This window comes from Rhodococcus sp. KBW08 (assembly GCF_003852455.1).
Classification (GTDB): domain Bacteria; phylum Actinomycetota; class Actinomycetes; order Mycobacteriales; family Mycobacteriaceae; genus Rhodococcus_F; species Rhodococcus_F baikonurensis.
Window position 1 is genome coordinate 1 of sequence record NZ_QAJJ01000001.1, and the last position, 57,671, is coordinate 57,671.

54 protein-coding genes and 4 pseudogenes (1 of these 58 running past the window's edge) are annotated in these 57,671 nt (G+C 60.7%); 25 read left to right on the top strand and 33 right to left on the bottom strand.

Translation table 11 applies throughout. From position 1 onward, the window contains the following. Positions 1–356: pseudogene (locus tag DBV08_RS00005) on the top strand (VOC family protein); the annotation flags it as partial. 625 nt (positions 357–981) lie between these two features. On the opposite strand, the gene DBV08_RS32540 reads toward DBV08_RS00005, so the two are convergent. Beyond that, positions 982–2,112 (bottom strand): hypothetical protein, encoded by a 1,131-nt coding sequence (locus DBV08_RS32540; protein ID WP_221621582.1) that lies wholly within the window; start codon positions 2,110–2,112, stop codon positions 982–984. 365 nt (positions 2,113–2,477) lie between these two features. Between DBV08_RS32540 and DBV08_RS32150 the strand changes: the two genes are divergently transcribed. Further along, positions 2,478–2,645, top strand: a complete 168-nt coding sequence (locus DBV08_RS32150; RefSeq protein ID WP_158171288.1) for a hypothetical protein — start codon at positions 2,478–2,480, stop codon at positions 2,643–2,645. 80 nt (positions 2,646–2,725) lie between these two features. Here DBV08_RS32150 and DBV08_RS00015 read toward each other — a convergent pair whose 3' ends face one another. Next, a complete protein-coding gene (locus DBV08_RS00015) occupies positions 2,726–3,778 on the bottom strand; it encodes a DUF6615 family protein (RefSeq protein ID WP_124566136.1) in 1,053 nt (350 codons plus the stop codon). Between the two features lie 12 nt (positions 3,779–3,790). Further along, positions 3,791–4,216 carry a hypothetical protein gene (locus tag DBV08_RS00020; protein WP_124566137.1) on the bottom strand — a complete coding sequence of 142 codons (426 nt, stop codon included), beginning with the start codon at positions 4,214–4,216 and terminating at the stop codon, positions 3,791–3,793. 224 nt (positions 4,217–4,440) lie between these two features. Between DBV08_RS00020 and DBV08_RS00025 the strand changes: the two genes are divergently transcribed. After that, the gene (locus DBV08_RS00025; RefSeq protein ID WP_124566138.1) at positions 4,441–5,310 is read left to right on the top strand and encodes a helix-turn-helix domain-containing protein; all 870 of its coding nucleotides are present in this window, start codon (positions 4,441–4,443) and stop codon (positions 5,308–5,310) included. 24 nt (positions 5,311–5,334) lie between these two features. Then, the gene (locus tag DBV08_RS00030) at positions 5,335–5,559 is read left to right on the top strand and encodes a hypothetical protein (protein WP_124566139.1); all 225 of its coding nucleotides are present in this window, start codon (positions 5,335–5,337) and stop codon (positions 5,557–5,559) included. A 138-nt stretch (positions 5,560–5,697) separates the two neighbouring features. Here DBV08_RS00030 and DBV08_RS00035 read toward each other — a convergent pair whose 3' ends face one another. From DBV08_RS00035 to DBV08_RS00045, 3 genes are all read right to left on the bottom strand, one after another. Further along, positions 5,698–6,780, bottom strand: coding sequence for a DUF4238 domain-containing protein (locus DBV08_RS00035; RefSeq protein WP_185564359.1), 1,083 nt, complete (start codon positions 6,778–6,780; stop codon positions 5,698–5,700). Positions 6,781–7,206: 426 nt separating this feature from the next. After that, the gene (locus DBV08_RS00040) at positions 7,207–7,389 is read right to left on the bottom strand and encodes a hypothetical protein (protein WP_124566141.1); all 183 of its coding nucleotides are present in this window, start codon (positions 7,387–7,389) and stop codon (positions 7,207–7,209) included. Positions 7,390–7,552: 163 nt separating this feature from the next. Beyond that, complete coding sequence (locus tag DBV08_RS00045) at positions 7,553–8,488, bottom strand: hypothetical protein (protein ID WP_124566142.1); 936 nt, start codon at positions 8,486–8,488, stop codon at positions 7,553–7,555. A 1,239-nt stretch (positions 8,489–9,727) separates the two neighbouring features. Between DBV08_RS00045 and DBV08_RS00050 the strand changes: the two genes are divergently transcribed. Continuing rightward, positions 9,728–12,211 (top strand): hypothetical protein, encoded by a 2,484-nt coding sequence (locus DBV08_RS00050; RefSeq protein ID WP_124566143.1) that lies wholly within the window; start codon positions 9,728–9,730, stop codon positions 12,209–12,211. A gap of 206 nt (positions 12,212–12,417) precedes the next feature. On the opposite strand, the pseudogene DBV08_RS00055 reads toward DBV08_RS00050, so the two are convergent. The 3 genes and pseudogenes from DBV08_RS00055 to DBV08_RS00065 all read right to left on the bottom strand — a co-directional run. Next, positions 12,418–14,706: pseudogene (locus DBV08_RS00055) on the bottom strand (DEAD/DEAH box helicase family protein); the annotation flags it as partial. Positions 14,707–15,013: 307 nt separating this feature from the next. Continuing rightward, positions 15,014–15,922: a DUF732 domain-containing protein gene (locus DBV08_RS00060; protein ID WP_185564361.1), complete on the bottom strand. Its 909-nt coding sequence runs from the start codon at positions 15,920–15,922 to the stop codon at positions 15,014–15,016. Positions 15,923–16,048: 126 nt separating this feature from the next. Further along, complete coding sequence (locus DBV08_RS00065) at positions 16,049–16,987, bottom strand: HNH endonuclease signature motif containing protein (RefSeq protein ID WP_124566145.1); 939 nt, start codon at positions 16,985–16,987, stop codon at positions 16,049–16,051. Between the two features lie 1,105 nt (positions 16,988–18,092). Here DBV08_RS00065 and DBV08_RS00070 point away from each other — a divergent pair. Beyond that, the gene (locus tag DBV08_RS00070; RefSeq protein ID WP_124566146.1) at positions 18,093–18,605 is read left to right on the top strand and encodes a hypothetical protein; all 513 of its coding nucleotides are present in this window, start codon (positions 18,093–18,095) and stop codon (positions 18,603–18,605) included. Between the two features lie 589 nt (positions 18,606–19,194). On the opposite strand, the gene DBV08_RS00075 is transcribed toward DBV08_RS00070, so the two are convergent. From DBV08_RS00075 to DBV08_RS00105, 8 genes are all read right to left on the bottom strand, one after another. Further along, positions 19,195–19,677: a hypothetical protein gene (locus DBV08_RS00075; protein WP_124566147.1), complete on the bottom strand. Its 483-nt coding sequence runs from the start codon at positions 19,675–19,677 to the stop codon at positions 19,195–19,197. Positions 19,678–19,814: 137 nt separating this feature from the next. After that, complete coding sequence (locus DBV08_RS32155; RefSeq protein ID WP_185564363.1) at positions 19,815–19,973, bottom strand: hypothetical protein; 159 nt, start codon at positions 19,971–19,973, stop codon at positions 19,815–19,817. Between the two features lie 346 nt (positions 19,974–20,319). Then, the gene (locus DBV08_RS00080) at positions 20,320–21,117 is read right to left on the bottom strand and encodes an N-formylglutamate amidohydrolase (protein ID WP_124566148.1); all 798 of its coding nucleotides are present in this window, start codon (positions 21,115–21,117) and stop codon (positions 20,320–20,322) included. 35 nt (positions 21,118–21,152) lie between these two features. Beyond that, positions 21,153–21,812, bottom strand: a complete 660-nt coding sequence (locus tag DBV08_RS00085; RefSeq protein ID WP_124566149.1) for a hypothetical protein — start codon at positions 21,810–21,812, stop codon at positions 21,153–21,155. A gap of 107 nt (positions 21,813–21,919) precedes the next feature. Next, on the bottom strand, positions 21,920–23,146 hold the full coding sequence (locus DBV08_RS00090) for an insoluble domain protein (protein ID WP_124566150.1): 1,227 nt from the start codon (positions 23,144–23,146) through the stop codon (positions 21,920–21,922). Between the two features lie 77 nt (positions 23,147–23,223). Next, positions 23,224–24,558, bottom strand: coding sequence for a ParA family protein (locus DBV08_RS00095; protein WP_124566151.1), 1,335 nt, complete (start codon positions 24,556–24,558; stop codon positions 23,224–23,226). Beyond that, complete coding sequence (locus DBV08_RS00100) at positions 24,558–24,914, bottom strand: hypothetical protein (protein WP_058228481.1); 357 nt, start codon at positions 24,912–24,914, stop codon at positions 24,558–24,560. The genes DBV08_RS00095 and DBV08_RS00100 overlap by 1 nt, the downstream gene beginning before the upstream one ends. A gap of 58 nt (positions 24,915–24,972) precedes the next feature. Then, on the bottom strand, positions 24,973–27,075 hold the full coding sequence (locus DBV08_RS00105) for an FtsK/SpoIIIE domain-containing protein (protein ID WP_124566152.1): 2,103 nt from the start codon (positions 27,073–27,075) through the stop codon (positions 24,973–24,975). Between the two features lie 301 nt (positions 27,076–27,376). Between DBV08_RS00105 and DBV08_RS32160 the strand changes: the two genes are divergently transcribed. The 9 genes from DBV08_RS32160 to DBV08_RS00145 all read left to right on the top strand — a co-directional run bounded on the left by DBV08_RS32160 (position 27,377) and on the right by DBV08_RS00145 (position 37,962). After that, positions 27,377–27,535, top strand: a complete 159-nt coding sequence (locus tag DBV08_RS32160; protein ID WP_185564365.1) for a hypothetical protein — start codon at positions 27,377–27,379, stop codon at positions 27,533–27,535. A 795-nt stretch (positions 27,536–28,330) separates the two neighbouring features. After that, positions 28,331–28,657 carry a hypothetical protein gene (locus tag DBV08_RS00110; protein ID WP_124566153.1) on the top strand — a complete coding sequence of 109 codons (327 nt, stop codon included), beginning with the start codon at positions 28,331–28,333 and terminating at the stop codon, positions 28,655–28,657. A 41-nt stretch (positions 28,658–28,698) separates the two neighbouring features. After that, the gene (locus tag DBV08_RS00115; RefSeq protein ID WP_124566154.1) at positions 28,699–29,097 is read left to right on the top strand and encodes a hypothetical protein; all 399 of its coding nucleotides are present in this window, start codon (positions 28,699–28,701) and stop codon (positions 29,095–29,097) included. Further along, positions 29,094–32,141: an ATP-binding protein gene (locus tag DBV08_RS00120; RefSeq protein ID WP_124566155.1), complete on the top strand. Its 3,048-nt coding sequence runs from the start codon at positions 29,094–29,096 to the stop codon at positions 32,139–32,141. The genes DBV08_RS00115 and DBV08_RS00120 overlap by 4 nt, the downstream gene beginning before the upstream one ends. Next, entirely contained in the window at positions 32,138–34,237 is a 2,100-nt protein-coding gene (locus tag DBV08_RS00125) for a hypothetical protein (protein WP_260395204.1), read from the top strand. The genes DBV08_RS00120 and DBV08_RS00125 overlap by 4 nt, the downstream gene beginning before the upstream one ends. Beyond that, positions 34,237–35,064, top strand: a complete 828-nt coding sequence (locus DBV08_RS00130; RefSeq protein WP_124566156.1) for a hypothetical protein — start codon at positions 34,237–34,239, stop codon at positions 35,062–35,064. Before DBV08_RS00125 ends, DBV08_RS00130 begins: the two co-directional genes overlap by 1 nt. Continuing rightward, positions 35,061–36,635, top strand: coding sequence for a peptidoglycan DD-metalloendopeptidase family protein (locus DBV08_RS00135; protein ID WP_124566157.1), 1,575 nt, complete (start codon positions 35,061–35,063; stop codon positions 36,633–36,635). Before DBV08_RS00130 ends, DBV08_RS00135 begins: the two co-directional genes overlap by 4 nt. Then, the gene (locus DBV08_RS32675; protein ID WP_260395205.1) at positions 36,632–37,195 is read left to right on the top strand and encodes a hypothetical protein; all 564 of its coding nucleotides are present in this window, start codon (positions 36,632–36,634) and stop codon (positions 37,193–37,195) included. Before DBV08_RS00135 ends, DBV08_RS32675 begins: the two co-directional genes overlap by 4 nt. Before the next feature lie 179 nt (positions 37,196–37,374). Beyond that, on the top strand, positions 37,375–37,962 hold the full coding sequence (locus tag DBV08_RS00145; protein WP_124566158.1) for a hypothetical protein: 588 nt from the start codon (positions 37,375–37,377) through the stop codon (positions 37,960–37,962). A 37-nt stretch (positions 37,963–37,999) separates the two neighbouring features. Here the strand turns inward: DBV08_RS00145 and DBV08_RS00150 are convergent, their stop codons facing one another. Continuing rightward, on the bottom strand, positions 38,000–39,031 hold the full coding sequence (locus DBV08_RS00150; RefSeq protein WP_124566159.1) for a DUF3068 domain-containing protein: 1,032 nt from the start codon (positions 39,029–39,031) through the stop codon (positions 38,000–38,002). 145 nt (positions 39,032–39,176) lie between these two features. Here DBV08_RS00150 and DBV08_RS00155 point away from each other — a divergent pair, with 145 nt between their 5' ends. Genes DBV08_RS00155 through DBV08_RS00165 form a run of 3 tightly spaced genes read left to right on the top strand, consistent with a single transcriptional unit; the run spans position 39,177 to position 41,334 of the window. Then, positions 39,177–39,659 (top strand): hypothetical protein, encoded by a 483-nt coding sequence (locus DBV08_RS00155; protein WP_054187079.1) that lies wholly within the window; start codon positions 39,177–39,179, stop codon positions 39,657–39,659. After that, entirely contained in the window at positions 39,656–40,735 is a 1,080-nt protein-coding gene (locus tag DBV08_RS00160) for a hypothetical protein (protein WP_124566160.1), read from the top strand. The genes DBV08_RS00155 and DBV08_RS00160 overlap by 4 nt, the downstream gene beginning before the upstream one ends. After that, positions 40,732–41,334 (top strand): phosphatase PAP2 family protein, encoded by a 603-nt coding sequence (locus tag DBV08_RS00165; RefSeq protein WP_124566161.1) that lies wholly within the window; start codon positions 40,732–40,734, stop codon positions 41,332–41,334. Before DBV08_RS00160 ends, DBV08_RS00165 begins: the two co-directional genes overlap by 4 nt. Positions 41,335–41,337: 3 nt before the next feature. On the opposite strand, the gene DBV08_RS00170 is transcribed toward DBV08_RS00165, so the two are convergent. Beyond that, positions 41,338–41,694, bottom strand: a complete 357-nt coding sequence (locus DBV08_RS00170) for a helix-turn-helix domain-containing protein (RefSeq protein ID WP_054187082.1) — start codon at positions 41,692–41,694, stop codon at positions 41,338–41,340. A 251-nt stretch (positions 41,695–41,945) separates the two neighbouring features. Further along, positions 41,946–42,410 carry a helix-turn-helix domain-containing protein gene (locus DBV08_RS00175; RefSeq protein ID WP_124566199.1) on the bottom strand — a complete coding sequence of 155 codons (465 nt, stop codon included), beginning with the start codon at positions 42,408–42,410 and terminating at the stop codon, positions 41,946–41,948. 611 nt (positions 42,411–43,021) lie between these two features. Here DBV08_RS00175 and DBV08_RS00180 point away from each other — a divergent pair. From DBV08_RS00180 to DBV08_RS00200, 4 genes are all read left to right on the top strand, one after another. Next, on the top strand, positions 43,022–43,333 hold the full coding sequence (locus DBV08_RS00180; protein ID WP_124566162.1) for a hypothetical protein: 312 nt from the start codon (positions 43,022–43,024) through the stop codon (positions 43,331–43,333). 301 nt (positions 43,334–43,634) lie between these two features. Continuing rightward, on the top strand, positions 43,635–44,060 hold the full coding sequence (locus tag DBV08_RS00190; protein ID WP_124566164.1) for a hypothetical protein: 426 nt from the start codon (positions 43,635–43,637) through the stop codon (positions 44,058–44,060). Between the two features lie 29 nt (positions 44,061–44,089). Then, positions 44,090–44,650: a hypothetical protein gene (locus tag DBV08_RS00195; protein ID WP_124566165.1), complete on the top strand. Its 561-nt coding sequence runs from the start codon at positions 44,090–44,092 to the stop codon at positions 44,648–44,650. Continuing rightward, positions 44,647–44,976, top strand: a complete 330-nt coding sequence (locus DBV08_RS00200) for a hypothetical protein (protein ID WP_124566166.1) — start codon at positions 44,647–44,649, stop codon at positions 44,974–44,976. The genes DBV08_RS00195 and DBV08_RS00200 overlap by 4 nt, the downstream gene beginning before the upstream one ends. Before the next feature lie 2,584 nt (positions 44,977–47,560). Here DBV08_RS00200 and DBV08_RS32165 read toward each other — a convergent pair. Beyond that, complete coding sequence (locus DBV08_RS32165) at positions 47,561–47,725, bottom strand: hypothetical protein (protein WP_185564370.1); 165 nt, start codon at positions 47,723–47,725, stop codon at positions 47,561–47,563. 315 nt (positions 47,726–48,040) lie between these two features. Between DBV08_RS32165 and DBV08_RS00210 the strand changes: the two genes are divergently transcribed. Further along, positions 48,041–48,229 carry a PLD nuclease N-terminal domain-containing protein gene (locus DBV08_RS00210; RefSeq protein ID WP_260395209.1) on the top strand — a complete coding sequence of 63 codons (189 nt, stop codon included), beginning with the start codon at positions 48,041–48,043 and terminating at the stop codon, positions 48,227–48,229. Between the two features lie 848 nt (positions 48,230–49,077). Here the strand turns inward: DBV08_RS00210 and DBV08_RS00215 are convergent. From DBV08_RS00215 to DBV08_RS00225, 3 genes are all read right to left on the bottom strand, one after another. Next, positions 49,078–49,692: a hypothetical protein gene (locus DBV08_RS00215; protein WP_124566169.1), complete on the bottom strand. Its 615-nt coding sequence runs from the start codon at positions 49,690–49,692 to the stop codon at positions 49,078–49,080. Between the two features lie 209 nt (positions 49,693–49,901). Then, entirely contained in the window at positions 49,902–50,867 is a 966-nt protein-coding gene (locus DBV08_RS00220) for a barstar family protein (RefSeq protein ID WP_124566170.1), read from the bottom strand. Then, positions 50,845–51,018 carry a transposase gene (locus tag DBV08_RS00225; protein ID WP_124566171.1) on the bottom strand — a complete coding sequence of 58 codons (174 nt, stop codon included), beginning with the start codon at positions 51,016–51,018 and terminating at the stop codon, positions 50,845–50,847. Before DBV08_RS00225 ends, DBV08_RS00220 begins: the two co-directional genes overlap by 23 nt. Positions 51,019–51,645: 627 nt before the next feature. On the opposite strand from DBV08_RS00225, the gene DBV08_RS00230 reads away from it, so the two are divergent. Continuing rightward, a complete protein-coding gene (locus DBV08_RS00230) occupies positions 51,646–52,020 on the top strand; it encodes a hypothetical protein (protein ID WP_124566172.1) in 375 nt (124 codons plus the stop codon). Positions 52,021–52,098: 78 nt separating this feature from the next. Here the strand turns inward: DBV08_RS00230 and DBV08_RS00235 are convergent, their stop codons facing one another. From DBV08_RS00235 to DBV08_RS00265, 8 genes and pseudogenes are all read right to left on the bottom strand, one after another. After that, positions 52,099–52,437: a hypothetical protein gene (locus tag DBV08_RS00235; RefSeq protein WP_124566173.1), complete on the bottom strand. Its 339-nt coding sequence runs from the start codon at positions 52,435–52,437 to the stop codon at positions 52,099–52,101. Beyond that, positions 52,434–52,797 (bottom strand): annotated as a pseudogene (locus tag DBV08_RS00240) (hypothetical protein); the annotation flags it as partial. The pseudogene DBV08_RS00240 and the gene DBV08_RS00235, both read right to left, overlap by 4 nt. A 177-nt stretch (positions 52,798–52,974) precedes the next feature. Next, the gene (locus DBV08_RS00245) at positions 52,975–53,592 is read right to left on the bottom strand and encodes a DUF1109 domain-containing protein (RefSeq protein ID WP_124566174.1); all 618 of its coding nucleotides are present in this window, start codon (positions 53,590–53,592) and stop codon (positions 52,975–52,977) included. A gap of 142 nt (positions 53,593–53,734) precedes the next feature. Next, positions 53,735–53,902 carry a hypothetical protein gene (locus DBV08_RS32170; protein WP_185564374.1) on the bottom strand — a complete coding sequence of 56 codons (168 nt, stop codon included), beginning with the start codon at positions 53,900–53,902 and terminating at the stop codon, positions 53,735–53,737. Between the two features lie 95 nt (positions 53,903–53,997). Continuing rightward, positions 53,998–54,597 carry a hypothetical protein gene (locus DBV08_RS00250; RefSeq protein WP_221621583.1) on the bottom strand — a complete coding sequence of 200 codons (600 nt, stop codon included), beginning with the start codon at positions 54,595–54,597 and terminating at the stop codon, positions 53,998–54,000. Positions 54,598–54,813: 216 nt separating this feature from the next. Further along, positions 54,814–55,077 (bottom strand): CorA family divalent cation transporter, encoded by a 264-nt coding sequence (locus DBV08_RS32680; protein WP_260395206.1) that lies wholly within the window; start codon positions 55,075–55,077, stop codon positions 54,814–54,816. Between the two features lie 113 nt (positions 55,078–55,190). Continuing rightward, positions 55,191–55,550 (bottom strand): annotated as a pseudogene (locus DBV08_RS32685) (CorA family divalent cation transporter); the annotation flags it as partial. A 46-nt stretch (positions 55,551–55,596) separates the two neighbouring features. Continuing rightward, positions 55,597–56,205 (bottom strand): hypothetical protein, encoded by a 609-nt coding sequence (locus DBV08_RS00265; RefSeq protein ID WP_124566178.1) that lies wholly within the window; start codon positions 56,203–56,205, stop codon positions 55,597–55,599. A gap of 141 nt (positions 56,206–56,346) precedes the next feature. Between DBV08_RS00265 and DBV08_RS00270 the strand changes: the two genes are divergently transcribed. Further along, positions 56,347–57,051 carry a hypothetical protein gene (locus DBV08_RS00270; RefSeq protein WP_124566179.1) on the top strand — a complete coding sequence of 235 codons (705 nt, stop codon included), beginning with the start codon at positions 56,347–56,349 and terminating at the stop codon, positions 57,049–57,051. Between the two features lie 125 nt (positions 57,052–57,176). Here the strand turns inward: DBV08_RS00270 and DBV08_RS00275 are convergent, their stop codons facing one another. Next, positions 57,177–57,671, bottom strand: the 3' portion of a protein-coding gene (locus tag DBV08_RS00275; protein ID WP_260395207.1) for a hypothetical protein. The gene runs 399 nt beyond the window's last position; 495 of the gene's 894 nt are visible here — the last part of the coding sequence; its start codon lies beyond the right edge, outside the window; its stop codon occupies positions 57,177–57,179.

The window sequence follows — 57,671 nt, forward strand, 5'->3', positions numbered from 1 at the left end:
CAGGCGCTCAGCATCTCGCGCTTGCGACCAACGACATCCTCGGAGCAGTCGATGCTCTGGTCGACGAAGGAATCGAGTTTCTCTCCACTCCTGCTTCGTATTACGAGGATCCCGAACTGCGCGCGCGTATCGGAGAGGTTCGAGTTCCGATCGAGGAATTGCAGAAGCGAGGCATCCTCGTCGACCGCGACGAAGACGGCTATCTTCTACAGATCTTCACCAAGCCGATCGGAGATCGTCCCACCGTGTTCTTCGAGATCATCGAACGCCACGGCTCACTGGGATTCGGGCTGGGAAACTTCAAAGCCCTGTTCGAAGCGATCGAGCGTGAGCAGGCCGCGCGGGGCAACTTCTGAGATAGGTCACCCGGTTTCGAGGAGATCCATCACGAGAACCCTAACCCTGGAGATGACGTCAGTTCACAGTATCGGTTGGTTCGTGTGGAGATGCCCGTTTGATGTACCTCACGCTCCCCGATCGAGAAAGCCCGGATCGCGGCTTTCCAGAGTCCAAGCGGCTTATGAACTTCGGGCTCCGGTATGCCGCGACCTAGGAACTAGGAGTTACTTGCACCTACCGACACCATGGCCGTGGTGTTGGTCCGGTCGACGACGAGTTCGCCTGCGAACTCGTCGTCGGCAAACGGTGCCGCCGAGCGTCTTGTGTGACCGATGGTTGCACTACTGGCAGGCTACGTCATGGAGAAATGACGGCGCCGGACTTAAAGGTCTTCCGCGTCTTGTGATCTGGCCATCGCGGTAAGAGAGCTGGTCAGCCCACTCAGGTCCATGTTCCGGGCTTGACAGGTGATACGGGTGGCGAAAAATCGAGCGGCACTAGCCTTATCGAGCAGTGATGCATCAGAATTCCCGTTGCGATAGAGGCGAGGTCGATGCCGATCGGGAAGTAATTTCGCAAGCGCCGCATCGAACCGGGATTACTTCGGCTCGATGCGGCGTGCGGTCTCCTCATTCGGCACTGTTAGATGGCGGCGCTCACGGGTTCCAGAGCCCAGTCCCGAATGCTCCTGCCGTCAACGAAACGCCATTCCGCCCCGCACTTATCGCAGCTGATGTACTTGTCGTGCTCGCGGTGGCCCGGGATGTTGTCGTGCTCTTCGATGATCGCCCCGTCGCCGCAGGGACACAGGTACTCGTAGCGCTCCACCGTCCCGGCTCTGGCGCCCCATCCTTCGTGATCGTACGAATCTCCGTTGACCAGCTCGGTGCGAATGGGAGCCGACAATGGCTCTGTCCTTATCCACTCCCCGATCGCGGTGACCCCGGCGGTGTAGACCGCGGGCGAAGGCGAGACCTCGCGGAAGATCACCAGGAGGTCGTCGGCGATGCGAGCGACGCGGTGATCGCTGTTTCGGACCCCGGCTGCATAGTGGCCGGCAAGGTCGCCCACAACATCGTTGCGGCCGACCTGCCGGATCAGCCAGTCGTGGAAGGGAGCAGGCTCGTCTACCGGCACCGGCCGGACCCAGCTATCCGTGATGAGCTCGTCTGCAAGCGCGGAGCGTAGGCGCTCGTATCCACCGGGGCGGTAGTGATCGGCCTGCGGTCGGGTCTGCCCCAACCCGACCATCCTGCTGGCGTAGTCGTGCTCGCGCTCGGACACGCCGATCAGGAGGTTCGGGCCGCCACCATCCGGAGCGGCAAGCGAGAGACCCATCGCTGCCGCCGCCCAGATCAGTCGTCCGTTGGTCACATAGGGGCAGTGCGGGCTGAGAAACCGCTCTGCGGTGTGCTTCAAGGAGTAGCTGTCTACCCCCGCGCTCGAGGTGTCCGAGTTAGGCGTGAACATCCGGAGCATGTCAGTGATAAGGGCGAGCTGAATGTAGTCGGTCTTGCCATTGAAGCTCCACGACGAGTCCGAGAGGTAGCCGTTCTCGCCGAGGAGAGGATCGTCGCCAAGTGCGCCGATCAACTCGTGATTCTCGAGCGCGGCAATCAGCCTTCGAGCGCTGACCCGTTCGCCGAGGAATCCCTGGGCCAGAGGGAATTCCATCTGCCGAAGCGCGGTGGTGTAATTCGTGCCGGTGAATTTTGCCCAGGCGCGCGCATCCTGCTGTTGTGTGCGGCGCCGAGTGCTGTTGTTGGGAGTCATCAATCTCATGTTCCGGGCTATGCATCCCACACCTCCCAGCCCTGTGAATTGAGAGAGTTCTCGAACCAACAGGTACTTACATCTCTGGAATCCGCATCGGCAGTTGTCCTCGGCGTCTTCGTCATGTGGGGACGCAGACTCGGAGAGAGGCAGTCCAGACTGCCCGCAGCCATTGTAGCGGCGCGGGCAGGCAGGCAGCACCGTCGGTCAGACCGATGAAGACAATCACCCAAGCCCGTGCCATTTAACCGCAGGTCAGGAGGCTACTCCGAAAGTTGTTCAACGGCTGAACCTGTATTTCGCGCATCTCGACGCATAAGAGGTGAACCCGCGTTTGCGGGACTAGGCACTTCTTAGGGGCACCAATGCACCAGCAAGATGACCAGAGCAACGAACCCGAGCAGCCCACGCGGCTCCACCGACTCCAGCTCGCCACTGAACGAACCTTCGCCGCGATCGGCTACGGCTACCGTCTGTACACCATCATTGACTGGGTTTCCCGGATCCTCCACGACCTCATCCACCACGGGTAGTCACACCGAACGCCGTGAGACCCGAAGAGACCCCTTGCCGGACGGTGAGGGGCTTTTCGGACCGCGCCGCTTTTACAAGGTCAGCCCTCGTAGTTCGGGTTGAAGTAGTGGGAACGCTCTGGGTCCAGCTCCAGCAGAAGCCTGTATTCAAGGCCGGATTCCTCTTCATCGTCGCTCTCAAGAATCCGATTCAGATCGGGGGGGAACTTGCCGAAGGGGAACTCGACGGAAGTGATGAATTCTTGTGCGCGAATCCGGTCTGCGGCTTGACGTTCTTGTTCCTCCACGTCGATAGACTTCCGGAAGCTGTAGCGGCCGTCATAGGCTTCCTGCTCCGCTTCCTTCGATGGGTTCGGGTAGGTCATGCTCAGGAACTCTTCGTCGGTGAGTTCCCTGTCGTTGCCCTGCATTCGGTGCAGGTTCTGCGCAACCTCTCGAACCGTGAGTGTGCGGCCCGGGTCATTTGAGTAGAGCATGTGCGACCACGGGGTCGAGTCGGTGAGGTAGTGCGGAATGTAGAGGTTGTCTTTCTGTTTTTTCTCGTCGAGCAGCGAGCGTGGAAAGTCTGATTTCGTTGGGTCCTCGAAGATGGACTTGACCTTCGAGGTGGAGACCATCGTGCAGCCCCAGTTCGGGGCGTCCCACGCCGAACTCTGAAGGACGCCGTCACGCGCTGCCCGCCGATCTCGAGCAATCACGTCGTGATACTGGTCTTTGACCAGGTACCGGTCCTCAGGCCACCCGTTGAAGAAGACGTGGAAGGGAATCGCTCGTTCGACCAGGCTCTTCGCGATGAGCGTGTCGTACTGCGTCATCGCACTGTTCTTCGTTTTGTGACCCAGTTGCTCGTAACGCACTCCCTCATGGCTGCAACGCTTGGCCTGAACACGTAGCTTGATCCATTGTTCTTCGAAAGCAGACCCGATCCACCACTCCCAGTCCGCTCCGTTCCCAGCTTCTTCCGTCCTGGTGAACTTCTTCACTTTCAACGAGGGGATGAGTTGGCGCAGTTTGACCAGGTTGAAGTCCGTCACACTTTCCTCCCCTGGACCAATTCCTTCTGCGATGCCGGCCTCCATCCACCCCCAGCTCTCTGCGGCGACAGTATTCATCGCATCGAACATCTCGTTCATCGCTGCGACCCCTCATCCCTCGATCTGGGCGAGCGCATCGCGGAACGCACCGAGTGTGGTCGCGTCCATGCGGTACGCGCGGACCTTCTGGAATGCGCGATTGTTCGGGTCGTACACGCTGTCGAACACCGGCGGGAGGCCCTCGCGGATAACGCCCCGGCCAGCGAGACGGCTGATCGCCTTGGTGATCGGTCCTGTCGAGCCGCGTAACGTTTCCCCGCGCTCCCTCAGTGCGTCCGTGGTGAGAACTCCGTCCCACTCCACGAGCAGCCGCAATAGCCGCACCTGAGTGTCCTTCAGCTCCGAGAGCAGCGCTGCCGCTTCGTCTGCGTTCCACACCATCTGGACAACCTGGTGGTCCCGTCCCGCAGCGGCCAGCGCATTGGTAATAGCTGCAAGCTCAGCAGGGGTCACGTCTGAAATTACGATTTTTGCCATGCCAAAGTTCTACCGTGGGTCTACATAAAACGCAAGGCAGGGTGCCGGTGCATCAGAAGTTCCCATTGCGCTACTGGCGACCGGGAGCTCTGCATTTCGCCACAAGCCCCCGTTGCACATCACAAGAGAAGTGATCTGCATCACATTACGTGACGAAAAAACTTTGAACTCACTATCCCTCCGATAGAACCCGTACGCGGGCACCGACTTTTTTGGAGGGTTTAGTGGAACAAGAATTGACTGTTGGCCAGGATGAGCGCATTCATGCGCTCTTGGAGCGCGCCCGTGCCTCGGGCGCTCGTGACGCACGCGGTCGGCTCACGCCGGAATGCTCCGCACTTGTCGAAGAGCTGTGGAAAGTCGCCTTCAACGCGCTCCGCGCCTTCTTGCGCGATGGCCGAATCCTCACTGCGGGCCCGATACCCCAGTCTCTTCCCCTCCTCGCGGAAGATTTGGACTATCTCTCGAAGTCCGCCTACGACCGTGAGGACTTGGCGATGGAGATGATTGTCGGCGCCATCGACCCCTTCGTGACCGCAGTGGTGGACGGGTCCAAGTGGGACAAGGAACGGTCGTCACTTGCAACCTATTTCGTCGGTCGGTGTCTGATCAACAAGGGCGCTGTCATCGAGAAATGGGTCACTGAAAGGCGAAATCGACAGCACATCCGGGAACAGGAAAGTAGCGAAATCTGGACGCAACTCGATCGACTCCGACCTTTCCGCCAGGAATCGGACATGTTGAACGGCTTCGTGTTCGAGCTCATTCAAGGTGTCCCCTTGGATGTCCGGCCGATACTGCACATGATCGCCCAAGGGTTCACCATCGCCGATGCAGCACGAATGATGGGCATCTCTGCGTCAGCAGCCCGCAACCGCCTCAAACGGTGGCGCACAAACAACGTCGTCGCGCCCCTCGTCATGGACTTGCCTGAATCACTCTGGCCTTCTGACTACTCGCTTATCGAGTACCTCCGCAGCGAGCGCAACCGTCAGCGGCGCCCCGGAGATCCTCGACGGCGCGGCCAGAGCGATGCCCCGAAACAGGTAGGGCAACACCGCCGAACTCCTGCACTGCCTTCCGGCCCCTTCTGAAACTCAAGAATCACGGAGACACACATGAACTCGAACCGCTCTGACAGTCAGCCGAACCCGAGCGCATACCAGTGGTACACCCATCCGCTGACCTCGCTCGTCACGGTGGCGGTGCTCGCGGTGGTGCTGATTATCCCGTTCGGTACTGCCACCGCTGCATTCATCTTGACCGGAATGCTCACCTTCTTGACCGCGTGCAAAGACGCGTATCAACCGGGTGACCGGAGGGAAGAAACACCCGATTCATAGATGCTGGCGGACCGTCACCACCCGATCGGTGAGGCCGGCGCCGTGTCGGTACGTGCAGATCAGCATGTACCGACACGGCGATCCTGCGCACCGTCAGCTGTAGGCGTGGACTCGTCCGGGGCATCGGGGGTCGGTGAGTCAGCGTTGGTACCAGCGGGACACCGGTGCCGGCGGCGGCTCCCCGCTCTCGAACCATCGGGTCGGTCGCCGCGACAGATCAATCACTGTCTCGGCGCGGGGAGCGATCGGCCGCGGGGGCACCGTGATGGTGCTCGCGATGTCGTCGTCAGGATGCTCGAAGACTTTCTCGTAGGCAGCAGCGACGATCTCTCGATTGATCTCGTAGGTCTCGGCCGCGTCGAGAACGAACGGCAGCTGCGGCGAGATGTCCGGGAGAAAGAACGCTAGCAACCGGTTGCGGTCGATGGGATAGATCCACACGGCTGCACCGGCATTGCCGGGCTTCACACGCCGATCAGTGGACGGACCTCCGATAACAACGACCGGATCGTCACTGGTCAACAGCGGGGTCTGAGTGCGGTAGACGGCCCAGTTCCGCGTGATCAAGGGAACGACGAGCTTCGTCAGATTCTGCATCATCAGCTGAATTGCCTGGGGCTTATGGTCTTTGCTGATCAACGACCGGCGGTCCTTCTCCCGCATCTGCGCTGCGGTTACCTCGATAGTCTCGTCATCCAGGCTTTGACCGGTCGACGAAAGCCACATGCGAGCGGCGACCTTCGAGTGTTCGATCGGATCTTGTCGGGATGTGTACTCGAGGAGATCGAACTGTTCCTGGCGGAACGATTGGCCACGACTCATCTGCGTGGCCACCACCATCGCAAGATCGGCCTTCATCTCGACGTCGGTGACAGGTCCGGGCTCGGCCGCGAGAAGTTCGTCGATCCGAACCCTCGCGAGGTTGTCGAACACTCCGAGTAGAACCTCGACAACCAGCGGGGGTGTCGAGGTGTCGTCGATGTCGTCGGCTTCGAGTCGATAGAAGTCGTCTATCCCGCCAACCTTCTTGGGTCCCACGAGCTTCCCGCGACCATCGTCGACCCGAACGGATCGTACCGAGCCTTTTCGGCCGGGGGTCCAGCGTCTGATGTAGGACTGAGGGACCACATGGTGATACTTCGGAGCATCCGGAGTGTTGGTCAGGTTGGCTGCAACTTCAGCAACACTTTCGATCCTCGCCCGCAAGCTGTCGTTCGACATGACGGCGAGCATAGTTTCGGCGTGCAGGTGGGGCGGATCGTCTACAGGGGCGTGCTCGGATCAACCGTGACAGCTCACCTACGCCCGCCATCCTGGCAGTCGGTGCTGCCAAACATGAAAAACGACACCGAACACCGCCCATTTGCGCGCTTGAACAGGTAAAACGACACGTCCCCTCGTATCCCGATGGCGACGTCCTCGACTACTTGTATCCGGCAGTGCCGTCAGGTAGCCAGCATGAGATTAGCCGGGTATTGATGCAGGGGGTTACTCACCACGGGCGGGAAATCGCTGCCAGCCTGGAGTTCCGGTATGGACCGCAGAGCCGGGTGTCCAAGCGTGTACTTGGGAGCGGGTCAGCTCGCCTGGATGGGAGGCTCTTGCTGCGCCGACGTCGCGTAAGACATCCCGACCTGTGTTCTCAATCTAGATCAGAGATTTCTTTTCAGTGGTGAGCCAAGTTTCGAGCCAGTTGCGTTCGATGAGGAGTTCGTTTCGGCCGGCATTGACGGTGTGGCGCAGAGACGCGACGAGTTGACCAGTGTTGGTGTCGGTCCAGCCGTTACGTCCGTTCCAACGGAGGTTTCCGCGCACAGAAGCCAAAGCCAAAGCTGCCACCTGATGTGCCGCAACAGATTCGGGGCGACAATATGCGAGCTTGGCACGGAACGCTATGCTGCACAATGAATTTGTCGACCCTGCCAAACCGAACACAACGTTGTTGACGAAACGTCAAGACCTGGGGAAACAGTGAAATGTAGCGTTCCTGGCCTTACCTGATCGACCCCACTGGACGTTCCCTGACCGGTAGTTCAACGCCCGTTGCCTCGAAGCGGAGATCAGCCATCTTCTGAAGCTCGGAACCAGACTCGTTAACCTCGTCAGCGAGCCTTCCGGCGGCATCCCAGTCATTATCCTTGGACCGGTCGGTGTAGCTCCTAGACGCAACCACCATTTTCTCCACGATCCCAGTCGCGGCGTCTCGCAATCCTCGGTTCTCGATTTGGTACAGCGCCGATTTCGCCGTCATGATGCAGTCGTTCGAGTTACGTACGAGGTTCATCTGCCGGTTTTCGAGGAGGTAGGTCGCCAGAATTTCGTGATGCATCTTCTCCGAATCAATGAGGTCCTCCGACTTCTCGAGAATCACAGTCAGACTTTCAGCCGCCTCAATTGCACGAATGTGGTTATGGACTTCCGCAACGTACACACCAACCGCCTTATGGACTGCCTCGACAGCTGCGTACTCCCTATCTCGGATGTATTGCTCTCGACTGTCGCCAGTCTGCGTTTCGAGACGCTTCATCTGTTCCTGGTGATGCGCAGCATCCTGGGTGCGACGTGCCTCGGACTCCTTCTGCGCTTGACTGGCAGCTGCCTTCGCCTGGTTCAGCTGTGCATCGGACAGATCCTTGGCGTCCTTAAGGTCTGAAACACGCTGCGCCTCAGACGTTATCGCTGCGACTACTGCATCGTCCCGCGCCTGTTTTGTCGCTTGCCGCGCCTGCTCATTCGCCTTACGCGTCTGCCACACCGACACACATGCCAAGAACGCCGCAGCTCCGGCACCGACCCAAGCGCCTGCGGCTGACCACTGCGTCTCGTTCCACCGGTCACCCGTTATATAGGCGAAGACATAGTGGGCCGGAATCCACGCCACCACGAACGCTACAAAGATGATGACGCCCCACCAGACCTTTTTATGCATCAGCGCAGAATACAGCTCGGGTAGAACTAGTTAGAATCCTCGGCTGACGCTTCATCCTTGTCTGCGAAGGCTCGCACCATCGCAATATTCCGTCTAGCCATGCCGATCATCTGGACCCGCAGTTTCCTAATGTCATCGGCCTACCCTGCTGCAAAGGCGGTGTACATCGGCATGCCCGAGTAGCCCTCGGATATGCCAGCATTAACCCCCTAATGACTGTCTGAACATCTTTACACAGCCCCTGAAGTTCGCCCAGTGCTTGACGCGTTTCTATGTCGTCCACCATCAAATTGGGTTCTACAAACAACCTACTTGCGCTGTCATACAACGGTTTCCATTCAGCGAATGCAGCAAGCGCATCAGCCCTGTCCCACTATCAAGAGGTTCAGTTAGGTACTTATAGATCTTGAGGAGGTCAGCTGATGCGGTAGTGAACTCATCGAGCGCGGGAAACTGCACGGAGAACCGCGAGCTCTGTACGTGTCGGCGCTGCGCGTCCAGTTCGTCTGTAGGGCGCTTATTCGCTGCATCGATAGCAACATCATGTCGTTTCTCATGCTCAGCTCGACTAACTTTCGCCTGCGCCTCATCCCGCCGCGCATGCCCATTCGCATTGTTCGTTTGCCACACGGCCACACACCGGGCGTGGCGTACAGGACGCCGGAGCTCGGAGAGCTGGAGTCGTCGCCGCGGCCGCAAAGCTTCTCCACTTTTCAGGCCTCGCAACATAATTCAAAATAGCCCTGCCCCTAGACCAGCAACGTCCGTACGCTCCACTACGAACCCCAGCTCACCGCTCTTGGCACAATCATAATTGTGATCAAGTTAACGTGACAATGCCACACGGAAATTGTCCCAAACCGATCGACGCCTTGGGATTGACCCACTCATACGTCCGCTGAAATTATTGGCGCGAGCCGCCGCCTGACTAGTAACCTCCACCAGATTTCTTCCCATCACCCGGGGCCGTTCGGATGCGCGAAGCGACATCATCGTCGCCTCAAACATCAGAGGCACTGGACTCTCTTCTACATTCGGACTGGATTACACGTGATCGATGTGATGCAGGCTCCAATCGGTGTTGCATACCTCGATCAGCATGTATCGGCGGAAATTCCCGACTTCGGCCGTCAACAGCAGTTGAAAACCGATCAGGCTACGTCACGCCGTCAAGGGTCAAAATTTAGATTCCGTTGACGCGGTCGGGTGCACTGAGTGTGTTGATGGATGATCTCAGTCATGACAACTACCTCCAGGACAAAACCTGATAGCGTCTCTGCGTGGGAATCCCGGCTGCGTGAGGCGGCGCAGAGTGGTCAACCGATCGATCTAAATACAGCAAGCACCGTATCTGAGAATCACCTGCCGGCCAACACAGACTGCTGGGGATCTGACCGACAGTTACCTGCTTCCGCGCTTCGCACGTTGCTAACTGACCCGGACCTCCAACTTGATCCCCACGGATTGCTGATCAATGGAGCTCAGTTCATTGGACCAGTCGATCTGGAAAATGTGCAATTCCCCCGAGCGCTACAGCTCACCAACTGCCGCTTTGACATGGCGATTAATCTCTCAGGTGCATCACTGAAAGACCTGAACCTGACCGGTTCTCATATCGCATCGCTTCACCTCGACGGTACTGCAATTGGCGGTAGCATTTTCATGAGGGAAGGTTTCATCTCAAATGGGCAGATCAGTGCGCGAAGCAGCCGCATAGCCGGACAATTCGTGCTCAACGGTGCCATCATTGGTAATCCTGGTGATACAGCGCTCGATCTCGACAAAGCCACCATCGGGGGCGGCCTGTTCGCCGCTGAAGGATTTACCGCCGCAGGTTCGATCCGCGCGGTCGGGGTGCAGGTAGGCGGGGAAGTGTCGTTGGAGGGCGCCGAAATTAGCGCCCCCGGAAGGACAGCCCTCTGCCTCGACGGCGCAACCATCGACGGCGGACTCTTCGCCTCCTTCTTGAATGCGGACGGCGAAATTCGGGCACTGAACGCACGCATCCGTGGAGAGCTTTCGTTGGACGGTGCCGAAATTAGCGCCCCCGGAAGGACAGCCCTCTGCCTCGACGGCGCAACCATTGACGGTACTCTGTTCGCCCGCGCAGGCTTTAAAGCCAGAGGCGAGGTACGGGCGCAACATGCTCGGATCAACGCCGTTGAGCTTGATGGGGCCAAACTCTCCAACCCCGGGCGTGTAGCGCTTCGATTAGATCGGGCTAAAGTCGAAAGTGCCCTCTTGGCGCGCAACGGATTCCGCGCAAGTGGCGAGGTCCGCGCTTTCTGTTCTCAGATCGGCATCATCGAACTGAACGGTGCCAGACTCTACAACTATCAGGGGATCGCTCTAAACCTGGACGGTCTAAGATCTGACGGTGGTGTGCTGGCCCGCAATGGTTTCAATGCCAACGGCGAGGTCCGCGCCGTCAATTCCCATATCGGCACCCTTGAGTTGCACGGAGCAAAACTCAATAACCCAAAAGGAATTGCTCTGAACCTCCAAGCTGCAACCATTGATGGCAATGTGATCGCCACCCAGCGATTCGCCACCAATGGCGAGTTCCGTGGGATTAATTGCCGCATCGGTGGCGAACTCGTTCTGCACAGCGCAACGCTCAACAACCCTGACGGCGTTGCACTCCACTTGGACAGGGCAAACATCTCCACTGGGCTCTTTGCCCGAGAGGGTTTCACCGCCAACGGACAGGTCCGCGCGATCAGCGCGCGCATTGGTGGCGAGCTATCGTTTCAGGGCGCAACCCTTAACAACCCCAAAGGCAAGGCGCTGTCGATTGACTTCGCATCTATAGCTGGTAACTTTTTCGCTCGCGACGGCTTTACCGCCAACGGCGAGATCTGTGGGCCAAGTGTTCGCGTTGAGGGGGACTTCTCGTTGTGCGATGCAACCCTCAATAACCATGGCAGGATCGCACTCCACCTCGATGGCGCAACGATCAACACCCTGCGACTGGTAGGTACACTCGTCGACGGGAAAATCGACCTAACCCGGGCCACTATCACCGACCTAAGAACACCAAACACATCTATCCCGAACGGTCAGTTGATCGCTACTGGATGGCAAATCAACGACGTCCACGGGCTGATTCGCACAGATCGCCGTGCAGCGGAACGCTGGCTCAATTCCGCACCCGAGAATGTTGCGTTCAGTGCTCAACCCTGGCGCGCTTTGGCCGCAGTCTACGACCGGAATGGCCAACCTGGAGACACTCGACGACTCCAATTTAGTGCGGCCAACAAGGTAACACGCCATTCAACTCTGTGGTCGAAACCGTTGCGCTGGTTGTACCTCCTCGTGGCAGGGCACGGGTACTACCCGCTCCTGGCGATCCTATGGCTCATACTCGCGCTCGGCATAGGGTCAGCTCTGGTCGAATCTAATCGCGACGATTTCATCCCCACAGCTAACCTGGGTTCAGCACAGAACCTAGATTCGAGCTCCACCGATGACTCCATTCCTCCCACCATCACCGCAAACTTGGCCTGTGACCAATACCCCGACAACTATCCGTGCTTCGAGCCAGTCACCTACGCACTTACCAATGTGATTCCGGCGTCCAACGGCAATCCACGCCCTGACTGGAGACCAAAATCGGAAGCGTCGCTTCTGGTTATCTACGGACTGCCAGTGCTCCGAATCCTGTCCTGGGTATTCACCGCAATTCTCCTTGCTGGAGTGACGGGCTTGCTCCGGAAAACCTAGAAATCATCTCGGCGCCGCTTCGTGCGCACGCACTGAGAGCGACACGCCACAGCCCCATATTTTGGTAGGCGTCGCGTCTAGCCTGATCGACCGAAAAGACTCGATGACGCGAGTTACGGCTCGTCAAACATCTAGTCTTCGCAGCAGCCGAAGTCTCACCGCTTCAGCTACCTAGGGTGTAGGTCCGATAGAACATCACCTAGCCCTATGTCGGAGACGTCGCCGGCCCAGTCTTCCCAGTAGGCGCGGGTGCCGACCTTGTCGACGATCTTGGCGTAGATCGCTTCCTGCCATTCGGAGAGCGAGAACAACGCCATCTGCGTCGCCATCCCACCACCATCGCTGTTGCCGGTGTTGGTGCCGTCGGCGACACCCTGCGCCGAACCGTCGCCGGAACCCGTTCCATCGGCACCATTTCCGCTGCTACCGCCATTGCCGCTGTTGTTGTCGAAACTCTCTCCAACCTCGACGAGGGGTCCGATGTGCCCACCGAGGAGGCGGTCGTTACCCTTGCCGTCCTTCTTGTCCGACGTCGCGTTCAATGCGATGGAGTTGACCATCGCATTGAACCGATCATCATGTGCGCGAAGCGCGTTGAGTACCTGCCACACGACCTTGAACCGTGTGTTGTTCGACAATGCTTCCGACGGGCTGACACCGGCAGGGACGGCGACGGGCAAGATGATGTACCCGTAGTCTTTGCCGTCGGATTTGCGCATGACTCGGCCGACGGACTGCACCACGTCGACCACCGAGTTACGCGGGTTGAGGAACATCACCGCATCCAACGCCGGAACGTCCACGCCCTCGGAGAGGCAGCGGGCATTGGTCAGGATCCGGGCTTCCCCCTCCGGGATCGGAGCCTTGAGCCAGGACAGTTGCTCGTTGCGCTGCAAAGCGTTGAACGTGCCGTCCACATGGCGCACCGAACACGTCAGATCCAGGTTGGTGGAATCGACAGCGCCACCGTCATTTTCACTGTTCTCGAGCAAATCCCGGTAGGCGTCGACGACCGTCGGGAACACTTCGGCGACCTGCTTGGACGCGGCGATGTCCTTCGCGAACGCCACCGCGCGGCGCATCGGCGCCTCCCCTGGCGCGAAACCTGTCCCGTCCGGGGTTTCGCCGGCACGCTTGGCGAGACCGTTCCAGCAGCCGATGATCTTCGACGCATCATCGAGACGCAGTTCGCTGTGAACCCCGGCAAGCTGATCCTGCAAAGGTGCAGCCATCAACGATTCGTCCACGGTCAGCACAATCACCTTGTAATCGGTGAGCAAACCCCGATCGACAGCCGCGCCGAACGAAAGCCGATGAAACTCCGGACCGTAGACGCTCTCGTCGTCCATCGAGGTCAACTCGGCCGAATGCTCTTCGGCTTTGTCCTTGACGTCATCGACGAAAATCTTTGGCGTCGCCGTCATGTACAGGCGGCGGATGGCTTTGAGGAACGCGGCATCGTGCACGCGCACGAAGTTCGACTCGTCCTCCCCGAACAACGTGACGCCGGTGGTGCGGTGCGCTTCGTCGCAGATCACCAGATCGAACGGATCCACCCCCAACCCTTGCGCGGCAGCGACGGCGGGCAGGGACTGGTACGTGGTGAACACCACCGTCAACCCCTTGGCACGTTTACGGTGCCCCATCTCCTCCGCCAACTTCACCGGATCGGTGGTGACCGGGATCGCGACATCGTGGATATTGAAGTCCTCGGCGGAGCGGGACACTTTGGTATCCGAGCACACCGCGAACGCCCGCAAATCCAACTGCGTTTGGGCAGTCCACTCCCGCAACGTTTGCGAGAGCAGAGAGATCGACGGCACCGCGAACAGAATGCGGGCGCTACCGCCGTTCTCCAATGCGGCGCGTTCGGCGATCTTCAGAGCCGTGAAAGTCTTGCCCGTACCGCAGGCCATGATCAACTTGCCGCGATCACTCCCCTTCTCGAAGCCGGCGAAGACATCGTCGATTGCGGACTGCTGATGCAGCTTCGGCTCGTGACGTTTCGCCTCCGACAGGTTGACCTGCAACTCACCCTGCGGCCATGCGATGTCCCAGTCGATCGGCGATTCCGCGATCTCAGCCAACCCGATCCGCTGCACCGGGATCGACTGCCCCTCAAGAGCATCCTCAGCATTCTTCCCCCACCGATCGGTCGTCGAGATGATCACCCGATTCGAAGACGGAGCCTTACCCGATGCGGTGAAGAAAGAGTCGATATCGCCCTTGGAGAGGGTGCTGGTGGGTTCGTAGAACTTGCACTGAATCGCGGTGTAGTCGCCGGTGTCACGTTCACGGGCAACCAGATCAATGCCCGTGTCGGTCTTCCCCTTGCGGCCTGGCCAATCGATCCACCGCCACACCTTCTCGTACTGCTGCAAGAGCAACGGGTCGAGCTCGAAGTACCGGACCATCAACTGCTCGAACTTCGTACCCCGCTCCGAATTCGACGGAGCCTGCCGAAACGCCTCGATGACCTCGTGCACTGAACCCATGACAACCCAACCCTCCGCGACAACAACCCGTGCTCAACAGACAATCTTGCCTGTACGGAAGTCCGATTCATGCATCGGGCGCGCCGCATACGTCGCCTGCGATCAATCGGCGTTTGGTGGGCACGAGAATCAGCTGATCAACCGCGGCGGGAAGGGGGAGATCGGCCGACGATTCGCGGAAGTGCCGCCCCAAGCAGGGCGCAATTAGTAGCGGCGATGATGATTGATGGCGTAGATCTGCTTCGGGAAATAACCAAACTGAATCCGCGCAGGAGCTGATGTATCTTCCGGCGGCATGCGCAGAGGCTCAGTTGAGGGCGTACAAGTACTCTGCGCAGAATGCGCCAACCGCGGACCCGACAATCTGCTCAGCTTGCGTGCGGGTGTACCCCGATTCTTGCGCGGTCTTGATGCTGACGATGACACTAAGTTCGGGTGATTTTCCTGACGAGATGTAATCGCAGGTCAGGCGACCTGAATGGATTGCGGTCTCACGGTCACCCCCGTAGGGGATGTTGTTGAGATCAAGGTAGAGAATGAAACTTTCATCAGCCACTTCTCGGTCCCTGTCACCAACTGGCGTATTGGATTCAGGCTCCTGGCGTTCTTGTTCCACAGGCTGAACCACGTCGTTGTCCTGCATATCCGACTTCTTGCTTTCGCCAGTCTTGACAACACCGAGTTCCACCTCGGTTCGATCGCCGAGAACGTCGCCAGCGGCGATGCTCTGACTTGTGACGGTCCAGTTCTTGGAAAGGATCACCGATCGTCCGCCACCGGTGTCGTCGATTGTCTTTACCTTAACTTCCAGGGCTTTCAGATTGTCTTTTGCATCGTCCAGCACCTGTCCGATGACGTTGATCATCACCGCATCAGGATCGCGTAGTGGTTCCGATGTGTCGTCGAGTGGCTCACACCCGAGTACTAAGGCTGCAAGGACCGGGATCCCCACGAGAAGCCAGTTTCGGCTGATTTGTGTGCCAGTGCTCGAATCGCTCGTGAGTGAATTCCGATGCCGATGAGAGAGATAGAGCACCGGAATCAAAGCAAACCCCAGACCGATTATTGAACCTGCAATACCTTTCCCATTGAAAAAAGAGCCGACAGTTCCCAGGAGAGCCAGTACAGACAACCCGATTGCGATCGCCAATTTCCACCACGGGACTACCTCACGCCACGCGGTTGATATGGGAGTTCCGGTACCGCGCATGGACATTGTCAGACGATCCTTGAGTTTTAGGGTTGAGAAGCGTGCCCACAGCATTCCATAACCGGTTACGTCTTGTTCAGCAGATCGGGTGGTTTCCTATCTGCGGCCACTCTGTCCTCCTGGGAAAAGGAACTACGCCGTTCGCCACTCACACCAGTGATTATCGAGCCACGTCTGTTGCTTCGGAGTGAGTTTCACGTTAATCGAAGAACCGTGCAGATCGCCATAGGCTGGATAGTTTCGCACCTCGGCGGCCACATCGATCAAGCCACTGGCGTCGACGGCGAGCAAGCCGTGATCGAAGAGTCGATGCACATCTCGACGCAGAAGTAGACCTCCCTGGTCCTTGTGCTCACCGACATCGGCATAGCTGTACAGATGGCAGGCCTCAAGTGCAGCAATCGGGCACGGGCCCGTGAACGCACAGTGTGATCCGTATTCACCGAGTAGCTTGGCTCTGAAGGCGGCCTGACCGACTCGAACACGCACCGGCCGGACCACGTGCCCACCTGCCAACTGTGCGGAGGTGACGTCGAGGATGCGAAGTGGGTTGCCCTGCACCGCCTGTTCCACCACCAGCCGGAAGTCGTCCCAGCGGAGGCGCCTGAAGCTGTTTTGCTCGCCGGGGTGTACGCACAGCGATCTCAATGTCTTTCCGTCGAGGACGCCCGCGAGGTTGATCCAGGATTGGCTGTGGCTACTGCGGTACGTCGTCACTGCTTTCTCTCCGAGAACTGGTTCCTCGAATTCCGCGTGACAGTCGTCGCACCGATACGTCGGTTTCTTATGCACCCGGCGTACTACGTTCGCCCGGTTGCATTTCGGGCACTTGCTGGTCACTTTGGAACCGTCGCCGACCTCGATGTCTTCGATTACTGACACCCCTATCAGGAACTCGTCCCAGATGACGATCATGTCCCCGGCGTGTACTTCGGCGGAGTGAACCACCGAGCTGTCCCAGCTGTAGTGGGACGCTGCGTCATCGTCGTACCGGTCGCTGCCCACGATGCGTCGATAGTCGGCTTGTTTGGACTGCGCCAGCCATGCGGTTTTGCCTGGTACGAGCTTCAAGTGTCACTCCCGCCATCTCGTTGATTGCTACAAGGCTGGTGCATGCGCGCCATGACGTCGACGGCGGGGTTCCCAGGTAGCACGGCAGGCGGGATGCGCGACGAAAATGTCCGGTCCTCGGCTAGATCGATTCGTAAAATCGCCGGGCGCTTGACTACTCGCTGCCTTCGCGCGCGCGAAGATACTGAAGCACTGAGCGGTCGCCTACGAACTCCGCATCGTACGAAGCTACAGCGACGGCGCACACCCTTGCTTCACAGTTGTCAACAGCAACACTGCAGATACGCCAATGGATGAACTGTTAATAATCCTCGGCGCACCCCAAATGGTCATGCGATCCTGCATGAACCGATGACCGGAAAGACCGCAAGGAGAGCTGATGCCTGTCCCGTACCCGCCGCCGGAGAAACTGCCCGTGATCATGTGCTCCGTCAACGATTGTTGCTATCGCCGCCATTCGACCCGGATGGACAAGCCTATCTGCCAACAACACGAACGCATGTATGGCCGGAGCGGACGAGTGGACCAGCCATTGAACTTCGAAAGCGTCGAACTCAAGTACACACGAGACGGCTACCCCCACCCGAACTAACGGCGCGGCAGTTGCAGCACAGGCGGAAACCCCGACACTCTCCAACTGCTGACCACCGCATTGAATCCCAGCACACCACAACAGAAGGAATGTCAGGCGGCGTTCGCCGAGTCATCGCAAGCGGTCATCAAAGCGTGCGCATGGCAACGCGAAGCTCTACGTGAAGGAGACATCGAGTCCAATGGCCCCAAGGTGGTTGCGCAGATCGAACAGCCAGGCCCCCACAGAAGCTTCCCGTCGGCCGACGGGAAGACGACAACATCTGCTGGTGGTGCGGGCACCGGCTACAACAGCTGAGCACAAGTTCAAGCAAACTGATCTACGCAGAATGAAGGGCGACGACGACTTTCTGTACCACTACAGCGAAGGCGACGATGGCCGGCTCGGCCGCATCAACGGCCCAACGCGAAGCGTGTGAAGTTCCGCAAGAATCTCTGTGGACCCTGCAACAACTCCAGGAGTCAGCTCTTTGACCACGCCTACACAATGTTCTCCGAGTGGTCGAATGACAACATGGCGTCGATCTACAAAATCGACTCACTCGACATGGGGGCGATTTTCTCCGGCAAGGACGTCACAGCCGAAACGTACAACCTTGCTCGCTACTTCATGAAGTACCTGGGATGTCGAATCGATGACAGCGGATTGCAGGTGCCCAATGAGATCGTCAAGTTCTGCGATGGCGGAACATTTATGCCGCATGGCGAGATCGCGTTCTTTCGAGACAAGGCCCTAAATCTGTACATCGAGATGTCGCGTGCCGCATCGATAGACGTCTTCCCCCTTACACACTCGGCGATATCTGGCTGGATGTCTCCGGAGAACAACCTCCCCATCAACCTGCACCGAGAGAGTGTCATCGGCAACCTCGGGGTGATGTACGCCTGGAACTCACAGCAAAATGTGAAGGCAGACCCGTTCTATCGCAACCGCAAGACGACATTGCACGAGCGCAAGGACCTTCCACTGCCAGAGCAATACGAACGATCGCCCGACTATCTCAAGGAATACCGTCAGATCGTTTGAATTGAAACCAGGCGAGGTGGCGTTAGGACAGACGTTGAGACGCGGCTTCCCACACGTTGTTTCGTCTCTTCTTGACGTGAGTTGGCTGCTCAGTAGCTGCCGCTGCACGAGATGGATTGCATTTCGTGGTGCAGCGCCTCGATCTGATTCGACGAGAGAGACAGTCCGCCAACTACACCGCACACTCGGATAGCTCACGCACCGCGGGCAGTAGTTGAGTTTCCGCTACCGCTGAACACCCAGCGCGGGCGAACCCTTCGACCCCAAGCCACTTCACCTCGGATTCAGGTTTCGCGGTAACAGACTGCACTTGATTCCCGACAGTCTCGTCAGCACTAGGCACTTCGACTGTTGGGGTTCAGGTTTCACTGTCCGGATATATGAGGTGCGTGCGGCATTTTCGCTTGCGCGATGCTGCCGCGTTTGACCCGCCAACCGACCGCTACGGCCGGAAGGTGGCAGGAGAAGAAGGTCGGTCCGGCAATTTTTGAGTACTCGATTCTGATCGGACTAGACAAGCTTCCAGTTCAGATCGTCGTCGTATTCACAGGACCGATGGGCGGGCCCGGGCGCTGTGCCAGCCCATCTCTTATCGTCCGAGCCGGGCGCGGACCGCGCCGATTCCGTCGTCGTACGAGTCGACGTAACGACCGGACCCGCGCTGGTAGCGCGAATCCGCCGATGCCGGGTCGTGGGCCATGAAGACCACGTCAGGACGACCACCATTGAACGCCGCGTATGTGTTGCAGTCCCAACCGTCGGGGGCGTAGTCGTCGTCCCATTTCAATCGAGCGACGGGTACGAATCCTGACTTCGCGTAGATGGCAGGTAGAACAGTGTCGAAGCAGTCCAGCCGCCGCCCACCTGCAGCAACTGCCGTTTCGAGCATCGAGTTCGCGGCGGCGGGGTGGTTACTGCCACGATGCGCGTAGAGGGAGACGATTTCATCGTCTTTGAGTGCGATGCCAGATCGACCGTCGTCGGTCACGAGTAGCCGCATACCTGCGTATTCGTCATCGCTGTACACATAGACCGAAGCTGCGAACCGGTTACCCTCGCGCAGTGTTTCCATTTGGCGCCGGTATGTCGCGGCATCGCGCGGATGCAGTTCGTACAGCTCCGGGGTGCTTTCCCCCAGACTGCGAAGATGCTGTGCGCGTTTGTCCTGTAGTCGATGTACTGCGACCGGCGTGATGTGCCGGTCCTCGATCAGAAGCCGTGGAACTTCGCCAATTCGATCGCCGTGTCGTGCCACTCCTGCTCGATCGCCAGGCGCTCGTTTTCCGGCAACTCTGGACTCCATCCCCACCGACGCCAGAACGCTTCGCGCTCTTCCTGCGTCAGAGTCGGTATCTCGTTCGTCGCCATCGTTGTTGTCCTTCGGGTCGTCGTGGATGAAACCTGATGCTGCTCTAATCTGCTGCTCGCGTAGCGCTTTGCCCACTTGGAGGCGACGCTGCAGCTTTTCTCGCCTACCTGGATCGTCCTCTGCGCCGAGTTGAGTGCGCAACTCGGTTTGTCCACCGGGGGTCGCGTCATATTCGGCGGATCTAGCGTCGAGGTTTGTTTTCGCAGTGTCCAATCGTTGCCGGTTCCGGGTGACCGCAGGGTTCGCGTCGAACAACATTTGGGCGGAGGCGTGCCGACGACGGGCGCTGTCGAGTCGTGCTCGCACGTGCGGTGTGCAGCGGGGGCCGGGGTACTTCTGGCACATCTATCGGCTCCCCCGATCTGCCGCGTCGACGAGACGGCCGAGCATGGCTCCGAGGTTTTCGGCGGCGATGTCGACGAGTTCGCCTTTCTCGGTGAGGTATTGGTCGCGGCGCAGTTCGATCATCACCGAGTACACGCGGGGATCAGTGTTGTAGTGCTCGAGGGGTACGTACGTGCCGGAAAATGGGGTATCCGTGCCGATGTCTTCGAGCGGGGAGAACGCGGCGTAGGCGGCCTCGATAAGCCAAGGTGGCGTGTGGTGTGGGTCGGTGCCGATACACAGGGCGGGACGCTGGCCATCTGGGTGCAGCTCGTACGTCGACGGCAATGTCGGGTAGGAATGGACGTCGATGATCACGGCGCGGCCAGTGGCTGCGATGCGGTCCGTCACCAGGTCGGACATCGCGGCGGCGTAGGGATGGAAGTAGTTATCGAGCAGTGCGTCTCGTGTGGTGTTGTCGGCGTTGCGCAGGACGTCTCCGTTGCAGGTTCGGGTGTAGACCGCGCCGCGGCCGACGGCGTTGAGTTGTTCGCGCTCGTCGGGGAATCGTTCGGGATCGATCACGAGCCGCGAGAGGTCGTTGCGCAGTGTCCACGGTCGGGGTGTCACTGATTGCGCTGCGTGCTGTGCGATCGCGTCGGTGTGTGCGTCGGTGATCTCGTCGAGTTCGGCGGTGAGTTGATCGTCGGTGACGGTCAGTGACGAGCGGATCTCGGGTGGAATGACGCGGGAGGCGTGCGGGACGTGCAAGATGACGGGCGAGGATGTATCGCCCGCGATCAGTGTTCTCGTGTTCACGTAATCTCCTTGGCGAGTGTGGAACTGGTGCCGGTTTAGTTGATGACGTCGACGAACCAGCGACCGTCGAGTTCTTCGGTGGTGATGGTCTGGGGGAACTGTGCGGGGGGCTGGCCGGGACGCATTTCGGTGAGAGCGACGGAGTAGATGCCAGTCGAGATCGGTGTGATGCGCACGCAGTGGGTGGTTCCTGTTGGGACGGTGTCGATTCCCGCCTGGATCTTGTCCACTGACGGTAGGAAGGTATCGGGGGTGGTGAGTGCACGGACGGCTGTTCCGGAGCGGGTGAGGTAGTAGGCGTGTTCGAACGCTGCGATGACTCCGGGGCCGCTTTTCTGGTCGCCGGGGTCGGTGCGGCATGCGGTGGGATCGGTTTCAGCAGCGGCGGGAGCGGGCGGGGTGACGTCGAGGGTGGGTGACGTTTCCGAGGTGTCTGTCTCGTCGGCGATTCTTTCCTGTGCGCTCTCGTCGTTGCCGGAGAGGAGACGCAGCACGAACCAGCCGAGTAGCGCGACCACGACAATCAGGGCAGCGACGTAGCGCAGGCGGGGCGATCGGGAATCCTTCTTGCGCGGACGCTTCGGCGCTGGCGGGGGCATGGGCGCGGTGCCTGTTGCAGTCGTGTCGGCGCCTGCGCCGTGGGGTGTGCCGCCGAGTAGGTCGATCACTGCGGGGTGTCTTTTCGTGTTCGTCATCGCTGTCGTCCTTTCGGTGCTCGCGCCTGGTTCTGCAGTAGTGCATGAGAGGTCCAGGACGGGCGGCGCGTTGCCGCCCGCCCTGAACGGTTCTGATCGTGCGATCTTTACGCCGGAATACCCGCTCCGACTGCGTCGCTGATCAGCGACGACGCCAGGCCCGGGGTGGCGTTAGTGAGGAAGTCCGTGAGGGCGGTGTCGACGTGTTCGATGATCTGCTCGCCTCCGGACTGGGCTGCGACGAAGTCGCGGGCCTGCTGGTCGATCGCAGGGGCTGCGGCGACGGAATCGCGGACAGTAGTGGCCACGGCCTCACCGATGGGGCCGGAGTTCTCCCAGTCGGTGAGCGTGTCCTGGGTCTGGGCAGTGACGGCGGGTTGGTCGACGTCGGGGACCTCGATTTCGACGGGTTCGCCGAGTTCACCTGCGCCATACGCGACGGCGGCGGTGAATCCTGCTATTCCTCCGCCCAGACCACCGAGAACGAATGCGGGTGCGCCGGCGAGGAGGGCGCCGGTACCGGCGCCGACGGCTGTTCCGGCGAGACCGCCCGCTACCCAGCCGATTCCGGGGATGAAGACGTTGCCCAGTCCGAGGCCGATGTTTCCGCCGACGGTGCCTCCGATCAGTGCTCCTCCGATGGCGAACGGGGTTGCGAGGCCGATTCCTCCGGCGAGTGCTCCGGCGGCGGTACCGCCTACTTGGGTGGCTGCGTCGCGGCTGGCTTTGTCGACTGGGACGCCGAAGGAGTTCCAGCCGGTGGCGACTCCGGATTCGATGATGGCGGTGGTGTTGTTGGTTCGTTCGAGGTCGACGTCGGAGACCCAGTTCGGTTGTGCGATGTGGAAGGTTCCGATGCGGAGGGTGTCGCGGGGGGCGATGATCGGTGCGACGACGTCGACGGGGCCGGGGAGATGGAGCTGGGTGTAGTCGGTCGGGGTGGTGTCGGTGTAGGTGGGTGGTGTGTAGGTGTTGGTGTCGTAGTCCCAGTTCGGTAGCGGCTGGTAGTCGATGTTCTGGTATTGCGCGGGTGGGTCGATCCAGTAGATGGGCTCGGTGGGGGCTGGAGGTTCTGTGGCCGGCGGCGGGGTGGGTTCGGTGGTCACGCCGGACTGTCCGCCGCCGTCGGTGATGCCTGCTTGTCCTCCTCCGTCGGTGATGCCGGCTTGCCCGGGCGCTGCGATTGCCGGTGGTGCGAGGGTGATTCCTGCGGCCACTGCTGCCGCTGCGACGACGCCGATGGCGCTCTTGCGGGCGAGGGTGTGGCGGCGGTGTCGACCGTGTTGGTGTGCGCGGCGGGCGGCTCGGTTTCCTGCGGTGGTGTCGATGCTCATGTGGTGCCTTTCGTTGAGGAGGGTGCGGATGGGTGCCGGGACGGGGTCAGGTGTGCGGAATTCGGCTGATAAATGGGTCAGTCAGCGGCGTGGGCGATGAGATCGATGACGGTCGAGGCAACGACGGTCAGGGCTTCGGTGGTGCTGCGCCGGAGCTTCGAGGGCGAGATGCGCTCACCGGAGGCGAAGAGTGGCTCGAACGGCATCCGGGCGACTGAATGGACGCCGGCGTCGAAAAAGGCGTCGACAGCGTCGATTTCGACCATCGGTGCGTCTCCGGGTCCGTCGGTGATGACGACGATGGTGCGAGCCATCATCGCCGGGCCTGCGGTGGTGGCGAGGTCGAGGAGCATGCGGTGCGCGGCTGCGGCGGCATCGCGGCGGAGCGGGACCGGTACGAGGAGGACGTCCGCGTGGCTGGTTGCCCAGTGCCAGCTGCCGGCGAGGCGGTTGTTGCCGGTGTCGGCGACGAGGATCTCGCGGTGCTGGGACAAGATCTGCGCCGCCGCGCGGGCGTCGTCGTAGCCGAGACTGGATCCGTGGGCGCCGTTGTTGCCGGCGACGATGTCGTCCCCGCCTGGTTGGCGGGTGAGGTACTGCGAGAGCGCCGAGGGTCGGATGCTGCCGGGCTCGGCTGTCTCGGCGGCGATCAGTGCGAGCACGTCATGTCCGTGGCGGGGTGGGATGCTGACGCGGTCGGCGAGGCTGCCGCCGACGTCGGCGACGTCGACGCAGACCGTGGTTGCGGCGCCGCGGTGTTCGGCGATGATCGCGTTCAGCCCTACCGCGAGTGGGGTTTTGCCGACGCCGCCTTTCGGGTTGGCGATGGTCACGATCGAGAACCCCGGGAGGGGGACGGTGATGGATGCGATGGCGGCGCGGTGGCGCATTTCGGCGGACTCGGGTTTCGGGGCGATCCGGAGGTTGAGAATGGTGTTGAGTCGGCCGCGTAGTCCGGTGCGGGCGGGTTCGTGCGAGCCTGCCGTGATCTCGGGTGCTGCGAGCACGGATGTCGAGGTTGGTGTGCGCGCCGCGGGGACTGGCCGGGCATGAGTGTCTACTCCCACCTGTGGCGGTGAGTCACCGAGGGGTGTCATCGCCATCGTGACCGGTTCGTCAACATGATGATCCGGCCGCGTCGGTGGTGTGTCGGCGGGTGCGGGGATGGGTCCGGTGGGCAGCGATTGCGCCACCTTCCCGTCCGGGGCGACGGTCAGTTGGCGGGAGCGGCCCGCTTCCTGCACGGTGACCTCGACGGGTGAGCCTGCGTCGGCGGAGTGCTGTCGGCTGAACTGTGCGATCACCGCGTGGATCGACTGCCCGTTCTCGGCGGACAGTTCCACCTTCTCGTCCCCTGCCCCGCTCACGAGCGCGGTTCGCTCGGAGGTGATTTCGATGGCAAGGGTCGACATCACGCGGTCGTTCCGGTGAAGGCTCCGACGCCGGAGAGTTCGGTGTCCATTTCGAGGACGATGGTGTCGGCCTTGTCGAGGGCGGCCAGGGCGTCGTCGCGGGCTTTGCCGTCGGGGAGTACTTCGATGATCTGGCGGCGGGTGGCGACGGCTTTCTTGATTTCGTCGAGGCGCGGAGCGGTCAGTTCCTGGTCTTCGCTGAGTTTCGGCAGCCATGAGGGGATCGCGTTTTTGAGGACGCGGCGTAGTTCGGTGATGACGGGGTCGCCGCCGCCTTTGGGGGCTGCGAAGGGGTTGCGCAGCACGGTGATGTCGTCGGCGGTGGGGGTGATCGATTGGGAGATGCGGCGGCTCATGGGTGGACCTTTCGGGTGAGGGTTGTGCAGGTGTGTCAGCGACGTCGGGGCTCCGGTGTCAAGGCGCGGCTGCAGTGGTGTCAGGTTCAGGGAGCAGGACGACTTCGTGCGGTCCGTAGGTGATGTGGTTCTTGACCCGTCCGGTGCCATGGAAGGTCAGGGTGGTTTCGGTGACGGCGCCGCTGTCTTTGTCTCGGATGACGGTGACCGCGGCGACGGTCACGGGGTGTTCGTTGCCGCGACTGTCGTCGACGAGGACGGTCATTCCTTCAGTGACCGCGGAGGCGGGTATCGCGTCGGCGAAGTCGTCCCCTGCGTCGGCGGCAGGCGTGTCGTCGTGGTGGCCGAGGACGGTGGGCTCGGGAGCTCGGCCGTAGGCGCGGGCAGCGACGGCGACGGCGCGTTCGGATTCGATGAAGTGGCGCAGTTCGGTCGAGTAGAACGCGATGTGCGGTTCCTGCTGGGGCCGTAGCCCGTCGATGATCTTCTTCTCCGAGGTCGAGAGTTGGTTCCATTTGTTGGGGTGCGGGTCGACGTTCGGTGTCCACCACATCTGCGCATCGACGGGCACGCCGTCGTTGCCGAGGGCGACGCCGCGGCCGGGGACGGAGGTGTCGATTTCGCGGCCGATCTGCGAGTCTCCCCACAGCATCATCGCGCCGTCCTGCGAGAGGTTGCCGAGGGAGATGCGGGTGCCGAAGTTATCGCGCGCGTTGCCCGAGGCGCCGCCGAAGAGGGACGCGTCGGGTCGTTGCACACCGAGCAGGAGCCGGATACCGGCCGAGCGTGCGAGGACGGCGAGATCTGCCCACGCCCCGAGTGGGTCGAGTTCTTTGAGGAGTTCGCGGGTTTCGTCGTCGCCGGTTTTGGCGAGGCGCTGCCATTTGCCGGAGAGGATGAAGAACTCGTCGAGGACGGCGATCAGGAGCGGAAGTTGGGACGGCTCGATCTTCTTCACGTGGACGTAGTGGTTGCGGGCCATCATTTCGCTGTGCAGGGCACGCACGAGCATCGCGGAGCGGACGGCGTCGTAGACGATGGCGGCGCACCCGGGGTAGCCCTCGAGTCCGTCGAGTTCGATCATTTTCGGGTCGACGCCCAGGAACGGGATTCCTCGTCGTGATGCTTCGGTGAGCAGGGTGCGGATCACCGATGTCTTGCCGCCGCCGGTGGGGCCGACGATCAGGCAGTGAGGTTTGTTCGACTTGGTGGAGATGTCCCAGAACATGTTCACCTCCGATGCTGCCGTCGCGTAGGGCAGGTGGCGCAGGTTCTCGTCGACGAGTTCGAGAGGGTGATCGACGCGGGTGGGTAGTGGGGCGCGCAGGCTCATCAGGAGGTAGCCCTCGGAGGGAAACCAGTCGGTGGCCCAGGTGCGGCCGGATTCGTGCTCGCCGGCGAGGGCGGCGAGGGCTTCGTCGACTTTCTTTTGGAATCCGCGTGCTCCGCTGGAAAGGGTGGGTGTGAAGGTGATCTTGAAGGCGGTTTCGACGTCGCCGTCGAGCGCGGCGACGCTCACGGCCGGCTCTTTCAGCGGTCCGTCTTTGAGGGAGTTCGCCAGTGCCTTGTGCCGCGGTGATCGGAGGTCGGGTTGAGTCAGTGTGCGGGTGATGCGGATTCGGTCGCGGTGGGGGTGGTGGACGACGGTGTAGGTCCATGTGCTGGTGCGCTTGCTCGCGGAAGCTCGTACTGCGGTGGTGAATTCGTCTAGCTCTTTCGGACGGATGATGGCGCCGCGGGCAAGGGTGATGGTGGCGCTGCGCAGGGTGGTGATGCCGGGCGGGTATCCGATGGTGATTTTGACCGGGGTGTGGCGGGTGCTTTGCCGGATTTGGGCGTCGAGTCCGGCGCGGTGACGGTGGGTGAGGAACCGTGCGATATCGCAGGCGAGCAGGCCAAGCGTGAGGGCGGCGAGCGGCCACCGATACTCGTGGACTGCGGAGACTGCGCTGTCGAGATGAGGGGTTGAGAATTGTTCGGCGAGTTCGAGGAGTCGCGGCGCGAGAAACGCGAGTGTTGTTGCGATGACGGCGAAAGGCGCCCACATCCTGTACTGGCGGATGGCGGACTCCCCCGCGTCGCTTGTTCTCGATTGGGGTTTGTCGGAGCCGAAGAGGTCGACGAGAAAGTCTTTGAGCGGGTCCTGCTGACGTCTGCTCACCGTCGACTCCTCTCACTCGAATCCAGTCCCACGGCGGTCGTCGCGTGGGGTGTGCGGGGTGCACTGTCACAGAGCTCGGGAAGCGATCTCAAGCCGCCTGTGGATAACTTGTTTCGCGGGTGCATGGCTGGAACGCGCGTCACATGCCCCGAAGTGCGATACCGGGGCACGATAAACACCCCTCTCCCCTACCCGCGGCTGGTTCTGTTTGTGGCGCTGCGCATTACCGGTCGAAGACCGCGCGACTGCATGGCTGATACACCGCGTGAGGACTTGTTAGACCCCTTACGGTACGGGCCCGATGACGATGTACATCTCGGGTGGCTTGTGTCTTCCTGCGTCACTGTTCGCGGACCCCAGCAGGGCTCTCGAACGCCTCGTTTCGTGGGGTACGGAACCCGGTGGTCGAACAGCCGAGAGCGGTGTGGACGACACCGTGGCAGGCGTCGCGTCAGGATGATCCGGAGATACTCCGTACAGGACCCCGACCAGCAGTTGATTGAAATATGTTGGCGCGAAGCAATTTTGATAGGTACACTCCCCCTAGGCCCGAAGGGCCGGGGGAGTGACCCCGAAGGGAAAGGGTGAATCGGGCCCCTGAATTTCACCCCAGTCCACACCCTCTGCAGGCACCCCCGATGCGGGACTGTTCGAGCACAGGGTGCGCAGCCTGCCACGCGTGCGTGCTGAACACGCTATGCATGCAGCGCATGCACACCACGCAGGCGGTGGAGACGAACTGCTCTTCGAATGTCAGATCATGACCACGGCACGCGTGCCTCGAGCAAGCTCCAGCAGGAGTCACCCGCACAGCTGGCAGACACGTTCCGAAAAAGGTTCTGCGCGAGGTTCTTCAGGCGGACGAAGACCACGAAGCACAACGAGGGAGACATGTGTCGATCGCCACGGTCTGCGGCGGGTCCGTCGACGATGCCCGTTCGCATCTCTCTGCCGCTCCACTGAAGGAACCCTCCCGTCGAGGTCTGGGAAGTCTCCCGCGGACACCGGCAGCGAAGACTGTTCCGTGGCCGCGCTCCCCCTTCATTCGAGGTAGTTCCCGCGATCGCCGAGAGATCCCTGACGGATGAATCGCGACACCTGACCACACTCCACACGACGACACGCACCAGCGCGCCAACCGCGGAACCGAGAAAGTTATCCACAGGTTGCATTGAAATTCCTGCCACCACTCTTCTACGTTTCCGCGCAACCACATTCGTGGGGTCTGGTTTCACCACTGTGTTGGAGAGTGCTCATGTTTTCTCTTGCTTCCACCGTGATCGACGTGTGGATCCCGGCGACGCATCCACTGCTCGCCGCAGATGCGGTGACCCTCGCGCAGTCGACGGACGTCAATACCGGTGGTCTGCGCGCGTGGATCAAGGACAACATCGTCTTCACCATCCTCATCGCCCTCGCGTGTGTGGTTCTCGTCGGTGGTCTCAAGGGCAATTTGTCCCGGGTCTTCACCGTCGGCGGACTTGGTTTGTTCGGGCTTGCCTACCTCGGTATCGCGACATCGGAATCGGCGGCCACGGGGATCGGCAATTGGCTTCTCGGGCTCGTCGGTATCTCGACCTGACCGCTGATGCCTGCGCAGAGAACTTTCGAAGGGGATGCACGGTGATCGACAACGACGACCTGATGTACCGCGTGGACCGGCACTACCTCGGCCCGACCGGTTATCCACTGCCCGTGCGGATCCGCTACACGGCCGGCATCGTCGGCGTGGTTGCTTTCGTGGTGGTGTTCGTGATCGGTCGCGGAATTCTGCACGTCCCGCTCGGATTCAAATCACTGATGGTGATGGCCGTGATCACGGTGTGGCTTACGACCCGGATCGCGAAGTTCGTCACCCCAGACCGCCCACTGCGCTCGGTTCTCAAGGCCGCCCTCAACGACCTCGTTGCGCCGCGCCCACCGAAGCGCGGCGCACCCGTGTTCATCTCGCTACCTCAGCGGTTGACTACAGGAGAACGTGCCGTCGTACCTGTTCGCCTCTACGGTGAGGATCACCGATGACCGTTCCCGAGAACGACATTGCGGCTCTGTTCGATCCGAAGCTCGACGACCCGGTTCCGGTCATTCCTCCCGGTGCCCTCCCTCCGTCGTGGGCAGCAGTGCAGTCGCATGCTCCGCAACCGGTGCGTGCGTGGTCCGAAGCCGAACCCGCACACGCTCCGGATGGTTCTGAATACGAGCACGGCGAGGACGACACCGACGGCCACACCTCCCCTGCAACCGATCCGGAGCACGTCGCAGACGAAGTGCTCGGCCGTCGGCGTCGCCGCACAGGCAAGAAACGTGCAAAGTCGGCAACAGATCGCGACAAGGCCGCAGCGAAGAAACGTGCAGACCGCGAACGAAAAGCGGTACGCCTGAAACTGACCGGCACATCAGCGAACATCACCCGCACCGCGACCACCTCCACCGCATGGTTCGTCCAACGCCAGGGGCCGTGGAATTTCCGCACCACCGGAAAGCAGCGCCGCTTCATCCAGGACGAAGCGATCATCCTGACCAACCTGCAGAAGGCCGGCGTCAGCACGCTGCATCGCCGCCTGGTGCGCACCCCGTTCCCCGTCGCACAGTGGGCAATCGATCACGACACGTGGGCCACCCCGATTCCCGATGTTCCCGGCGCACTGTCATGGGCGGACTACCTGCGCGGGCAGCAGCATGCGATGTTGTGGTCCAACGCAACGATCAAAGGCCGCTACTGGGGTATCGAACTGCCGCAACGCTCCTCACTCGGCCAGGGGTTGGACTGGACCGCCCGGATGCTGCGTCACCTCGCTCACTGGCCACTGCTGGGCAGAGTGTGCACCGGGGTGAACAGCTGGGCCGACGACGCCTTCGAACGGGAGCAGAAGGCCCTTGCCGATCACCTCGCCGCACTCGAACGCATCATGTCCGGCCGTGGCGTGAAAGCAACACCGGCCACACCGGCCGCGATCGACTACTTGCTGCGCCGATCAGCGACCATCGGTCTGCCACTGGAAGCTGGCGGTGCGATCGCCGGCGCCGGAGATTGGGAAGAAACCGACGTCGCCGCCCTGGAAGATCTCACCGACCTCTCCCTCACCCCAGGCGACGGGTACACCACCGTCTCCGGCGTCGTCGACGGCCGCAAGTACACCGGCGTGGTGATCGTGCTGACGATCGGCCGCATGGCTCCCCTACCGATTCCGGAACGGATGTTGCCGTGGCAGATCATCGGCGATCCGTCCGGTGAACCTCTCGAATGGTCCGATCGCATCGAGCTGCACGACAAAGCGAAAACGATCCGCACCATGCGCTCGCTGACCGGCAAGATCGAATCGCAGTTCGACCACTACACCGTCGAACACGATCAGGTCCCGCCGAAAGAGTTGGCGGAGCAGCACGCCCGCGCACAGGACGTGATCTCCGACGTCGAAGAAGACCATTCCGGACTCTCGACTCGAACCACCGGGTGGTACCGCCTTGCGGTGGTCGGCACCGACCCCGACGATGCGCGGCAGAAAGTCTCCGAGCTGCAGGAGATGTACTCGCCGCACATCTCGCTCGAACAAGAGCACGGCCAATACCAGTTGCTGCGCGAGTTCGTACCCGGTGAGCCGCAAGCCAACATCGCCAACAAACGGCACATGGATGTCGAAGCAGTCGCCGCCGGGATGGCGACCGTCGGTGACCGGATCGGTGACCGCCGGGGTGTCGTCCTGGGCGAGACCGGATCCATCTCGCCGCGCCCGGTGATCTGGGACCTGTTCGCCGCGCACGAGATCAAGCACAAGTCCGGGCTGACACCGATCGTCGCCGTACCCGGTTCGGGTAAGACGTTCCTGGCAGGCATGATCGTCTACCAAGCCGTGAGAGCCGGCGCGTACGGCGTCGTCCTCGACCCCTCCGGTCCGCTCGCAGCGTTGGCCGGACTACCGGAGTTTCGCGACATCGCCCGCGTCTACGCCCTCACCGGTCGCGATTCACGCGCTGGCGCCTTGAACCCGTACCGCGTGATCACCGATCCACGTCGTGACGATCCCGAGTACGACGCCCGCAACGTCGAGTTCGCACGGGATGCAGATCCGTTCGCGGCGGCGCAGTCGAAGTTCGATGCGGATATGCGTGCAGCTGCCGCCGAGCGTGTCGAGGTCGCTGTCTCGGTGCTCAAGATGATGCTGACCGAACGGCATCTGCATCTCGAGCACACCGAACCCGTGTTGCACATGGCCGCGAACCTGGTCGGCGGCGACAGCAACCACAACCTCCGAGAAGTGTTGGCCGCGATCCAATCGATCGGAGTGAGCGATCCGGACCAGGCCGTCAAAACGTGCGCGAACGGGTTGTACCAGCAGCTCAGTTTGATGTCGGAACTGACCGAGGCGCGTGTGCTGTTCCCAGAGGAGGGCACGATCGGCAGTGGAGCGGATGCGTTCGATGCCGACATCCGTCTGACGATCTTGACGATGCCGGGCCTGCAGCTACCGCCCGCAGGCACGCCGTCCTCACAGTGGACACCGCAGCAACGGATGACGGCGCCGTTGATGCACATGGCCGCGTGGCTGGCGAACAGGCTCGTCTACGAAAAGCCTCGCCACGTGCGCAAGGTGCTCTTTCTCGACGAAAACAAATACCTCGAATCCACTGGCGCAGGCCGCACCCTCAACCTCCGAATCGCGCGCGACTCACGCAAATTCAAGGTCCGTGCCCTGGTCTGCTCGCAGCTTCCGGATGATTTCCTCGGATTGGACGGCAGCGACGACAAGACCGCCCTGACCTATGAGGTGTTCGTCGGTGACGTCGGCGGTGATCCGCATGCAATCGAAGGCGCGCTGAAACTGCTCAAACTTCCCACCGGGCAGAGGTTCGAGCAGTTTCTCGCGGAACTGGGCAGCGGCGGTGAGGACACTCTCGACGAGGACACCGACACCTCGTATCAGGACGAAGCGCGGCGCTGGATGATCCGGATGGCCGACGACGTGGAGCTGGTGCGTTCGAGCTGGATTCACTACGTGCATCTCGCGCATGTGTTCGCGGCGCTGAATTCTTCGTCGGCGAAGAACGCGCTCGGCGGCGCCGCATGAATACCCGCGGAGGGATCAGAGCGCCCTCGGCGGAGCTGGATGAGGCAATCCCTCGCAGATCGCGAGTTCGGGCGCTGACCGTCAATCTGGCGCGGGTTCTCGCCGTTCTGGCGCTGGTGCTGGTGCCCCTCGTCGCCCTGGGTGGGCCGATCGCATCTGCCGGCGGATTCGACTGCAAAGACGTCCCCTCCCCCGAGTTCCCGAATTCGGTGATGGCTGCCGAGTTCGATTCCTCGAGCAAAGACCGCGAACCGAAACAGGGCGGCACCGGCTACGAAACCTACGGGTGGGCCGGGTTGCGCTGGTACACCTACGACCTCGGCTGCGGCAACGACCTGGTCCGCGCACCGGACGCAGTCGCGGACACCACCCTGGGCAATACATTCCTCGCGATCGGCAAGGGATTCGCTGCTGCAGCGTTCTGGCTCGACGACCAGACGAAGACCGGGGCAGTTGCAGAAGAGGCCGGGATTGCCCCGGCGATGGTGCAGTTCGATCAGATCGTCGCCTCGATCTCCAACGGGATGCTCGGTGTCTACGGAACGTGGCTGGGTGTGGCTTTGATGGTGGTCGCGACGATCATCATCTGGAACGCCCTCAAATCGAATGCCGCGGCCGTGACCCGCACCGTCGCGATCGCCGGCACTGCAATGGCGATCGGAGCACTGTTCGTCGGCGCACCGCAAAAGGCCATCCAGGTCGCCGACGACACCTTCGGATCGGTCATCACCGACACACAAGGTCAGATGCTGTCCGTGTCCGGAAACACCGGAGACCCCCGCAATGTACTGATCGACAAGATCTTCCTCGACGACTGGCGCAAGGGATGGTTCGGCGCGAATTTCAACGACAAGGAATTGAAACTCGGACCGAAGCTCCGCGATACCCTCGCGTTTTCGTATGCGGAGCAGCGAGAAGTGGCCGGCGACAACGAAGCCGCGAGCAAGCTCGCCGAAGAGAAAGCAGCCAAATTCGACGACGAGATCATCGACAAACTCGACGGATTGAACCTCTCGTACGGCCAGTTCCAGGGCAAGGACTCCGGACGCACCGGCACAGGGTTCATGGCGATGATCAAACTCGCCATGCCCTCCATCCTCTGGATCGGCGCATCCATCCTCAAACTCACTGCGCTACTAGCTATTCGACTCGCAATTCTCTTCGCACCGATCTGGGTTCCGATCGCCGCCGCACACGGCGGCACCCTCTCTCGCGTGTGCCGCATGATCGCCACCGCCTACATGTGGGGCGTGGCCGGCGCGGTCATCCTCGCGCTGTATCTGATGGCGCTGGTCAAGCTGTACGACACCGACAACGGTCTCGTCGACGGTACGTGGCGGCTGTGGTTCATGGTCATCTTGACGGCGGTGTGCTGGTTCATCATGCGTCCGTTCAAGCGGATGACTCAGACCTTCACCCAGAACCAGGCGGGCGCACTCAATCGCAAGGCTCGTCACGCGCAGACGTCGATGAAGCAGAAGTTCTTCAAGGCCGGCAGCGCCGTTGTGGGCGGTCCCGCGGCGTCGATGGTCGAGGAAGGTGTCGGGGCGCTTCGGAAGGCGACCAAACGCGGTGGTGACCTCGACAAGGATTCAGTGACACCAGTGCGTCCGGAAGGACGTGAGTTGAATCAGCGACGTCGCCACGAGGTCGACAAGTCGCGCGTCGATGCGCGTAAGAAGATGGATCGTCAACAGCGTCTGACAGATTCACGCAAGAACGATGTGCGCCGCCAAAGCCTCGCCGGTACCGCGAAGAGTTCTACGGGCCTCAAGCGGCCCGTCGCCGATCGGCCGCAAACTGCAGGTACCGCCGCCAATCGAGGCCAGGCACTCGCTCGCCAGTTGGTCGGAACCGAAGCCGGTTCGCCGCGCAGCTCTTCGTCGGTGAGTGAGACATGGGACGGAGGCCCGCGGTCGAGTATCGCGCCGATGAAGGTGTTCACCCCGCCCTCGCGGGATGTCTCCACCGGGTCGACGACACCCCGTTCGGGTGCGACGCGCTCGAACTCGTCGACGCCTCCGCGGTCCACCGCCCGACTGTGGACACCGTCGTTGACCTCAGCAGGTACCGATTCGACCGACAGGTTCAGCTGATGTCCTCCAGCGCAGCCAATCCCGTACTCGCACCGATCCGACGGTGGGTGCTGTACTCGCGCACCAATCTGACGATCACGATCATCTCTGCGTTCGGTGTGCTGTTCGTGGCGGGAGCGGTGTTCGGCCAATCCCCGACCCCGTCGAACACTGCCTCGAAGATCCCAGCCTCCACCGCATCAACGACAGGAGCAGCGTCCGCGACCCCGGGTGATCTGAGCTACGAGTTGACCGAAGTGACCGAATCCTCCATTGCCGGCAAGTCGATCGCTTCGGTTGCCGAGAGCGCACCGGCGACAGCGATGGCCTACGCGCACGACTACGTCGATCAGTCACTCTCGAACAGCGAATGGAAGACCAAGCTGGGCGTGCACACCGCCGAAGCGCCCGGCGTGACGGTGGTCAATACCCGCCCGCTCGTACCGGTCGCGATCACCGGCCCGACGCGCAGTGAGATCGTGGCCGGCACCGGCGATGAGAGCGCCGTGCAGGTCATCGTCCCGACGCAGGCGGGGAATTTGCGGATCACGCTCAAAGTGTCGGGCACCGACAAGGGTTCGACGTGGCAGGTCCAGAATCCATTGCCCACCCTGGACCGCAGCGAGATCGACAAGCTCGGCGCACCTTCCCTCGCGAGCGCTCCGGCCTCGGAAGCTCCCACAACCACCACGGCTCCGAAGTCGACGACCTCGCCGAGCGCTACCACGACCACGACGCCGACACCGACCAGCTCGGTCGCTGTTCCCTCGGCGGACCTCGAACCGGCACCTGTTCCCGGCCCCATCCCGATTCCCGACCTCGACACACCGCTCCCAGGAACGCTGTGAGTCGCCGCCGTGAGGCGGTGGCCCTGATCGTCACCGCTGCCACCGCTGCGATCCTGGGGCTGTCCGGATGCACCCAGCAGCCGGTGATCCCCCACAACCGTTGCGGCGGATACTCGTCGAGCGAGGGGGACGACAAAACCACCTCGGCGACCGGCAACACCGAACTGAAAGCATCGGGGCCGATCACCCAGCCAACCAAGGAAGGAACGACGACGTTCACGTCCCCGTTCGGGCCTCGCTGGGGAACCGAACACAAAGGCGTCGACTTCGCCGGCCCCGTCGGGACACCGATCTACGCGGCACTCGACGGCGTCGCGGTCAAGGCCGGGCCCGCATCCGGGTTCGGGAACTGGATCGTGCTCGACTCGCTCGTCGACGGCAAACCTGTGAGCACCGTCTACGGCCACATGTTCGACGACGGTGTCCTCGTCACGGAAGGCCAGCAGGTCAAGGCCGGCGACCACATCGCGAACATCGGAAACAACGGCCAATCCACCGGCGCACACTTGCATTTCGAATACTGGGACGGGGGACGACTGCAGGGCGGAACCGCCGTCGATCCGATGACCAAGCTCGGCGGAGCGCCCTCCCCCGCCGGCGAAGCGGGCAGTGATTCTCCTGCCATCGAGCTGGCCGCCTCGTCATCATCGATCGACTGCGGCGGCTTCGGCGTGGCAGGTGGCGGCGATCTCAAAGCCGGTTCCGTTCCTCCGGAAATGGAGCCGTGGTTCCGCAAAGCCGGATCGATCTGCCCCCAGATCAAGCCCTCGCTACTGGCGGCAGACGCGAAAGCCGAAGCCGGCCTGGTCCGTGGACTGACCTCCGGCAGCGGGGCGCAAGGTATCACGCAGTTCATGCCGAGAACATTTGCTTCTTACGGCCAGGACGACGACGGCAACGGCAAGATCTCGATCTGGGACGACGGGGACGCGATCATGGCTCAAGGTCGATACTTCTGCGCCATCGCGGCCAAGATCGACGGATGGATCGCCGACGGATCAGTCAAAGGCGATCCGAAATCGCTCTACATCGCTTCCTACAACGCGGGCGAAGGCGCAGTGAAGAATGCCGGAGGAATGCCCAGCGGCGGCGACTACACCACCCAGACACAGCCCTACGTCGCGAAAGTCCTTGCATACGAAGCAGAGTTCGCAGCACCCGGCGGTAGCGGCGAACTCGTGGTCTCGCCCGGTTCGGCGTCCGGATCGCAGGTCGTCGAAGCCGCCCGCCAATTCCTCGGCACCCCGTACGTCTGGGGCGGCGGCAACATCAACGGCACCACCGGCGGTGGATTCGACTGCTCCGGACTGACCAGCTACGCCATCTATAAGGGCAGCGGAAACAAGATCACCCTGCCCCGGACGTCCGAACAGCAGTGGAACGTCGGATTCGAGATCCCGATCGACCAAGCACAAGCCGGGGATCTGGTGTTCGGATCGTGGGCCGGAACAGGTCCTGGCCACGTCGGCATCGCGATCGGCGGAGGCCAGATGGTTCACGCCCCCACCACGGGGGACGTCGTCAAACAAGCTCCACTGCAGAGCGATATGAAAGCCAGGAGGGTTCTGTGAGCAACGCACGCAAGCTGGTTCTGCTCGCCGTCGCTGTCGTCCTCGTCGGCGGGCTGGTGTACTTCCTCTCCTGCCGGGGCAACGAGACGGAAACCGCGACAGCCGAACAGACCACCCCAGCGCCGGCGCCGCCGACCATTCCGCCGTCCCAGGACCCGACAACAATCGACGTCCCCGCGGATCCGGATACGGAGGTGGCTGAAAATATCGCTCGCCAGGCGCTTTCCGTCGCCTTTACCTGGTACCCGGCAACGGACCGTAGCCCCACCGACGGATACATGCGCGCCAGGGAATGGTTCACCGACACCCTGGCACAGACCCTGCTCGTCGACACGCACACCGAACGAGGCCCAGGAGCGCAATGGAACCAATGGGCCTCCGACAACGCCAAAGTCGTCGCCGACGCGACCCTGGGTTGCTCCGGCTGCCCGCCCGACACCGACGCCCTCATCCAGCGAGTCGCCAGCATCCACCAAACCGCAATCACCGAAAACGAAACCAGCACTGTCACACCAGATACCACGGTCTGGGTGACCCTCACCAAAGGTGGTGACCAGTGACTCCTCGACACCATCCACTACTGACCACCACGCCCCACCGTGACTGCACGACAAAAGATTCGCACCGATCGACTAGGTTCGTAACAACCAACAGGGGGCCGAACGAGACACAGGAACAAAGGGTTTCAGGGACATCGGACCCGAACAGGCCCGCGAACCCACATGGGAGGGGAACACCCATGAAGCGCACCACCACCGCCATCGCTGTCACCGGGTTCCTTGCCGCACCCCTGATCCTGACCGCATGCTCGGACTCGACACCCGCCAACGACAAGGACGGCAGCTCCACCACCAGCGCAAGCAACGGTCGCGTCGGCACCGTCGCACCAGCTGAAACCTCCTCCTGGCGAGGAAACCTGTTAATCGGAGTCGGCGACCAGCAAGCCAACGACAAGATCACCCTCCCAGCCGCCAACCAGGTCCAAGCACAGTGCATAGGCGAAGGCGACAACCTCACCGTCGACATCACCGCCCCCAACGGCTGGCATGCAGTCCTCACCCACGGATCCCAAACCGTCACCATCGAAAACCCCCAACTGAACTATGCCGCGCAAGAATTCACCACTCCGCAAAGCTCACTCGACTACGACATCGCATGGAACAACAAATTCGGCAGCGACAAGCAGTATCTATCGGGTGTGACCTGGGACGTGCCCCAAACAGGTGACGTAGAAATCCAACTCAACGAGCGAACACCCCCTCACTGGGTGATCAAATCAGCCGAAAAGGTCAATCTCGCCATGCATGTCAGTTGCGGCTCTCAATAACAGCGAAAGTGCGGTCCGGCGCGATCAGTTCCGGCACCTATCGAGCCACGAGATCGCCGGACTTCCCATTTTGGACTATCAGAGATTGTGGCCCGGGTCTCGTCGATGTCCATCCAAGATATATCCCACCAAGAAGAAGCAGTAGTCCGACAGAGCCCCCGATTGCCGGTCCGTAGTCCGTACCCCACCGGATTTGGTCTCTGTACATGACTGCTCGTTCGATCTGTTCGTGCTGCGTCTGGGAATCGAGTTTGGGGGCTACATCGATGATCGTGATGGTTTCAGGGGCTGAAGCGGATGTCGCAAAATATTGCCTATAGTGTTGCTGCACTTGGATTATGGCGCCGGAAGTGGGCTCGACGGATAGTTCGCGCGTGATGCCGTAGAAACGTTTCAAGGTGACTGGGCTCGTTCCTGGTTTCCCCCAGTTGGAGGCGGGCAATGTGATCTCCGTGCCAATCTCCACAGGTGAAATTTCCTGACGGAATTTGTAGACGTCAACGCCTTCAATTTCACCCTCCGCGATGAAGTTCGCGTCATAGCTATCCCGCAGTGTCGAGTCGAAATACGGATACGTTCGTTTCTGTGTGTCGAACGGAAATTTGAATTGAAGTCCTTCATGGGCAACGATTTCCGACGGTTTGTCCATCACGGTCTGGATCGAGCCGGTCGGCTCCTCGACCGGCATCGCCGAGATCCTGTCGACGGTGGAACGATCGATGCTTGCATTCACAATTGCTGCCGAACCGGCCCGATCATCCCGCACCATCTGAACCGCCGACTGCAGGGTCACCACGTCGGATCCCGACGGATCTTCGGCAGTGACGCGTTGCTGGACCGTGATCGGAACACTGCTGTCCACAACCAATTTGCCCTTGGCTAAGGCCGCAGCATCCAGCAATACTGCAGTACCCGTCGACACTGTTGCCGCATCGATGCTCAACGGAATTTTCACCAGCTGGCCCTTGGCATAGGTGGGCGCCAACGCACTCATTGTCAGCAGAAAACCTGCTGCCGCAATAGCTACGCAGGCAGCGCGTCGACGTGAGGGGCGCAAGTTAGGCGACATTCGGACGACCCTAGCGTGTCTTGTGCTCGACTGCGCGAGCCCGTGACTGCGCTAGTCTTGAGCGCTCAGTTGAGCTAAACCAACTACAACGACTACGGTGTTCGGTTGGGGCCGTAGGGGATACTCGGTGAGGAGGTGCCCCGAAGTGGCAGATAAAACCGTCGCTCGAGCAGTCGAGCGTCTGTTCCGCATTGCCGTAGGCGACGAAGCGCGAACCCTTGAAGGTATGGCCGAAGCATTGTCGCGCGACCGCGGACGCCCACTGACCGTGCTGGACGACGCTGTCCTCCCGCCAGGTGTATTTGGTCAATGGGTCCGGCACCATGACCGCGATGAAGTGTCCTGTGCAGGGTGGGTTCATGCGCGCGACCGAACGATTGCTCATGAGTTGGGACATATCGCGTTGAACCACTCCGGTAGGCCGGCCATCGATTTGGCCACCGACTTCCTTCCACCCGCGTTGCGTGATCTTGGAATTCTGATGCTTCGACGCGATTGTGTGGACACCGTCTCGACGGAAGAAGCCGAGGCTGAAGCATTCGGGAGTCTGCTTCTGCGGCGGCTTCACGTCACACGGCGCGCGCAGAATCCGTCGGTTCGTTCACAACTGGATGAGGCACTCGGTTGATCACTGCTCTCGCGGCGGCAGTACTCGCCATTGCAGCGGCCACCCGGATCCAGCGTTGGTGGTTTTCCAGGTCATGGACTCTGGCGGGTGCAATCATCGTTCTACTGTGTATGTCGATTCATATGGCGCTCAACGTGAAAACGGTCGAGAGCGCTGTCAGAGTCACACTCGGGGCTGGCGTACCCGGAACAATCAAAATGCTGCTCGTCTGCGGTATCTGCGTCGGCACCGCCATTGTGTTCACAACCGTTACCAGCTCCCAGCATCTCAAAAAGCTACTTTGGCTACATGTTTCACTGTCAGTTGTCACCGCAGCGCTCTCGTTCTACTTCTTCTTCAAGACTCCGTGGCCGGCATCGAACCCCGACAACCGGACTTTCGACCACCAATACGCATTTCTTCCGGGTTACGCAGAGGGCCTGATGTTGGGCATGGCCTATCCGCTTCTGTTGTGCTTGATGGTGACGATCATCGCTATTCGGCAGGCAGACCGGCGGACGGCAACCGGCTGGGGGCTCATCATCATTTCCCCCGGAGCCGCAGCACTCAGCGCATACGCCGCACTCCGAATTGGTTACCTGGGGTCGGTACGGTGGGGACTGATCGATCCGACCCCGACACCCTTTGCTATCTCGCGCTTACTGGCCGTTGTCGGCGTTCTCTTTGTCGCAACGGGAGTCCTGGTTACATCGATTGGAACCGCGCTTACCTCACGAGCGCAACTTCGGGCCTTTGACGACCTTCACTCCGAGCTACTTGCCCGTTGGCCTGGTGCCCTACGGCCATCCGAGCCCGGAAGCGGCGCCGCAGATCGGACCGCCGATCGCGCAGCGGAACTGTTGGACGCGCTGAGCTTGGAAGCCAAGAGGCAGGCTCTACCGAACCAAGGTGCAGCCTTGAGCCGGACAGAGGTGGCACATGCTGTTGCGGAATGGATTATTACTGATCGGATTCCGGAGGGACTGGGATCGGACAACCTCCGAGCACGGGCAGCTACTTCAGATGTCCGCTGGGCGCGAGAACTGGGTGAGACGTACGCCCGTGAAATCGAACGAAAGTTGGTCCGCGAGCAATGACAGAAACACGAGTACAGGGGAATACCTCGGGACAGGACCGGATCGCACGGTTACTTACCGAGGTCGGCGCGCCCTGGGTCATCAACATCGTGACCTCATTGATCCTCGGGTGCTCCATCGGGGCGCCAGGGTGGGGAATCTTCGTCGCGATCTGCTCAGGTGTGGTCCCTATGTGCGTCATCCTCTACGGGATGCGGAAGTCGAAAATCGGCGACCACCATGTCACCAGCATCAGCGAACGACACCTGCTCATTGTTGTATTGCTCGCAGTTGCCTTGGTTGGGTTGAGCATTCAGATTGTCGCGAGCGCACCCATTCAGATGATCGCGTTCATGACTGCCGGTTTGGCGGCGCTGGTAGTGGCTGCATTGATCACTAGTGTTCTTCACTGGAAAGTCAGCGTGCACACTGGAGTTTCAGCGGGGGTCACCATAGTTTTGGCGCTTGCGCTGTCGCCTTGGTGGCTGCTTGCTCTCGCCTTGACCCCGTTGATCGGATGGTCACGGGTTCATTTGGGAGATCACACCAAGGGGCAGGTCATCGTCGGAGCTATCGCCGGAGCAGTCACAACGGGGATTACATATGCGTTGATTGCTTAGACACTAGTCATCGTCGGACTGCATCATCTTCCGAAACGGGTCGTACGCACGCGCTGCAACCTGCTCACGGTCACTGTCGCGAACATCCTGGATCCAGGCAATGGTGTGCTTGACCAACTCATACGTTTCTTCGTCACTGAAGTAGTCCATCGGAACATGAAAGACGTTGCAGATATCGCGAACCGTTTCTACGCCCGGTGACTGACGCTTACCACTCAGCAGTTGAGACATGTAACCGGTAGTCATCTTGCCGCCGCCGAAGCGGATTATGTCCACAACCTCGGTTTGCGTGTACGGACCACGACCTCGGGGGTGCACCGTGTCGAAGAGATGTCGGAGCCGTTCTGCGAATGTGCTCATCGTTCGTCCCTCCGTCCTCAATCGCCGTGCTGGATGGGCGCACTGGTCCAATGTTCAATTTCCAATACTGGCAAGTCTCACTACCCAATGCAACTTGCAATAGTAAGTTTTCAGTTTTAGGCTGACCTCGACCGTGAGGGGCAGCAATGATTTACAGAGTCAGGACTGACAGGCGGTGACCCACCGCAGCCGAAACGACCTATCTTCATCAGTCAGCACAAGAGCGAAGGCGACCAAAGAGAAGCCTGGACCTAGGCGGTCGCCTCAGGCCCCCGATGACGAACCCGCATATGCGCAGCAAGCAACTCGTCAACCGAGACACCTAGAACCGGGGCAAGTTTCTCCGCCACGACGTCTGACAAAGGAATTTCGCCCCGTTCGATGCCTCCGACAATCGGTGTCCGCAAGCCAGCCTGCATCCCGAGTTGCGGTTGGGTCAAACCCTTCAAGACGCGCCAATCACCCGGATACCTGTCAGCCTCAGGCACTCGTACGATATCGGCGATCTCTACACCCAACTCCGCCACCACAGTCGCCAAAAGATCAACCTGCGGTGAGGAATTCGACTGCTCCCAGCGCCGGATCGTTGTTTCACCCACTCCTGCCCGCCGCGCCAATTCCGCACGTGACAGCCCCGCAGTGCGGCGCGCAGCCACAAGACTTGACGGGGAAAACCCCCGCATCACTCGCCGACTCACAGCCAGCACCCTTCGCATCTCGTTGTCATTAGTAGACACTGTGCCGCCTCCTCGATACCATTCGCACACCCGGCTATTTTTAGATGACCGGTTTTAGATGGCGGTCAGGTCGTAGTCAACGAACTCAAGGGAGACAACTAGACCAAAAACGAAAGAGTCCCCCAGTCGCGCCAACGACCGAGGGACCAGACCAAACGGGATGCAACCCGTCCAGCATTTTCTTCTGACGCAGAAAGGATTCTGCGATGTCTATCTTAATGGACCCACCAGCTCCGGATGACGTGTTCCACGATCGGTATGCAGCTCTCTCCACATTTGCCCTTCGTCGGCTTGTTGCGCGGCATTCGTCGATCGGCGGGCGTTGCGATGGTTGCGGTTTCAGTTGTTCGGAGCTTGTTCCGTTGTGCCCGGAGGCTGCGGCCGCGTTGCGTGCGTTGACGCACCGTGAGGGCCGCGGATCATCTGCGGTCGTGTGGCCGCAGTTCAGTAATGACGATCTTCTTCGGGTTGCTGCTTCGCATCATCCTGATCGGGTTGGTCGGTGCGCGCGGTGCGGGTTCGTTTTCTCGTCGGAGTGCGATGTGTGCCCGACTGTGCGAGCTGTTCGTGTGGAGTTGGAGGTTCGGGGAGTGGTGCCGATTGGCGGTGCCGAGCCGGGCAAGGGTTTGTGCGCGGGGAAGTCACGTTCGTGGGAGATGGATGGCCGCACGGTGGTGGAGTGGCGTCGCGCGATCTCCTCGTGTGAGGCGTGCCCGTTGTTGGCGCAGTGCCGCATCGATGCGGCCGCGGCCGTGGAGCGCGGCGATGGTCCGCAGCGAATGATCATGGCGGGCAACGCGTATGACAGTCACGGCAATATCGTCGACGGTGCACGTTTGGGCCTGTACGAGTCGTTGACGACAGCAACGCGCCGTCGCCGGGATTCGGAGGTGGCCGCGTGAGGGCCGCGGTGCCGCCGCCGACTGTGTTGGCGTGCGCGGTCGATCCTCAATCGTGGGATCTCGATGAGGGCTCGTATCGCGCGGGTGTGGATGCGCAGGCGGAGTGTTTCCGGTGTCCTCGTTTGGCGGATTGCCGGAAGGAGTTGTCGTCCATGGTGGCGGCAGGTACTCCGCCTCGGTCGATGATTTGGGCGGGTGTGCCGTTCAGTCATCGTGGCCGGCCGATTACCTCGGATGCGGTGTGGCGTTCGTACTATCGGCGGGTCGACGGGCATCGCGGTACTTCTCGTGGGAGCGCTGCGTGACCCCGATTGTGGGGTCTGTCGATCCGGTCTTCACACGGCCGCTCGAGACAGCCGCATCGGATGAGTCCGCGGCACTGATCTTGAGGACATTCGATTCAGCGTGGTCTGTGTACGGAATCCTCACCGACACGCACGGCTATCTGCCGGTACGGGACCGCTACGACCGGTTGTGGATCCTCGTCGAAGTCGCCGGCCGCCTGCGTAGTCGCCGCACCTTCATTCACGATCACCCGGACATCGGTGACTCACCGGATGTGTACGGGTTGATCGACGTGGACTCCCGCGCAGTTCTTCATGCCCGCGATCTGATCGAAGCCCACGGCCCGTTGAGGGTAGACCCCTCCCCTGCCGCGGTCCTCGCACCTCTCCGTACCGGTGCGACGGATGCCGCACACCTTCCCACCTGCACGTCACCATCCTAGTTCGACGTCACCCGATTGGACTGCCCCACATGACAACACACCGCTTGCTCGACGAACTGAACAACCCCCACCGCCCCCTCCCCGACATCATCTACGGGATCAGTACCGGGGCCCTCCCCTCCCCTGCCTCGACCGGCCTTCCCGCCGAACGATGGCAATGGCTCGCACACCTCCTCACCCACCCGCGCTGGGGAATGACCGCGATCGTCGACGGACTCGACCACGTCTGCGCCCCCGTCGCCCGGCTATGCCAACTCACCGCCCACCCCATCCACCCCCTCAACATGCGAGAACTGTGGGCCGCAGAACAACTCCCCACCACCGAACTCATCGCAGCGCATTCCCCGCACGAGGACGGTCACTTGGAAGTCCTCAACACTGCCCTGGAGCTGATCACCGACGGACTCGACCACTGCAACGGACTCGAACCCTCCGGGATCGAAGCAGTCACCTCAGCATTCACCGCCATCATCACCGCACAGGACCCTGCGACCGCCCGCGCAAGTATCACTGCGGCCGTCGAACACTGGATTCATCCCACACACACCACCGCATCATCTATTTCCATGCAGTTGGGGGCAGCATCATGACAACAACACCGCATCGATCGCCGCTGATCGAATCCATGATCAGCACCGCCTCCACAGCGCTCCTGAAAGAAGTAGGCATCACCTTCCCCACCGACGCCGAGATGGCCGAGGTACGCCAACTCGCCGAAACGATCGTCCGGGACACCCTCGACGCACTCGCCGGACCGCGCGAGTTGTCGGTCGGATTGCGCGACAACCTCCTCGACGTCGCTGACCTCGTTGCCTCCGATCCGGAAACTGCGTCGGTCGATCAGATTCACGAAGTCGCCGTTGCACTGCGGGGGCTTCTGGATCTGCACATCCCCGTTCGCGCGAATCATTCGTGATTGCGCTCGTTCTCGCTGTCGCGTTGGGGTGTGCAGGTGTCGTGGGAGCAGTGTTTTCGCTTCACCCACACGTTCCTGACACGCGACACGCGACAGATCCACACATCGGAGGCCGGCGTCCGTCGCAGACCGCCAGCGGCAACTGATCTCAATAAACACCCGGCCTGACCCGAACACCGCCGAAAAGGGAGCCCCGCCACCACCAAGCGTGACATCCGAAAGACATTGACGCACAACTCCATAGACACAGTCCAGAAACGACGAAACCCCCTTACGGGGGTTCGCCACACACTGAGCCAAATCAACAGCAAGCCAGGCCCGGCTCGCTGTCACTGATGAAGCCGAAGTAACCGCTCCGCCTTCTGTACTGCACAACTTCTTCACCCACATGAAGGGATCTACCTGTGACAGGTACATCTCAGGGTAACGCACACCCTGAACCAGCTTCAACACTTCCACACAACACAATCCTCGACCGCTCACTATCAACGCGCCACGCCCCCGTCTCCGACGACGAATGGGCCCACGCCGTACAACAAGCCACCGAAAACGTCACCCGCATCGAAACACTCAACCGAACCAGCAACCAACGCGGAAACTCATGGTCCCTCCCCACCCCCCACGGCACCTACAGCCGTACCCCCACCTGGACCAGCCGCACACACTGGCAACACCAAGTCCGCACACTCCTCAACTCCCCCACCGGCACGAAACTCTGCACAAACCACACCATCAGCACCGAAGCCGTCTTCGCCGTCGCCGTCATCCACGCCTCCCTCGCCGAAAGCGCAACCGGACGATCAGTGACCGCCTCACGCGAGACCATCGCCCACCGTGCAGGAGTGAGCACCTCCACCGTCAAACGCGCCCGCCGAGTCCTCACAGCCCTCGGAGTCGCAGTAGAACTCGTCCGCGGTCGCTACCTCAACCGCCTCGAAGCCATGGCCGCAGAATCACACCACGGACACCGCCAATTCCGCGCAGCCTCCACCTGGGCACTCACCACACCCCGCCCGGTAGCCACAACCGTCACCCCTCCCTCCACGAAACCCAGAAAAACCTCCCGAGCCACACTGCGCACCAACGCATACCGATCCAGAACCACCACACGGAACCATCCACAGCCCGGCACGCGTGACCCCCTATCCCCCTCCGGGGGATTTGCACTTAAAGCTCTTGCTTTCAAGATCTCACCAACGCGCGCACAAGCACACGCGGGCAAGACACCACACCAACCAACAACCACACCCCGACCTCTCCACCTCCAACGCGCAGCCGCCGAACTCATCGCCCAGGCACCAGCACTGAAACCAGCCGGCCACATCGGAACAATCTGCGACGCCCTCCAACACACCGGAATCGACACCACCCGATGGACTGGACGGGACATCGCACACCAACTCACCACAGACACCCAACAACGAGGCTGGACGTGGCCCAACCACATCCCACGACCGTCCGCATTCCTACGCTGGCGGCTAACCCACATCGACTGGGCCGCACCCACCCCCACCGAGCGGAACGACGAACACAATCGCACTCGACGCGCTGACCAGCTCGCCCGCCACTCGGAATTACGCGCACGCGGGGAACGCGCCGCCTCGGAAGCAACCCGAATAGAAATACTCCGGACATTCCGGAGCGCTTCTACCCCTACGGCCAATCTGCTGCCGTCATGACGCCGCGCCACCATCGAAGCCACGTAAACGCCTTCCAATCGAATGAGATACCGCTGGGTCCCCATCAACGATCCGAACATCCGAATGCATCTCCACTGCAGCATATTTCACGAATGATCTTGGCCGAAAGATCCCAACCGCGAAGGCGCGAGGTGGCGGTAGCTCCGCTACTCGCCCCGACGTACCCACCCGGACGCGCTCGGCGCCTCCGACCAACCGTCGCAGATCCGCCAACTTCACGTCCCACTCTGCTGACAAACCTGACCTCCGAAGCTAAGTCGAACAGCAGCACGGAGAAATATCTTGAGAACCAATTCGTGAATCGATCGTGGCATCAGTGAAATTCGCAACTCTTGTAAAATTCGTCGTACCGACTCGGCCACGGACACGACCCCGCACCATCACCGGTACGGGTCGCGACCGAGATTCCAACTTGGGTGAAAACTAGTTGCACGACGACAATGAGAACAGCAAACGCTGTTTTCCATCCATGACAGACGGACACGAGCGCGGACAGCAAAGCCATGAACAAGAACCCCAAACCGTACAATTCCGGGCGCTCGAACCCGCCACCCGATCCGACGGTTACATACACGGACATCCACAAAGCCGCTTCGAAGAGCCCGCTGGTCCACCACTTGCCATGAACCTTCCTGGTTACCACGAAATATGCCACTCGAGCAACGATTACGAAAAACGCAATCCCTGAAAGCACTTATCCCCCAATAATTCCCGCGACTAACTCCCACACGTCAAACCGAATAGTTTGCACGTTGACACAAGCACACCACAACGTGCGGCCAAACACTGAATCTCACAGTTCTGGAGCTTTCACAATCAACCGACATACAGCGCAGCGGATTCAATGACACCAACGGCATCTCCCAATTCTGTTGTGGTACGGCTCAGTGTCGGCCGGCGATCATCAGTTGACCATCAGGGGTTTCCACCGAACCCGACTGGCTGTGGCGGTTATCGGACGACTCGATTTCGTCTTCACCAGGTGAACAGGCCATCAGTGCTCCGGCCAGCATCAGGGCCGTCCAGGCTGCACCCAGCGAGATTCTCATGCCCTGGAGCTTGCCATGTCGGAGCACACACGAAATCAAATATCCGTTGGACGAGCACCAACTCGAACCTGCTCAGATCGTTCCTGCGGGTTTAAGTGTGCATTTTGACCATCGACAAAACGGACTACTCATGGGACATAGAAACCGCAGTCCCGTCATCAGCCAAAAGTTGCTCGCCTTCAAGTAGAACTCTTCCCGGCGATATGCTCGATACATGGAGAGTGAACCATCAGGAGCAAGCACATGAATGAGGGCCCTGGCACCTCTGAAAACCTAACTGTCCCAATAGGTGCTGATATTACGTGGACAATGATGATGCTGGGCTACCTTCTCTTGGCCATCGCTGCGTTGGTTTCCATCTTTCGAACGCCACATGACCGCGCCGCATCAAAATTCTGGTGGTCGGCTCTTGTCATCGTGATCCCCGTCGTCGGAGCGGCAGGTTGGTTTCTATTCGGAGCACCTTCACTGCGTCGACGCGCCCAGGCCGACTCGCGCTCGTAGTCCGCGCACCCTAGGGAACATCAAGAGCCGTCTCCGACCGTGTGCTGGGTCGACATCAGGGCCCTGATGAGTCTTCCCACCTCAGAGAAGTGTGGATCAACTGTGCTGGGTGCCGCCGTGTCGGCTATTTCGGGGGTAGGTGCTCAGCCACATCCACATTGGTGCCTTCGGCGTGATCCATATGCCCGCTCCGTCTCTCGGTTCAGCGAATCGCCCGGTGGTGCTGCGAGCAGTTACGAAGGGAAAGGCGACAGGTCAAATCTCTTGTGGGATACGGGATCCATTCGATCAGAATGGTTCATCGCCATCACCGCCTGCTAGTAGCAGTACCCACCCAGCCAGCATGGGGCGTTGTCTCGTATCCACACGCGGATGTTGTCCGGAACGAGCCCATAGGGCATAAGCCATCAGATCAGGGGGAAGTCCACGTCCTTCACCTTCCAGTTGGGTTCTGCGACTATCGGCAATATCCGCCAGCCCAGCACGTCTAGTTATCGACGATCCATTGACGAGTCCACGCCGTGAACAGTGGCGCCGGTTGAAGCCAATAGATCCAGGGAAATCCATTCAGATCATCATCCCTTCGGTCGCCCCGACCGCCTCGACGCTAGCTTGGCGAGTTGACGATGGGAAGGTTCGCCTGTACCGGCAGAGTCAGCGCAAACGCGAGTGCGGGCGATTACCCTGATCAGTGCTGACGACCATTGGTCCCTCAAACCCGGGGGGGAACTCCGCTCGAAGTCGTTAGTCCATCAATCAATCGTTCGTTCCGAGACGGCAATCTGTGAGACTCCGAGCAGGAAGCCGGAAACCGGTGATCCCAATACGGGAGATCTCAGACGGCCAATTCATCTCCCGCACGTCAGATCGACAACGAGGAGCTCTTCGCGGTAATCGCCCTCGTCACCTTCAGCCGTTGGATACGTGTACACGCCCACTGGACTCCGGCAGAGTTCATACTCGCGCGCAGTTCCCAAAAGATACTGGCTCGCGATCCACCCGTCGGGAGCTTCGGCAGGAATACCGATCGCGACGGAAATCATCCGGATGCGGTCCACCCTGCCAACGGTCGGGAGCACGCGAGCCCGGCTCGGTCTGCCGTCGACCCGATCAGCAGATTCCAGTACATTGAGCGCTCCTGACAGCTCGATACGATGCGCGACTGGAAGCGGCAGATCAACCGCCGTCGCGACCCGGACTCCCGCCAACTCCGCCACCACGTCAACGGCAACAGGTCTCCCACCCTGCGTGACGTATGTATCGCGGGTCTCGGCCGCGATTTCCGAGTGCAACCGAAACGGCATGGTTAAGTGCCATCCCTCCGAAAGATCGCACCACCAGCGTCCCAGCGTGGGCGTCCATGACAGGTGGACACCAATCTGGCCACCCAGATGGAAAGGCGCGGTGTAGGGCAGCACGTCGGACTTGATCACAATCGGCACCGTGAGAAGACGCTGGGTCATGACTCCATCACATGGTTGAGCACTGGTCGATCATATTGCCGGGTACGGTAGCTCGACTCAGGAACGATGACCGGTACATCGCCGCCGAAGCTTCGCTGATGCGTGCGGGCTCCCTGATTGCAGGTTCGTAACATCGCGTCATGCTTCTTTCTCACGAACGCGTCAGAATCCTCACTCCGGTCACTATCCGTTAACGGATCGGGGACCAGTCACGAATCCACTTGCCGGTTACCGTTCGGGAAGTCGGCCAACTCCTGGTACTTCTCAAACGCGGCTTCCTGATAGCCGATGTTGTACAAGGTCTGTGACATCTGCTCGAAGAGCATGCCCGCCCGCTCGACGACGCGAAAGATCTCTTCGCCGAGCGCCATGGCATCCCCCACTCCGCGGACACCGATGAATACGTCCCAGAATTGCTGGCCGGGCTGTCGCCGTGCACTGGGATGTTCTCGGTGGAAACGGACTGAGTTCTCCGGTACGAGTGCGGGATCGAGAATCTGCCACCGCCCGATCTCGCCGAGAACGGGTGCGACCACCTTGTCGAGCGCGGACACATACCCAGCAGCCTCATTGGACGTGGCGTAGATCCGAAACCCGAATTCGAGGACGTCAGCTTCCTCGAAAGGGACCGGCGGATCCGGAGGTGTATCCCACACCGTGCCCTCGCAGACGTCGACATCCCCGACCGTCCCGAGATCAGCCGCAATTGTCTCCACCAAGCACAGCATCGGATGGCCGTAGAGAGCCGCCAGACGCGCTTGCCTTGCGAAGATCTCCAGGATGCTCCGGCCGGTGCAATGGTCGATGTGCAGCAGCACGCCGAAGTCCGCGATCGCAAGGACAGTTCCCACCGTCGCAGGGTCGCTGCCGTAGCTGAAAGTCGCGACATCACTGAGGACATCGTTGAACGCATCAAGGTTCTTTCCGTAGTAGTCCGGGAACGACATCGATGCTGCGAACGCGGCGTGCATGTCCTCAACCGAGGCCCATTCCTGAGCCTCGAACTCATGCACCAGATAGCCGAGGTCCGTGAGTCGTGTGCACGCACTGTCGAACTGGAACCGAGTGGCGTACCGGAACACGAACCCCGACTGCAGAAGCGTCCAGTCGAACCCCTGCCGCTGCTCAGCGAACAGTTCCCGCTCAGTCGGATCAAACACCACCCTGCGCGCCATCCACCGAGCGTATGCGTATCGGATCGCGATCGGGGACGTTGTCGACGAGCGTCGTCAGATCCGCTTCGTCGTTCGCGACACGGCGGGAGAACAATTGCGTTCCGTCGCTGTCGATCACCACGCAATGGTGGTGGGCTTTACCTGCGTCGATTCCTGCCTAGAGTTGCTTCACATGCACCCCTTCGGTTGGTTGTCGAGTCGACTGAAAAGCCTGGTGGACGACCTCTCCGTCGTGCCCTTACACAGCGATATGGTTCGCGTCTCTCAATGAGCGGTCGAGTCGTCGAGAACACCGGGCGGCCATTCTCCTACAGCCATGCGCACAGCAGAAACAAAAGAGCCATACCCGGCGTCCCCAGGCAGCTCCGAACCTACAAATATTCGGCCATCACCGCCCAGCAAAAACGGTAAGGGAACAAATAGAACGCTTTTCCGGACGGAGCGAAGCGGAGTTCTCTTCGGAGGAAACCGCAGGTGGCCGGGCCGCCGGGCAGGCGGAAGCAGTCGGTGATCCGACCGACCGGGTTGAGTGCCAGGCATTTACTCATCGGGAGCCGAAAGCGGCAAGCGGTCCGTTTCCACGTCCGCACCGAAGGACGATAAGCCTTGTTTCGCCTAGTCATAAAGTATGAATGACCAGATTGCGAGCCTTTTCCGCTACCGCTAACGTGACCGACGTCATGTTGTCGCAAATGTTCGGTTATCACATTTTTGCGATACCGTCAGTTACATCAAGTGGGTTGCGGCCGATGCAGCCTTCGCGTCACAGGAGGTTTCCATGTCCCGTTCACGTATGGCCGTAGCTGCACTGTTGGTCCCGGTCGCAGCCGGTGCTGTCGCCCTCCTCGGGGCGGGTGCAGCCTCCGCCGCTACGCCGTACTCCGGCAACGGGTATGTCGGCATTCGATTCGATCCGAACGAAACTCAATTCATTGCCGACACCAATGCCGCGAATTTCCTCGAGGTTGTTCCGAACGACTACTGGAGCATCGCCCTCGGCGAAGGCTCGATCTACAAGGGCGACGGCCAGTACGTCTACGCCAGCATCGATCAGTTGGTCGAGGAAGCAGCGTCCCACCGAGGTGAGATCTCCTTCTCGCTCACAGATCCTGCGATCTGGAACAACAACATCTACATCCTCCAGGACTGGTGACATAGGTCGAGTTCGTACGCGTAGGGCCGGTGAACGCATTGCTCACCGGCCCTTTTCGCGTGTCCGTAATTGCCCGGCTCAAATAGTGGCCGGCACTTCGGTGACGGCGTCGGCGGTCACGAGCATGTCGATTTCGACGAGGTTGGTACCGCCGGCATCGGTGACTCGCACGGTTACTCCGGCCAGCCATTGTCCGTCGTGCATTTTGACCCAAAACTGTTGGGTTGCATCGAGATACCCGGACATATAGAGCGCGGACGTTTTCACCCGCATGCTCACGTGATCTGCGCGTGATGCTCCTCCGCGCCCGAGCGGGAGCGCCCGTCCGATATCGACTTTCACTGCCCTCGGCTCGTCGAATATCCTGATCACCCGGTTGTCGGGCAAGCGTTCGGTCCAGTGGTCGGTGTTGATCACTGCGCTGCCCTCAACGGCGGTGTCGATGTGAGGGTGTTGTCGTCGGTGGCCCCAGCGGAGTTGTGCGGTGTCGTCGCGGATCTCCAGACTGCCTGTGCGTTGTTGGAATCCTTTGCCGGCGACCGCGACGTCGAGCTGAATGCCTGTCACTCGCCCTCTCCCTGCTGATAATCCTGAATACCCGGAGAGGCGGGACGAGATCCGCAGATCCGGACCGTCCCATTGCCCCTCAGCGACGATGAGCAGTGATCCCTTACTCCTCGCACGTGCAGCGACCGCTCGTCCCCGTGAGGGCGTCACAGCGCCACCGGCGAGTCCCAGTACAACGGCTTCGAAACCCTCCAGCAGAATTGCTGCCACTTCTCTTGGGTACAGCGCCGTCTCAGATATTTGGGAACACGGTCGTTGCAGCTCAAGGGCTTTCACCGCGAACCTAGCAGATTGCAACAGGTGTCGCGCAGTAGAAACAACAGCCACCGGCCCAAAACGGGAGCGGCGCTATTTCTCAAGTCCTTTCATGGCGAACGTACAGTTCAGCTAGTCGCGCCAGATCGCTGTGAACTCGTACCAGGGGCCGCTGAGATGCGTGGCAGAGAAAGCACCGAACCCCGATGGCGTACCGGCAGGCGAATACACCCACCCCCGCGAGGTGGCGAACATGCTGTCGTTGTCGATGAAATAGACCTCATCAGGAGGTGCGACACGGGCGCGACGGATATCGAACGGGCCGATCTCCAACTGTTCGGCAACCCTTCCCAGATTCTCGAGGAGGTCGAGCGCGACGGTCTCGAATTCTCCACTCTTGTCGAGGAAAGACACCTGAGGCACCAACATCACCACAGCGACCGCGCCGACGACAACGATCGGTGCAGGCAATATCCACCACGACCAGCACCGATCCTGGCCCAAGACGTACAGCGTACGAATCGCCCACACCAACCCCACCACCGCCAGAATAAACAACGCCGCAGCAGAAACGAGCAGAGGATCCAACCATCGGAAATCCCCGAACGGGGAAGGCCACCACCCGTAATGCACACACAGCAACACAAGAACCGGAACAACAGTGAACGCAAGAAGAATCGGGCCCGGAGGCTTCGACGATGCGGGCGGATCAGCTGCTACCCATTCACCCAACGACCTCAGCTTTCGCATCACCCCACCGTATCGCTATGTAGAAGGGCGGACCTCAGCGATGCCACCCTCGGACCGACCCAGATCGCTGCGGGCATCCATCGCGCCGGCGGTCGATCCCCTCGTTGTTTTTCAAGTTGTTCCCCCAATGTTCTCCGCGCCCTCATTTGAAGCGGCGGATGTTGATCTCCAACAGGACCACCACCATCAGTGTCACAGCCGAAGCAATCAACAAAGGTGTGCGGACATACTCGACTTTCGACCACGCCGAAGCAGCCACAATCACAATGAGCACGAACAAAGCCAACACCGAGATCTGAAGATTTCGCATTTCCCCTCACATTGGTAAACGAGCACACTTCATACGCTGCGCAACGCAATACAAGACCCAGCTGCGTCGAGATCTCATAGGTCTAGACAAGCCCTCTAGGTGCCCTGCTCGAAGGAGAACCAGTTCTCCACAACGGGTTTGAGCCGGCGGAACCGATCCAGATTCGGAGTGCAGTTCGCTGTGTACAACCACCCCACGACCTCAGTAGGGGTGCTCCGCCTGCCATCGACGAAATACACACAGCTGCCATCCCGGATGAAAACAGTGGAGAACTCGTAACCGCCGATCTCGGTGGAACCCAGATGCTCGGTACCGTCCCGCAGCATCGAGTCCGCAATCATCGCCATCTCTGCATTGGCTCGATCGAAAGCGCGATCCGTTGGCGTTTGGACCGCGAAGAACACGAGAGTGGTCGCCACCACGAACAGAGGGGCAAGTCCCATCCGCCACGACAGGCGCTGCTCACGTTTCCAGAAACCATAGGACCGGACAACCCAGAACACCCCGACCACGGCCAAGCCCAGAAGCGCGAAACACACGGTGGCGGGTTCGAGGAAAATGACTGCGGCTGTGGGATATCGCCACCAGTCGTAACGCACGCCCGCAAGAAGCGCGAGAAAAGGCACTGCAACGAGCGCGACACCCAGCGCAGGCGGACGCACTCGTCGAGTATCCCTGCCGGCGCTATCGAACACCTGCCTCCTCCTTCTTCGATCCCCGATCATCGATCCTTTGCCCACCCCACCATTCACCGACGGTTGAGAGTAACGGAATCGATCTGCCTAACAATGGTTTCGACCTGATCCGCCCGGCAACAGCGTGGCCGCGAAGGCAGGGTGGTTCGGTCGTTCACGCCCGTTCGGTTCCAGGAGTTCCGGCCGCACCCGGCCAAGACCTTCAGACGATGGCCTCTACAGCCAGCGTTTGCGGCGGAACAAGGTGAACAACGACACCGCGATGATCCACCACAATAGGTACCCGTACCGCCACCCCAGTTCCGGCATGAACTGAAAATTCATGCCATAGATCCCGGCAAACGCAGTCACGAACGCCGCCACCGACGCCCACGCGGTGATCTTGCGCAAATCCGTGTCCTGCTGCAGATTGACCCGAGCAAGAGTCGCAGCAACGAGAGAGCTGATGACATCGTCGAATTCGACGATCCGTTCCGCCACAGCTGCGTGGTGTTCGGCGACATCACGCGATGCCTGTGTACGTCCTTCGGAATCGGCTCCGGCAACGAAGTGGCGGCAGCGAGCGTGGACCGCGCCGCCGCGAGCGGGTTGACCGAACGCCGCAATTCAAGCACCTCACGTTTGACGAGATAGATCTGCTCGACCGGCGTGTAACGATCGGGGCTGAGCAACTCCACCTCCAATGCGTCGATATCGACTTCAACCGAACCGACGACGCCCAGGTAACCATCGACGATCCGATCGATGACCGCGTGCAGGACAGCCCACGGCCCCATTCGGATGTGTTCCGGTGATCCTTCGAGTTCGGCGCGCACGCCGGCCAACGCGGTGTGAGCACCGTGCCGGACAGTGACGATGAAATCCGACCCGACAGCAGCGAGGATCTCATTCGTCTCGACGATGTCGCCGGCGGTGCCGATCGACGTCGGCGAGAGATAGTGGGCCGTGCGCATCACCAACACCGTCACCTCGTCTTCCCTGCCTGCCACTCACCGGCGTTCAGCAGTAGCGGGGTGGGGAAATATCCGGATCATCGACTACAACGTCGATCCGAGGATCCGCAGTGAGGAGGTCGATCGCTTCGGCGGGTCCCGCGATCACTGCGAAGTGCGGATCGACATCGCCCGTGACGCACCAAACGCGATCTGCCGGCCACATGAACGCCGGATTCTGCACCCTCTCATACGATTCCATCTTGACGGCGCTTCCCCAGTCACCCAGATCCGCAAGTGCACCACAGAACAACCAGCAGTCACGGTTGGGGATCTTCACCATCGGAAGGTCGTCACCGATGACGTCCCAGCCCCAACCGTCCCACAAGCAGAAGAAGCAGTTCTCAGGTGTGCTGGCGTAGGGGGCCAAGATGTCTGCGACGATTTTGAATTGGTCAGATTCGGTGAGATAGCCGTCATCCTCCGGAGTGAGAGGGGCGGCCGGACTGGCAGCGTCGACTTCTTTTTGACCCTCGTATGTCGGGTCCGATATGAAGCGCAGTCTCGCGTATGCCGGGAACCCGACTGGATCGCGCGCAGTGAGTTGGTACCACGGCAGATCCTGCCCGACCAACCAATCGGCAGCCAATACGTCCGTACACACCCTCAGGCTCATTCCCTCATTCCCGGCTGCAACGCGTCAATCGTTCACCTACAAGCACGACGACACGCACCCCACAGAGTGGATTCTGGTTGCTCACGCGGGCCTGGCAACTGAATCGCGCTCAGAGCGCTCCTGCGGCTTTGGGTGTGCGTTTTGACCATGGTCAAAACGCACACCGAAACCGGCAGAAAGGATCTGAGCGAGTTCGAGTTGATGCTCGTCCAAACGAACGGATATTTGATTTCGCGTGAGCTCCGACATGGCAAGCTCGAGAGCATGAGAAGCCCACTGGGTACGGCCTGGACGATCCTGATGTTGGCCGGAGCGTTGATGGCTTGTTCACCTGGTGAGGAAAAAATCGAGTCGTCCGATAACCGCCACAGCCAGTCGGGGTCTGTTGAAACCCCTGATGGTCAACTGATGATCGCCGGCCCGATCGCGACTTGGCCGGAAGGCCCTACGGGCATGCCGCAACTCCCACACTCGATATTCTCGGCCGACGACACGCGCAGGGGTGCATCCGCAGGTGACGGCGTCGTCATCATCCACACCGGAAAACAGTACGAGCCCCGCGTGGAGGTCACCGTCAATTCGGTGCAATCGCCACCACCAGACGATGAGGGTTGGGAAGAATCATTCGATCTCGAATTCTCGACTGCAGACGGTCAGATGTACGTGTATGACCTGAATTCGTTCTCGTATGCGAGGGGTTTCGAACAGCCCATCACCACCGAAGGTGCCGGTACGTACACCATGCGGGTGTCTACTCGAGGCAGGGTAGCGAATCAAAACGATGGGAATTCGTCGATTCCGGAAAGCTATTTGTTGCAGGTATGGAAGTCGACGGCACCCGAGTAAGCGAGCGTGTCTCACCAGATGCAAATCGTCCGGTTTGTCGACGGTCAAAACGCACACCCAAACCCGAGAAGCGAGCTCAGGCGTGATTCGCTTCCTAGCCTTGGGCCGAGCGATCTCGACACCTGTCAACGCCGAAGGTTGCCTCTCTCATCGCATACAACTTCCGTCCCGAACAGCGAATACGAAGCGGCTGATGCTTCGTAGAGCCGATAGACGAACCCCGCAGCAAACTGGGCGGGTTCGCGAATAATCGGACTACAGCCGGGTGGAAGGAAGCGGCCGAACGTCATCTGATTGAGGCTGGGGATCTCGAACTCCAGTTGGAAGCATCGCTTTTTGAGGATCCGCTGAAAGGTGAACCTGACGAATCCGCCGCGGAGCCATTCGAGGGCGAGGGGCCGAATGTCGCTTCTGATCGCGGACCTGCGAGACAAGGCACCGAGGGTGGCAGCGAATGCCTCGCCGAGACCGGAACTTTCGGGTGGCGCGGTGACACGAAGAGTCCAGTATCTTCCTCGCCGGTCCATATACGGCTGATAGAAATCGCGGTTCAGGGAGTGATACACCGGTGTCAGAGGGCCAAGAATCTTATCCGCACGGTACACAGTGAAGTCCCGAAA

Bases quoted from the DNA above. Each gene is read 5' to 3' on its own strand.
- DBV08_RS32540 (WP_221621582.1), bottom strand. From the start codon at position 2,112: ATGACTCCCAACAACAGCACTCGGCGCCGCACACAACAGCAGGATGCG.
- DBV08_RS32150 (WP_158171288.1), top strand. From the start codon at position 2,478: ATGCACCAGCAAGATGACCAGAGCAACGAACCCGAGCAGCCCACGCGG.
- DBV08_RS00015 (WP_124566136.1), bottom strand. From the start codon at position 3,778: ATGAACGAGATGTTCGATGCGATGAATACTGTCGCCGCAGAGAGCTGG.
- DBV08_RS00020 (WP_124566137.1), bottom strand. From the start codon at position 4,216: ATGGCAAAAATCGTAATTTCAGACGTGACCCCTGCTGAGCTTGCAGCT.
- DBV08_RS00030 (WP_124566139.1), top strand. From the start codon at position 5,335: ATGAACTCGAACCGCTCTGACAGTCAGCCGAACCCGAGCGCATACCAG.
- DBV08_RS00035 (WP_185564359.1), bottom strand. From the start codon at position 6,780: ATGTCGAACGACAGCTTGCGGGCGAGGATCGAAAGTGTTGCTGAAGTT.
- DBV08_RS00045 (WP_124566142.1), bottom strand. From the start codon at position 8,488: ATGCATAAAAAGGTCTGGTGGGGCGTCATCATCTTTGTAGCGTTCGTG.
- DBV08_RS00050 (WP_124566143.1), top strand. From the start codon at position 9,728: ATGACAACTACCTCCAGGACAAAACCTGATAGCGTCTCTGCGTGGGAA.
- DBV08_RS00060 (WP_185564361.1), bottom strand. From the start codon at position 15,922: ATGTCCATGCGCGGTACCGGAACTCCCATATCAACCGCGTGGCGTGAG.
- DBV08_RS00070 (WP_124566146.1), top strand. From the start codon at position 18,093: ATGGCGTCGATCTACAAAATCGACTCACTCGACATGGGGGCGATTTTC.
- DBV08_RS00075 (WP_124566147.1), bottom strand. From the start codon at position 19,677: ATGGAAACACTGCGCGAGGGTAACCGGTTCGCAGCTTCGGTCTATGTG.
- DBV08_RS32155 (WP_185564363.1), bottom strand. From the start codon at position 19,973: ATGGCGACGAACGAGATACCGACTCTGACGCAGGAAGAGCGCGAAGCG.
- DBV08_RS00085 (WP_124566149.1), bottom strand. From the start codon at position 21,812: ATGACGAACACGAAAAGACACCCCGCAGTGATCGACCTACTCGGCGGC.
- DBV08_RS00090 (WP_124566150.1), bottom strand. From the start codon at position 23,146: ATGAGCATCGACACCACCGCAGGAAACCGAGCCGCCCGCCGCGCACAC.
- DBV08_RS00095 (WP_124566151.1), bottom strand. From the start codon at position 24,558: ATGTCGACCCTTGCCATCGAAATCACCTCCGAGCGAACCGCGCTCGTG.
- DBV08_RS00100 (WP_058228481.1), bottom strand. From the start codon at position 24,914: ATGAGCCGCCGCATCTCCCAATCGATCACCCCCACCGCCGACGACATC.
- DBV08_RS32160 (WP_185564365.1), top strand. From the start codon at position 27,377: ATGACGATGTACATCTCGGGTGGCTTGTGTCTTCCTGCGTCACTGTTC.
- DBV08_RS00110 (WP_124566153.1), top strand. From the start codon at position 28,331: ATGTTTTCTCTTGCTTCCACCGTGATCGACGTGTGGATCCCGGCGACG.
- DBV08_RS00120 (WP_124566155.1), top strand. From the start codon at position 29,094: ATGACCGTTCCCGAGAACGACATTGCGGCTCTGTTCGATCCGAAGCTC.
- DBV08_RS00125 (WP_260395204.1), top strand. From the start codon at position 32,138: ATGAATACCCGCGGAGGGATCAGAGCGCCCTCGGCGGAGCTGGATGAG.
- DBV08_RS00130 (WP_124566156.1), top strand. From the start codon at position 34,237: ATGTCCTCCAGCGCAGCCAATCCCGTACTCGCACCGATCCGACGGTGG.
- DBV08_RS00145 (WP_124566158.1), top strand. From the start codon at position 37,375: ATGAAGCGCACCACCACCGCCATCGCTGTCACCGGGTTCCTTGCCGCA.
- DBV08_RS00150 (WP_124566159.1), bottom strand. From the start codon at position 39,031: ATGTCGCCTAACTTGCGCCCCTCACGTCGACGCGCTGCCTGCGTAGCT.
- DBV08_RS00165 (WP_124566161.1), top strand. From the start codon at position 40,732: ATGACAGAAACACGAGTACAGGGGAATACCTCGGGACAGGACCGGATC.
- DBV08_RS00170 (WP_054187082.1), bottom strand. From the start codon at position 41,694: ATGAGCACATTCGCAGAACGGCTCCGACATCTCTTCGACACGGTGCAC.
- DBV08_RS00175 (WP_124566199.1), bottom strand. From the start codon at position 42,410: ATGCGAAGGGTGCTGGCTGTGAGTCGGCGAGTGATGCGGGGGTTTTCC.
- DBV08_RS00195 (WP_124566165.1), top strand. From the start codon at position 44,090: ATGACAACACACCGCTTGCTCGACGAACTGAACAACCCCCACCGCCCC.
- DBV08_RS00200 (WP_124566166.1), top strand. From the start codon at position 44,647: ATGACAACAACACCGCATCGATCGCCGCTGATCGAATCCATGATCAGC.
- DBV08_RS32165 (WP_185564370.1), bottom strand. From the start codon at position 47,725: ATGAGAATCTCGCTGGGTGCAGCCTGGACGGCCCTGATGCTGGCCGGA.
- DBV08_RS00210 (WP_260395209.1), top strand. From the start codon at position 48,041: ATGCTGGGCTACCTTCTCTTGGCCATCGCTGCGTTGGTTTCCATCTTT.
- DBV08_RS00215 (WP_124566169.1), bottom strand. From the start codon at position 49,692: ATGACCCAGCGTCTTCTCACGGTGCCGATTGTGATCAAGTCCGACGTG.
- DBV08_RS00220 (WP_124566170.1), bottom strand. From the start codon at position 50,867: ATGGCGCGCAGGGTGGTGTTTGATCCGACTGAGCGGGAACTGTTCGCT.
- DBV08_RS00230 (WP_124566172.1), top strand. From the start codon at position 51,646: ATGTCCCGTTCACGTATGGCCGTAGCTGCACTGTTGGTCCCGGTCGCA.
- DBV08_RS00245 (WP_124566174.1), bottom strand. From the start codon at position 53,592: ATGCGAAAGCTGAGGTCGTTGGGTGAATGGGTAGCAGCTGATCCGCCC.
- DBV08_RS32170 (WP_185564374.1), bottom strand. From the start codon at position 53,902: ATGCGAAATCTTCAGATCTCGGTGTTGGCTTTGTTCGTGCTCATTGTG.
- DBV08_RS00265 (WP_124566178.1), bottom strand. From the start codon at position 56,205: ATGAGCCTGAGGGTGTGTACGGACGTATTGGCTGCCGATTGGTTGGTC.